Source organism: Amycolatopsis sp. CFH S0740, assembly GCF_004522315.1.
Lineage (GTDB): Bacteria > Actinomycetota > Actinomycetes > Mycobacteriales > Pseudonocardiaceae > Amycolatopsis > Amycolatopsis nivea.
Window position 1 is genome coordinate 1 of sequence record NZ_SDLS01000029.1, and the last position, 54342, is coordinate 54342.

Below are 54342 nucleotides of genomic sequence, written 5' to 3' on the forward strand. Positions count from 1 at the left end.
CAGCGAGCCGGCGTTGACGCCGATCCGGATCGGCGTGCCGTGGTCCTTCGCCGCCTGGGCGATTTCCTTGACCTGGTCGTCGAACTTGCGGATGTTGCCCGGGTTCACCCGCACCGCGGCGCAGCCGGCCTCGATCGCGGCGAACACGTATTTGGGCTGGAAGTGGATGTCGGCGATCACCGGGATCTGCGATTTCTTCGCGATCGCGGGCAGCGCCTCGGCGTCGTCGGCCGACGGGCACGCGACGCGCACGATGTCGCAGCCCGCCGCGGTCAGCTCGGCGATCTGCTGCAGGGTGGCGTTGACGTCGGAGGTCAGCGTCGTGGTCATCGACTGCACCGAGATCGGGTGGTCGCTGCCGACCCCCACCGACCCCACCATCAGCTGGCGGGTCTTGCGACGCTCGGCGAGAACGGGCGGGGGCAGAGCGGGCATACCTAACGCGACGGTCACGCTTCCAGCGTACCCACCCCACCCGGGCACGGTTCAACGAAGTCAGCCGACGCGGTGAGCAGCGTTACCCCCGGTCGGGCGGCCGGGGACGCGCGCGTGACCCGCCAGGTGCGCGCGGTTACTGCAGGCGGATCGGATTGACGATGTCGGCCGTCACCGTGAGCAGCGTGACACCGCCGCCGATGACCACTAACACCATCGTGATCGCGGACAGCTTCGTGTAGTCGACCGGGCCGCCCGCGGGTTTGCCGCGCAGGCCGCGCAGCCAGTCGCGCACCCGCTCGTACCAGACGATCGCGATGTGCCCGCCGTCCATCGGCAGCAGCGGCAGCAGGTTGAACACGCCGATGAAGAAGTTCAGGCTGGCCAGCAGCAGCAGGAACACCTGCCACAGCCCGGCCTCGACCGCCTCGCCGCCGAGCCTGCTCGCGCCGACGACGCTGACCGGGGTGTCCGGGTCGCGCTCGCCGCCGAAGATCGAGTTGAAGACCGCCGGGATGCGCTTCGGGAAGGCCATCAGCCCGTCCCACGTGCGGGCGAACATGTCGCCGGTGAACGACGCCGCGCCGCCGAACGCGCCGAGCGGGCTGTACTGGATGCTCCGCGCGACCCCGACGCCGACCGCGCCGACCGATTCGGTGCCGCCGTTCGCGGCCGGGCGGGTCACCTTCGGCACGTCCACGACGAACGTCTCCTGCTTCCCGCCGCGGTCCACGACCACCGGGACCTTCCCGGAGACCGCCTTGACCTGGGTCACCATCGCGTCCCAGGTCGGCGTCGGCTTGCCGGCCACCGAGACCACGACGTCGCCGGGCAGCAGGCCCGCCTTCTTCGCCGGGGCCGGGTCGCCGGGCTGGCAGACCGGGTTGTTGACCTGCTCGACCGTGGTGCCGCCGCGCACGCAGTCCGAAATGGTCGAAACGATCGGCTTCTGGTCCACGTTCGGCAGGCCCATGGTCGCGGCCATGACGAACAGCACGATGAAGCCGAGCAGGAAGTGCGTGATGGAGCCGGCCGACATCACGACGGTCCGCTTCCAGGCCTTGAACCGCCACATCGCGCGCGGGGCCTCTTCCGCGGTGACCTCGTCGAGCGCGGTCATGCCGGCGATGTCGCAGAAGCCGCCGAGCGGGATCGCCTTGAGGCCGTACTCGGTCTCGCCGCGCCGGAAGGAGAACACCGTGGGCCCGAAGCCGACGAAGTACCGGCGGACCCGCATCCCGAACATCCGGGCGGTGACCATGTGGCCCGCTTCGTGCAACGCGACCGAAACACAGATCGCGAGCGCGAAGAGCACCACGCCGATCACATAGGCAAGCACGGGCCCTGCACCTCACCCCTCAGCCGCGGCCCGCGATGCGGTGGCGGCAGGTTCGTCGTCTTCCACGGCTCCAGGCGGTGAGACCACCCGAGAAAGTTCCGGGTTCAAGTATCCGCCGCCAGCGTGAAACCAGTGTTGCATCGACCGGCGCGGCTTCGCGCACCGGTCGCGCTCATCCCAGCAGCTCGGCGGCCCGGGTGCGCGCCCACTGCTCCGCAGCCAGCACGTCCGCGACGTCGCGGGGTTCGCGCCGCCATTCGTCCGCGTCGGACACCACCTGTGTCACCGTGTCCACAATCGACAGGAACTTGGCCTTGCCCGCCAGGAACGCGGCCACCGATTCCTCGTTCGCCGCGTTGTAGACCGCCGGGAGGCAACCGCCCGCGGTACCCGCCTCGCGCGCCAGCTCGACGGCGGGGAACGCCTCGTTGTCGACCGGTTCGAAGGTCCAGCTCGCCGCGGTGTCCCAGGAGCACGCGGCGGCCGCGCCCGGCACGCGATGTGGCCAGTTCAGCGCCAGCGCGATCGGCAGCCGCATGTCCGGCGGGCTGGCCTGGGCGATCGTGGAGCCGTCGGTGAAGGTGGCCATCGAGTGCACGATCGACTGCGGGTGCACCGTCACGTCGATCCGCGAGGGTTCGATGCCGAACAGCAGCGACGCCTCGATCAGCTCCAGGCCCTTGTTCACCAGGGTGGCCGAGTTGATGGTGATCAGCGGGCCCATCGACCACGTCGGGTGCGCCATCGCCTGTTCGACGGTGACCTCGCCGAGGTCCGCGCGCTTCTTTCCCCGGAACGGACCGCCGGACGCGGTGAGCACGAGCCGCGCGACCTCGTTGTCCTCGCCGGAACGCAGCGCCTGCGCCATCGCCGAATGCTCGGAGTCGACCGGCACCAGCTGTCCCGGCTTCGCCGCGGCGAGCACCAGCGGACCGCCGGCGATGAGGGATTCCTTGTTGGCCAGTGCGAGCGTCGCGCCGGTGGCGAGCGCGCGCAGCGTCGGGTCGAGGCCCTGCGAACCGGGCAGCCCGTTGAGCACGACGTCGACCGGCATCGATTCGATCAGCTCGGCCACCGCGTCCGCGCCGGCGAGGATGCGCGGGAGGCGGAACTCGCCCTTCGCGTACCCCCTGCGCTGGGCCTCGGCGTACAGCGCGAGCTGCACGTCTTCGACCGCCGTGGGCTTCGTCACGGCGATGGCCGCTACTTCGTGCGCGATCGCTTGCTGGGCGAGCGCCGCCGGATCGGAACCTCCGGCGGCGAGGCCGGAGACGGTGAACAAATGCGGATTACGTGCGGCGACGTCGAGCGCCTGGGTTCCGATGGACCCGGTGGAGCCCAGCACGAGGATGCTTCGCGAAGTAGTCATCAGCAAGCATTATGGCCCGGGTCGTGTCCGCGTGGCGGCCAGCGGTGTGGGATCATGCGAGGGCACAACGTCAGGCGGTTTGAAGGAGTGGTCGTGGCAGGCAAGGCGGTCGAGAAGCGCCCCGAGGTCGACCCGCGCGACGAGCCGTCGGCGGAGTGGGGCTGGCACGGCTCGTTCCCGAAGGCCACCCGCATCGCGGGCTGGGTGTCCGCGGCCATCCTGCTGGTGATGATCAAGGGCAACCACGAGAACAACACCGAGAACGTGTGGCTCGTCGGACTGGCCGCATTCCTCGTCCTGCTCCTGCTGCTCGACCTGCGCAAGAGCCGCACCGCCTGGCGCAAGTAAGCCCTGGCGCCGGCGGCCCCGGATTCGCTAGTTTCCGGGCCCATGAAGCCACGCTGGGCCGCGCTCGCGGCCGCCGTCATCGCCGGTCTTTCCCTGTGCACCGCGGCCCCGGCCAGCGCTGCCCCCGCGGTGAAGCCGCCGGTGGTGAGCTGCACCTTCACGCCGACGCCGGACAACCCGGCGGCGCGTCCCGTGCTGCGCCCGCTGCCGTTCGCGCTCACCCGCGGGACGCTCGACGTCACCTTCCACTACAACTACGGCCCGGTCACCGTGCGGCTCAACCGCGCCGGGGCGGCCCCGTGCGCCGTCGCGAACATGACCAGCCTGGTGCTGCAGCACTTCTACGACCGTTCGCAGTGCTGGCGGCTGTCGAACTCCGCGCGCCTCGGCGTCCTGCAGTGCGGCGACATCTACGAGGTCGAAAAGGGCGGACCGGGCTACAAGTTCCCGGACGAGGTCACCGGAGCCGAGACCTACGAGCGCGGCACCGTCGCGATGGGCAACCAGGGCCCCGGCACCAACGGCAGCGAGTTCTTCATCGTGCACTCGTTCGCGCACATCCCGGCGAACTACTCGGTGCTCGGCAAGGTGGTGCGCGGCATGGAGGTCCTCGATCGGATGGTCGCCGACGGCATCATCCCGACCGACCCGAACGGCCCGCTCGACGGCGCGCCCAAGCACCCGGTGAAGATCCGCTCGGTCAGCTTCGGCTGGTGAGCCTGCAGGCCCGCAGGAAGACGCTGACGCACCGGCCGCGTACGTGAACCGAAGCCCCGTGCCTCACCAGTACTCGTCGGGGTTGGCCACGACATCCCGCGCCAGCTCACGCACCTGAACACGGTCATCGTCCGCCAACGAAGCGATCACCGCCCTCGACTCAGGCGTGTCGATATGCAGCAACGCATCCATCGCCTCCAGCGCGACGTCGTAGTCCGCAAACCGCTGCGACCGCCAGCCGATTGCCCGAGCGAGCACCCCCACAGAATCGGGCGAAGCCAGGTCTGAAAGCGCAGAGACCACGTTGGCTGTTCCGCGGAGCGAAATCGATCGCTATCACATACCAGGAGAACTCTGCCCAGTCGCCGGTACGGAAACTGTCCCGCAACGCGGCTTCATCACAACTTTCTCCACCTCCGCACAGGTAAGCATCAGCCCACAAAACCCTTCAGCTCGTCATATCGATATCCGAGGATTAGCTGCGTTCGACCTGAGAGCGTCCGGTGAAGATCCGCTCGGTCAGCTTCGACTGGTGACGCCCGGCGCGTAAGCGCGCAGGAAAACGCCGACGCCGGACCGGACCAGCGCTTCCCAGTCCTCCCCCGGTTCGGCCGCGGCGGCGCTGCCCGCGGTGAGCTGCACGAGGTGCACCGCGGCCAGCGACGGGTCGTCCAGCTCGAGGCGGCCTTCCGCGGCGAGCCTGCGGAGATGCCCGGCCAGCGCCAGCCGTACCCGGGTCGGGCCGCGTTCCTTCCACGCGGCGACCGTTTCCGGAGCGATGTGGTCCAAATCCGCCTGGATCTGGCGCACCAGCGCCCAGTGCGGTTCGGTTTCCGGATCGCGTTTCGCCCACTGGAGGCCGAACTCGACGAGGTCGGCATCCAGGTCGGCGATCCGGCCGAGGAGCTTGTCCGCGACCGCGATCTGCCGCTGCGCGACCCGGTCCGAGCTGTCCAGGATCACGGCCCGGAAGAGCCCGGCCTTGTCGCCGTAGTGGTTGTAGATCGTCCGCGACGACACCCCGGCCTCGGCCGCGAGCACGTCGATGCTGGCGCGCGAGTAGCCGTCCCGCGCGAACACCCGCAGGGCGCCGTCGAGCAGAGCGCGTTGTTTGTCCGTCCGCACCGGCTCAGTATGCCGAAGTACAACGACCGTTGCAAAAACTACAACGAGCGTTGTACCTTCGGGACATGACTTCTCCGCTTCGCATCGCCGTCGTCTCCGGAAGCACCCGCCCTGGCCGCCGGGCGACGCAGGTCGCCGAATGGACCCGCGCCCGCGCCGCCGCCTTCCTCGGCGACCGGGCCGAGGTGCGGGTGCTCGACCTCGCCGAAATCGACCTGCCGTTCCTGGACGAGCCGTTGCCCGCCGCGATCGGCGGCTACCGCAACGACCACACCCAGCGCTGGGCCGAACTGATCGACGGCTTCGACGGCTTCGTTTTCGTGACGCCCGAGTACAACCACTCCATGCCCGCGGCGCTCAAGAACGCCATCGACTTCCTGTTTTCCGAATGGGCCGACAAAGCCGCCGGTTTCGTCAGCTACGGCACCAACGGCGGCACGCGCGCGGTGGAACACCTCCGGCTGACGCTCGCCGAGGTGAAGGTCGCCTGCGTGCGCTCGCAAGTCGCGCTGGGACTGTTCACCGACTTCGCCATCCCGGACATGGCCGAGCCCGGCACGTTCACTCCCGCCGAGCACCACGAAGGCATCCTGACGCGGATGCTCGGGGAACTTGTCGACTGGTCGACCGCGCTGCGCACCCTGCGAGCTTCGCGATGACCACCGTCGCCGCTCCCATCGACCGCGCGACGTGGCGGATCTGCTGGATCATCGTGTTCGGCGCGTTCGCGAGCGGACTCGACGCGTCCGTGGTGACGATCGGCCTCGACTCGATCAGCAGCGATCTGGGCGCGGATCTCTCGGTGACGCAATGGGTCGCGAGCGGTTACCTGCTCGCGCTCGCCCTGTCGCTCCCCTTGACCGGCTGGCTCGCGCGACGTTTCGGCGCCGGCCGCGTGTGGCTCGTCGCGCTGGCCGCGTTCACCGTGACGTCCGGCTTGTGCGCGGCCGCGCCGGACGTCGTGCTGCTCATCGCTTTCCGGTTCCTGCAAGGCTTGGCGGGCGGTGTCCTGATCCCGGCCGGGCAAACCGTTCTGGGACAACAGGTCGGCGCCGCACGGCTGGGCCGGGTGATGGCGACGCTCGGGATCGCGGTGAGCGTCGCGCCCGCGCTCGGCCCGCTCGCCGGAGGCCTGATCCTGCACGGGCTTTCGTGGCCGTGGCTGTTCCTGATCAACCTGCCGATCGGGGCGGTCGGCCTGGTTCTCGGCCTCCGGTACGTGCCGCGCGGCTCCCGCGAGAACCCTGGCGGGATCGATTTCGTCGGCCTGGCCCTGATCGCTGCCGGGCTGCCGTTGGTCCTCTACGCCATCACGACGTGGGGCGACACCGGGCAACTCGAGTGGCCGATTCTGGTGCCCGGTCTCGTTTTGCTGGTGTGGTTCGTGCGGCGACGGCATCCGCGTCCGCTGCTGGACTTTTCCCTGTACCGCAACCGGCTTTATCGTGCCGCCAGCCTCGCCGCGGCTTTCAACGGGGCGCTGATCTTCGGCAGCGGGATCGTGGTGACGCTGTATTTTCAGCTGGGTCGGCACCTGGATTTCGTTGACACCGGCCTGAGTTTGCTCGGTTTCGCCGGTGCCACGGCAGCGATCGCGCCGGTGACTGGGCGAGCGGTGGATCGGTACGGCGCCGCACCGGTCGCGTTGGTGGGCGCGGTGCTGGCAGTGGTGTGCACGGCGCCGTTCGCGTTCCTGCCCGTGGACGCGCCGGGTGTTCTCGTGCAGATTCTGCTTGCCGGGTATGGGGCTTCGGTGGCTTTGGTGAGCATGCCGATGGGGATCGCGGCTTACAAGACTGTTGAACCGTCCCGGCTTCCGGACGCGGCCGCGCAGGTGACGATCCTGCTGCGGGTGGGCGGCTCGCTCGGGGGCGCGGTGTTCGCGGTGCTGATCGCGGGACGGCTGCCGGACGTCGACGCGGCGTTCCGGCTGGGATTCGCGGCGATCAGCGTGGGAGCGGTGGGGGCGCTGGGGACGGCGTGGATGGTGCGGAGGGCCTCGTGAGCGGCACTCCGGTGAGAACCGGCATCGCCGCCCACGACATCATGACCGCATGAGCACACCCCCGGACGGTCTCCCCGTCTACCGAGTCCTCACCGGTCCCGACGACGCTGCCTTCTGCCGCCGGGTCAGCGAAGCCCTCGCACTCGGCTATCGCCTGCACGAGGGCCCCGCGTTGACCTTCAACGGCGAGAACGTGATCGTCGCCCAAGCCGTGCTGTGGCCCGCTACCGATCGCTCCGCGGAGACACCAGCTCGCTAGGCCCGCCGCCGGATTCCCCGGCCACCGCGGCCAGTTCCTCGCCCACCGACTCCGACGACTTCTTCGTGTCCTTCGTCAGCAGCGACGCCACCGCGCCGATCAGGCACACCACGATCGCGAAGCCGAACGCCACCGCCAGGCCGTCCTGGAACGGGCCCGAGATCAGGTTCGGGAAGAAGCTGCGTCCGGTCAGGAAGCTCGCCTGGTCGGCGGGCAGGTGGGCGAGCTGGCCGCCCAGCAGCTGCTGGATCGGGTTGTATCCGAGGAACGCCGCGAACAGCACCGCGACCGCGGGCAGGTGGGCGACCTGTTGCGCGGCCGCCTCGGGGACGCCGTGCTGGGTCAGGCCCTGCGACATCGCGATCGGCAGGTGGTCCGACAGGCCGGCGATGATCAGGCTGAAGAAGAAACCGATCGACAGCACCATCGCCGCGTTCTGGAAGGTCGTCATCATGCCCGCGCCGGAGCCTCGCGCGTCGGCGGGGAGACTGTTCATCACCTCGGCCCGGTTCGGCGAGGAGAACATGCCCATGCCGATGCCGTTGAGCAGCAGGATCCCGGCGAACGCCCAGTAGTCGAAGTTCACCGGCAGCAGCGTCAGCAACAGGAACGTGAGCGCGGTGATGACCAGGCCGCCGGAGGCGAGCGCGCGGCTGCCGATCCGGTCGGACAGGATGCCGGACGTCGGCGCGGCCACCAGGAAGCCGATGGTCAGCGGAAGCATGTAGATCCCGGCCCACAGCGGCGTCTGCTCGAAGGTGAAACCGTGCTGCGGCAGCCAGATTCCCTGCAGCCAGATGATCAGCACGAACTGCAGCCCGCCGCGCCCGAGCGACGCGGTCAGGTTCGCCAGGTTGCCCCAGCTGAACGAGCGGATCCGGAACAGCGACAGCCGGAACAGCGGGTTCGGCACCTTCGTCTCGATCACCACGAACGCGATCAGCACCGCGACCCCGCCGATCAGGCAGGACAGCACCATCGGGCTGCCCCAGCCGGTCTGCGACGTGCCGTACGGCTGGATTCCGTAGGTGATCCCGACCAGCACCGCGATGAGGCCGACCGCGAAGGTGATGTTGCCCCACCAGTCCATTTTTGCGTGCTGGCGGACGCCGGTGTCGTGCAGTTTGACGTACGCCCAGATCGTGCCGATGACGCCGAAGGGCACCGACACCAGGAAGATCAGGTTCCAGTTCACCGGCGCGAGCACGCCGCCGACGACGAGGCCGAGGAACGAGCCCGCGATCGCCGCGACGCCGTTCATGCCGAGCGCGAGCCCGCGCTGGTTGGCCGGGAAGGCGTCGGTGAGGATCGCCGACGAGTTCGCCATCAGGAACGCGCCGCCGACGCCCTGCACGATCCGCCAGCCGATCAGCCACAGCGCGGCCGCGTCGCCGTCGAACCAGGTGATCGCCAGCATGATCGAGGAAACGGTGAAGACGGCGAAGCCGAGGTTGTACATCCTGGCCCGGCCGTACATGTCGCCGAGCCTGCCGAACGCCACCACGAGCACCGCGGTGACCACGAGGAAGCCCATGATCATCCACAGCAGGTAGCTCGTGTTCGACGGTTCCAGGGGGTTGATGCCGATGCCCTTGAAGATGTCGGGCAGCGCGATCAGCACGATGGACGAGTTGATCGTCGCGATCAGCATCCCGAGCGTCGTGTTGGACAGCGCGATCCACTTGTACCGCGGACCGAGTTCCGCGATCGAATACGTCCTGCGCTCCGCCACTGTCGAAAACCCCTCTCCCAGCCGTTCCCTTAGCTAGGCTAAGCAAGTTGCTTGCGGTAGGCAACCAACAAAAGAAAACGACTGGGAGACAAGGGTCACAAACGGATGACTATCCTTTGTGGACTGTTTACTTTCACTCGGTCGAGTTACCGCTGGACGGGACCGCCGACGACCTTTCCGGGGTTCAGGATCCCGTGCGGGTCGAGGGCGTTCTTGACCGCGTGGTGCAGGTCGAGAACCGCTGGTCCCAGCTCCTTTTCGAGACCGGGCCGCTTCAGCAGGCCGACCCCGTGCTCGCCGGTCACCGTCCCGCCGAGTTCGAGCGCGTCGGCGACGATGTCGTCGAACGCGGCCTGCGCGCGGCGCTGCGCGTCGTCGTCCCCGGTGGGCGTGATCAGCAGCGGATGCAGATTCCCGTCGCCGATATGCGCGATATTGGCGATTTGCGTATTGTGCCGCTGCGCCGCCAGATCGATCCGGGCGAGCATTTCCGGCACCAGATGCGTCGGCACGCAGACGTCCTCGGTGAGCACCGGGCCGAGCCGTTCGAGCGCCGGGTACGCCAGCCGCCGGGCGGCGAACAACGCGTCCGCCTCGGCCTCGTCGGTCGACTGCGCGGCCCAGGTCGCGCCCGCCTTCTCGAAGCACTCCACCATCACCGCGGCCTCGTGCCCGCCCGGCACGTCGCTGCGGCCGAGCAGCACCACGTTCGCGTCGGCGGACAAGCCCATGTTCTTCCAGGCGTCGACCGCGGCGAGGCAATGCCGGTCCACCAGTTCCAGCGCCGACGGCACGATCCCGGCCGCGCGGATCGCCGCCGCTGCCTCCCCCGCCGCGACCGTCGAGTCGAAGTACCCCGCGACGGTCGCCTCCGCCGCGCGTTTCGCCCGCAGCCGCACGGTGATTTCGGTGATGACGCCGAGCGTTCCCTCCGAACCGACCATCAACCCGGCGAGGTCGTACCCGGCGACGCCCTTCGCGGTGCGGCGGCCGAGCCGGACGAGTTCGCCGGTGCCGGTGACGACCTGCAGCCCGAGGACGTAGTCGCGGGTCACGCCGTACTTCACGCAGCACACGCCGCCCGCGTTGGTCGCGACGTTGCCGCCGATCGTCGACCACGGCGAACTGGCCGGGTCCGGCGGATACCAGAGCCCGTGTTCCGCGCAGGCCGCGCGGAGATCGTCGTTGACCACGCCGGGTTCGACGACGGCGAGCCGTTCCACCGGGTCGATCTCCTTGATCTTGGTCATCCGGTCGGTCGCCAGCACGACGCAGCCGGCCAACGCGTTCGCGCCGCCGGACAATCCGGTTCCCGCGCCGCGCGGGACCACCGGGGTGCCGTGTTTGATGCATTGCCGCACGGTCGCCTGCACCTCGTCCGCGGTGCGCGGGCGGACCAGGACCGCCGGTTCGCCGTACGGGGCCCACTCCGCCTCGTCGTGCGCGAAGCTGCGCAGCACATCGGGGTCCCGCACGATCCGGTCGTCCGGCAGGACGGTGTGCAGGTCGTCGATCAGCATGGGGGCTCCCGTGTTCTTCCGGTCCGCATTTCCCCGTCAGGTTAGGTCGAAATCCGGGCGGCTCGTTCGACGTATCGGTGAGAGCGAGCTTCGAGGAGGCAGCCATGAACCGCACCGACACCACCGTCACCCGCCGCGGGATCTCGATGCTGCGTGCCGTCGCCGCCGGGCGCGGGCGGCTGACCTGCAGCTGCGAGCCGGATCTGTTCGTGGACGGCCTGCCGTGCAGCGACCAGTTCACCGCGCATGCGCTGGCGCGCGCCGGTCTGCTGCGCGCGCGGGAAACCGGGCCGTTCGGGCAGCCGGTGCCCGCCGTGCTGACCCCGGCCGGGGAAGCGCTGCTCGCCGCCGCCTGACCCGGCTACGCTGACCAGCGAGAAACGGGAGGGCGGAGCAGATGGCGTCCGGAGCATCCGGGACGGAGTCGGCGCGGCGCAGGCGGCGCACCACGGTGGCCCTCAAGGAGTCGCTGCGGGAACTGCGCAATCAGCTGTCGCTGCTGAACCACCAGGTCGGCGGGCGGCTGAAGCTCAAGGACGTCGACCTCGACTGCCTCGAACTGATCTCGACCGGCGGACCGCTGAGCCCGAGCGCGCTCGCCCGCCGCGCGGGTCTGCACCCGGCGACCGTGACCGGCATTCTCGACCGCCTGCAACGCGGCGGATGGGTGGTGCGCGAACGGGATCCCGACGCGGCCGACCGGCGCGCGGTCACCGTGCGGGCGGTGCCGGGCCGCACGCAGGAACTGTTTCGCGTGTACGGCGGGATGAACTCGGCGATGGACGACCTGTGCGCCGGGTACACCGAAGACGAACTCATGCTGATCGCCGGGTTCCTGCGCCGCACCGCCGAAGCGGGCCGGGCCGCCACCGAGGAGCTCTCCGGTAAATGACAGAAGGGCCTCGCCGCTTCGCCCGAGCGCGAAACGACGAGGCCCCGGTATCTGTGCGGCTCAGCTGTCGAGCGTGCCGTACACGATGATGTTGTCGAGATAGCTCTTCTTTTCGGCGTCGAACGCGCCGCCGCACGTGATCAGGCGGATCTGCGAGTCGGTCGTGTTGCCGTACACGGCTTCGGTGGGGAACGTCTTCTTCGCGATCTGGTCCACCTTGGTCACCGTGAACGTGGCCTTCGACCCGTCCTTGCGGCCGATGACGACCTTGTCGCCCTTCTTCATCTCGTGCAGCCGCCAGAAAATGCCCTTCTGGTGGTTGCCGTCGATGTGGCCGAGGACGACCGCCGGTCCGACCTGGCCCGGTTTGGGCCCGAAGTGGTACCAGCCCGCCTGCAGCGGCTGGTCCACCGGCGGCACCTGCACGGTCTTGTCGTCGTTGAGGCCGAGCGGCACCAGCGACGAATGCGCGTCGATGCTGGGAACGTCGAGCGAGACCGGGTCCGCGACCTGCTGCGCGGCCGCCGCGGAACTCGCCGGGGCGGCGGCCGGCGGAGCCTGGTCCGCCGAACCGCAGCCGAGGAGGGCGAAGTTCGCGACGAAAGCCAGCAGCAGCGCGAAAAGCCCGAACCGGGAACGCGTCACCGGGCGGTCACCGCGGCCAGCGTGCCGTCGCCGGTCTCCGGCGCGCCGACCGGCACGACCGTGACCTGTCCGGGGCCTTCGGCGGGCGGGGTGCCCGGCTTGCTCGGCTGGGTGGTCGGCGGCGTGGTGGGCGGGGTGGTCGGGTTGCCCGCGACCTTGGCGCAGGTGGCCGAGGCGAGGACGATGTCGCCCTTGCCGAGCGCGCCGGTGGCGGTGCCGCCGAGCAGCTTGACGTGCAGCGCGTTGACGGTGAGGCTGCCGTCGGAGTGCTTGATCTGCTCGTTGACGATCACCTGCAACACGCCGTCGATGCCGAGCTTCTGGTTCGGCTTGGTCGACACCGGGAGCTTGCCGATCTTGCCGAGGTCGAGGCCGGCCAGCTCGGACGAGGCGGTGATGCCGTCCGGGGTGGACTTGCACTCGGAGCTGATCACGCGGGCCTTGGGGGTGGAGCCGGCGAGCGGGGCGAGCACCGGGAGCGCGGCGTCGACGATCGAGGCCTTCGCGTCGACCGGGCCGTTGCTGCCGTCCTGCTTCGCCGAGCTGCTGATCACCTTGGCCGTGACCAGGCCCTTCAGCGGCACGTTCACCACCTGCGCGGACTCCGGGCCCTCGGTCGAGGAGGGCGCGATCTTGCCGGTGTCGACGGTGATTCCCTTGTCGCCGAGCACGCCGGGCAGCAGCGAGACCGAGGCGGACGCGCCGTAGGCCGAGCCGGCCGGCGCGTCGGCGGCGAGCGCCGGCGGGGCGACGGCGGCGGCGAGCAAAGCCAGCGCGGGAACGGCGACCGCGACGGTCCGTCCGCGCAGCAGGGCAGAACGCATGAATTGTCCTTCCGAACATCAAGAATGGAGCCGCCGCACGGATCCCCGAATCCACGCGTGACCGAGCACAACTGTCGGTCCCTGGCAGGCCGCGACATTATCAAGACGCCCGGGAAACGCAAAGCAAGATCCGTCGCGCACCGCGCCCGCCCGCCGGTTCCAGTGACCACAATTATCGCAATTTCACCACTAAAGAGTGATGTAACGCGGCGCTAGCTCCGCGGTTTTCTCACTCTGAGCTACCGGAACCGAGGCCCCGATGGCGGATTGCCCTTCGCCCCACCCGGAGGAGTGATCCTGCGGAGGGTATTCGTTGACCACCCTCCGCAATGTGACCGCTACCGCCTCCTGGAGCCGTCATTCCCGGTTCGCCAATTCGTCCCGCGACCGGGTTCCGGGCGGACGGAAATTGTCCACAATGGAATCAGCGGGAACGGAACGAGCGAACGGGAAAAAGGGTACGACTTTCTTGCCCAGGGCGGTGACCTGCGGCGACGCGCGATTGTGGACAGTCCGAAAAGGACTTCGGGCGCGTTCTCGGCTACTCCACGGCGACGGTCACCTGATAGAAAATCCCGGTCCGGTCCGGGAACACGAGCGCGCCGCGTTCGTCGACCATCTTCCAGAGGACGTGGCAGACGCCGGTGCCGGTCGGCGTCACCGGGACGCTCACCTCCACCAGTTGCCCCGGCTCGGCGTCCGGGACCGGGACGCGCGGCGGCGACGGGCACAGCACGGTGGTGCCGCCCGCGACCTGCAAGAAGCGGCTGCGCCACGGGACCGAGCCGGTGTTCTTCAGCCGCCAGATCTTCGTGAACGTCTGGCCGTAGCGGGCTTTCGCGCCGTCCGGGAAGGTGACGTCGCCGGGCAGGCCGTCGCCGCCGAAGCCGGACGAGTCGCCGGGCAGCGGGTAGTGCGGGGCGGCGGCTTCCTTGTCACGGGCGGACGGCGTGGCCAGGACCACGACGGCGGCCACGAGTCCGAGGACGACCAGCACGGTCGCGGCGACGACGATCGAACCCCAGCGGCGGGTCTTGGCCGCGGCCGGAGCGGCGGCCGGTTCGGGGGCGGCGGCCGGTTCGGGGGCTGCGGACGCAGCCGGAACGGCGGACGCATTGGGGACGGCGGCCGGTTCGGCGGGAACGGCGGACGGAGCGGGCATTGCCGGATCGGCGTCGGGCGGCGGTTCCGGCGCGGAGGAAGGTTCGCCCGCCGACGGCATCCGCTCCCCCGCACCGGGCCGATCGGCGGACGAAGCGCCTTCTGCCGAGTCAGAGCCCCACCCCGACTGCCCCTCGGTCGCCTCTTCCCAGCGCGCCAGCCACTCGCGGCGCACCGTCTCCTCCTCGCGGCCGAGGCCGGTCACCGCGAGGCTGCGGACGAACTCCCAGGTCGTCGGCCAGGACGGCGCGCTGCGGCCGCGCGTGGCGGCCGACAGGGCGGACTTCGACGCCGCCGCGCCGAGTTCCGTGCGCATGCGGTCGTAGGACGGGTCTCCCGCTTCCCGCTTCAGGTCCAGCAGAGCGCAAGCGAAACGGGCCACCGGGCCCGAGCCGGCGTCGGGCACGATGTGCTTGCGACCCCGGCGGGCCCCGGGCTGCCCGGGCGCGGGCTCGCTCATGACACCTCCAATGATCGACATCGACCCTTGGAGGTTGCCAGGCGGCCCGGGGCGGCGCAGCCCCGGGCCCGCCCGGCGAATCAGCCGCGGAGGCTCAGAGCTTGCAGCCCTTCTGGATGCGCGCGACCGTGTGGTCCGCGCCGATGTGGAACTTCTTCTTGCCGCTGGTGCCGCCGTTGGTGGTCATGCACTGGACGCTCAGCGCGCCGTCCATGTCCTTGAGCACGATGCCCGCGGACACCTTGTGCGAACAGTGGTTGTTGAAGTAGACGGTGACGTTCGTCAACCCGTCGCCCCAGGAGTAGTTGGCCTTCTTCCCGGACGGCTTCGTGCACTTGATGCTCGCGGTGTGCTTGCTCTGCGCGCTCGCCGGAGCCGCGGTGTCCGCCGACGCGGCGGGCGCGGCGATCCCGGCGAGTGCGATCCCCAGCGCGGAGGCGGCCATCAGCGTCTTGCCGATCTTCATGGGTGTTCCCCTCGGACGAATCGGAATGGAGTACAGCCGGGAAATCCCGGTGCACTCATCCCAGCGCGCCGTCCGTTTTGTCCTCAACCGCTCGCTGTCCACGGTCAATGTCCGGGGCTGTCCACGCAGGTCAGCGAATTGTCCACGGCTCAGTCAGCCGGGCCGCGCAATGTCAGGACGACGCGTAAGACGTGTTCGACCGCCGACTCGAACATCGCGGCGCGCAGTTCGCCGCGCGTCTCGAGGTTGCGCGCGGCGAAGTCGAGCATCCGTTCCGGTCCGGCGCGGCGGACGAGCAGCGCCGCGACCTCCTCGAGGTCGAGGCTCGGGTTGTCGAGCCGGGCGAGGGCGAACTCGATGATGAGCTCTTCGTCGGTCACACCTGTCAGGGTAATCACAAAGCGGGGTTCAGCCGTCGTTTCGATAGCGGCCGTAGGGATAAGCCTCGACCAGCGTCACCCGCACAAGCGCGCCACTCGGCACCTCGTACTCCCGCTGCTCCCCCGGCCTCGCGCCATGCAACGCCCGCCCGAGCGGCGAGTCCGGCGAGTAAACCTCCAGCCCGCCGCCCACCTCGTCGCGCGCGGCCAGCAGGAACGTCTCGGTCCCGCCGTCGTCGTAGCGGACCGTCAGGACCATCCCGGGCTCGGCGACCCCGTCGTCGGGCGGGTCCTCGCCGACGACCGCGTTCTGCAGCAGGTCCTGGAGCTGCCGGATCCGTGCCTGCCGGTGCTGCTGCCGGTCGAGCCGGTCGTGTTCGCCCGCGCCCTCGTCGAGGTCGGGTTCGCGTTGCAGGTCAGCGAGTTCCGCGGCGAGGCGGGCGTGCGCGTCGGCGGTCAGCCAGGGACGCGAAGAGGTCGTCGACATGAGAGGTGCCTTTCGGATGACGTCCGTGGGGGCCGGGCAAGCAGGAGGCGTCCAGCCCCCACGGACTTTCGAGGAGTCCCGCGGCGGTCAGCGGGGCTCGGGCTCGGTGCGGCGGTCGAGCACGCCGGCGTCGGCGGCGAACCAGCCCGCTGCCTTCACCAGGATGTCCCTTTCGGTGCGCAGCAAGGCGTTCTCCGCGCGGAGGAAGAGCAGTTCGGCGTGCTCGTCGCCGGTCAGCGGGACGGGTTCGGCGGACACGCGCGGGTCACCGCAGCGGGTCGAACGGCCGCAGCGCTTCCGGGAGCCTGCCGGTGACCATCTGCTCGGCGAGCAGCTTCCCGGTGACCGCGCCGTGGGACAGGCCCCACATGCCGTGCCCGCCCGCGACGTACATCCCGGGCGCGCCGGTCCGGCCGATCACCGGCCGCCCGTCGGCGCTGACCGGGCGCGAGCCGACCCAGACGTCGGTGCGCTGGTCCCAGCGCAGGCCCTTGAGCAGCGGCCGGGCCGAGGCGATGATCGCGTCGACGCGGGCGGGGTACAGCGGGTCGTCCGGCTTGCGGAACTCCATCGTCCCGGCCACCCGCAGCCCGCCTTGGTACGGCGTGCACGCGACCCGGATGTCGGGCAGGTACATCGGGCTCGGCACCGGCTCGTCGGTCGGCACGGTGAAGGAGTACCCGCGGCCGGCGCGCACCGGGACGCGCACGCCCCACTTGCGCGCCAGCTCGCCCAGCCAAGCGCCGGTCGCGAGCACGACGGCGTTGGCGTTGACGGTCTGCCCGTTCGCCGACAGGACGGTGTAGGCGTACTCGTGCCGGCGGATCGCGGCGACCTCGAACCGGTGCCGGATCGTGCCGCCTCGGCTGACCACCGCGCGGGCGAGCGATTCGACGAACCGGCCGGGGTCGACGTACCGCTGTCCGTCGAGCCGGATGCCGGCCCCGATCCGGTCGGTGACCTGCGGGAAGTGCTCGCGCAGCTCCGGTCCGGCGAGCTGGGTCCAGGACACCTTCTGCCCGGCGTCGCCGAGCCGGTCCAGTTCCTTGACCAGCGTTTGCGCCTTGTCCGAAGTCTCGAACAGGGCGGTGATGGGCGCGTCGATGGTCGGCGCGTCCACGCCGTTCGCGGTCAGGATGTCGAACGCTTCGAGGCATTCCTCGTTGAACGGCAGGTTCGCGCGCACCGCGCGGTTCCAGGACCGGTGGGTGCAGTTCGCCGCGAAGCGAGCGAGGAACTGCCACAGCCGAGGGTCCGGGGTGGCCGGGACGTGCAGCGGAGCCTGCCGGTCGAGCAGGGTGCGCAGGCCGTAGCGCAGGACGGCGGGTTCGTTGAGCGGGATCGCCAGTCCGGGCGAAAGCCAGCCCGCGTTGCCCCAGGACGAGCCCGCCGCGATGCCCTCGCGGTCGACGACGGTCACCCGCACGCCGCGTTCCTGCAGGAACCAGGCGGTCGACAGGCCGACGATGCCCGCGCCGACCACGATCGCCGAACGCGGCCCGCCGTCCTTCCGGTCGAGATCGCCCATGTGTTCCTCCGCCGATGCCGTGCCGCTGGTTGTGCTGGTGCGGCCAGGATGACCCGGATCCGGCGGACGGGCTTTGTCGAGTTCGGCCAAACGGATCAGGCCCGTTTGTCCGGATCGGTCAATCCTGCGGATCGGCGACGGCCAATTCGATGATCATCGCCAGCCGTTTCGCGGGCAGATCGAGCCGCAGCGGCGTCACGTCGGCCATCTTCCGCAGCCGGTAGCGGATGGTGTTGGGGTGCACGCCGAGCCGTTCGGCGGCCTCGGTGAGATCGCCCTGGGTCTCGAGCCACGCGCGCAGGGTCGCGACGTAGCTGGTCGAGTTGGCCGCGTCGTGCCGGGCCAGATCGGCGATCGGACCGCGCGCCGGGGCTCGTCCCGCTGCCGCCGCGGCGCGCAGGCGGAGGATCAGGATGTCGTCCCAGGACTCGTCGTACGCGACGGTCGCGCCGGGTTTCGGGCGGACGTCGTGCAGCGCCAGGCACTCGTCGGATTCCCGCCTGCTCGCGGGCAGGTCCGCGGTGGACGCGGGCGCGCCGATCCCCGCCGCGACCGTGACCTGCGCGGGCAGCGCGTCGCGGATCCCGCCGATCCACGCGCGGGCGGTTTCGACGTCCTCACCGGGCAGAACGGTGTAGACGGTGTTGCTGAACAGCGTGCTCCGGCCCGGCCGCGACCAGCCGAACCCGGTGGTCGCGCGCTCGAACGCGAGCAGCAGCGCGGCGTGCCGTTCGTCGGCGATGTGCGCCTGGAGCGCGACCACGCGGAACCGGCCGGGCGGCAAACCGAGCCTGCTCAGCACGGCCGCCGCGTCCGGAGTGCCCTCCAGCAGACGGATCACCAGGTCCGATTCGACCTGCCGTTCGAGGTCGGCGCTCGCTCGCGACCGCAGCAGGTGCAGCCCGACCGTGCGGGAACTGTCGTGCAGGACGGTGCGCCGGACGTCGGACAGCGGCTCCTCGCACTCCACCCAGATCGACCCGAGCGTCTCGCGTCCGGCCCGGACCGCGACGACCATGCGCCCGGTGAGCCCGTGCTCGGGATCGGCCTCGACGAACAACGGCTCGTCCGAAACGGCGAGATGCGCGAACACGCCGCGGCGCTCGAACAGCTCGCGCACCTGGTCCGGCACTCGCCGCCCGAGGATCGTCTCCAGCCGCACGCGGTCCGCGCCCTGCTGACGACTGGAGTACGCGAGCACGCGGGACAGCTGGTCCTCGATGGTGACCGCGCTGCCGAGTGCGTCGGCGAGGCTGTCGGCCAGCGCGAACAAGTCGGTCGGCCCGCGGCCGGATTCCGTCTCGCGGCCTTCGAGCACCAGGCCGTAGACCACGCCGGCGAGCTGTCCCCACGACACTTCCGGGTCCACGAGCAGCACCGCGACCTGGCTGTCCACCTCGGGTCCCGGCGGCGTCACTCCCCGCACCAGCACCACCGACGCCCGTGCTTGAGCGGCCCGTTCGACGGCTTCCGCCACCGAATCGACGCCGACCGCGAGGTAGACGTCGCCGCGCAACTCGCGCGGGTCGGCGGGGTCGTCCATCACCACGTCCCGCAACGCCGCTTCGCGCGCGACGGGACAGCAGCACAACCGCGCGCCGTACCCACCGAGGACGTTGACGAGCCGATCCAGCGTGACCATGCCCTGTTCATACCTGACGTATCGTGGGGGGTCATGCGAGCGCGGGTCGAGGACGTGCACGAGCTGGCGCTGGGGATGCCCCACGTCACGGTGGTGCGCGGCTCGCAGGAAAACCCCGTCTACCAGGTCGGCGGCAAGTCGTTCGTGTTCTTCCGGACGCCGCGACCCGACGCTTTTGACCCGGAGACTGGCGAACGGTATCCGGACGTGATCGTGTTCTGGGTGCCGTCCGAATCGGACAAGCAGGCCCTGGTCCAGGACCCGGACAGCCCGTTTTTCACCACTCCGCACTTCGACGGCCACCTGTCGGTGCTGATCCGCGCCGCGCATCTGGGCTCGTTGACGCGGCAGGAACTGGCCGAGGTCGTCGAGGACGCCTGGCTGTCCCGAGCGTCACCGCGCCGGCGCGAAGCGTGGCTGGCCGGGACTCGGGCTCGGTAAGCGATCAGGAATCAAGAAGCATCCGGGGTGGCGCCGGATTTAGCGTTTACCGCATGACCTCCTTCGAATTTGTCACCCTGGACGTTCCCGATGTCGCCGCCGCCGAGCGCTTCTACACCGCCGCGTTCGACCTGGGCGACCGTCTCCGCTTCCGGCAGGCCTCCGCGCCGAGCACCGGTTTCCGCGGATTTACCTTGTCGCTCACCGTTTCCCAGCCCGCGAACGCCGTCGCTTACCTGGAGGCTGCCCTCGCCGCGGGCGCCACCTCGCTGAAGCCGGCGGCCAAGTCGCTGTGGGGTTTCGGCGGAGTGGTGCAGGCCCCCGACGGCGCGATCTGGAAGGTCGCGACTTCCACGAAGAAGGACTCCGGCGCGGGAGTCCGGGAATACGACCAGATGGTTTTGCTGCTGGGCGCGTCGGATGTGGCGGCGACCAAGCAGTTCTACGTCTCGCACGGGCTCGCGGTCGGCAAGAGCTACGGACGCAAGTACGTGGAATTCGAGACGAGCCCGATCAAGCTGGCGCTTTACGGCCGGAAGGCGTTGGCAAAGGACGCCGGTGTGCCGGAAGAGGGCTCCGGCGCGCATCTTCTGACCATAGGCGGGGACGCGGGACGGATCACGGACCCGGACGGGTTCGCTTGGGAGACTTCGGTTCTGGCCGAGTGAGGGGCGCGGGGTCGTGAGTGTTCATGCCGGTGAGAACCGGCGTAAACACTCACGAGAACACGCTCAGCGCGCCCCGCTTTCCGGGCAATAACCGGAACACAGCAACACCATTCGCGTGAACTGCCCGTCCGCGTCGTCGTCCACGTATGCCTGCTGTTCCACCGCGAACCACCCCTCGCCGAGCCGTTCCGCTCGCACTCGTGCCCGCCAGCGCAGGTGCAGTCGCGGGCCGACCCGGTCCACCTCGCCCTCGGCGAGTTCGAAGTCGTCGACCTCGCCGAACCAGTGGGTGAACGCGGCGATGATCTCGGCGGGTCCGTGGAATTCGCGCAATCCCGGCGGCAGCAGGGCGGTCAGCCGCACCGCACTGTCCATTGCGGACGACATCCGCGCGAAGTCCTGTCTGCTCAATGCTTCGATGAAGGCGCCCGCTCGGGAGATGCGGGAGGCCTGGAGTTGTGTAGTCATGCCTCAGGTTTACGGCGCGCCGCACCGCCGGGGATCGGGCAACTGCCCGATCTTTCACCCGGTCAGCCCGCGGCGCATCGCGACCAACGCGGCCTGCGTCCGAGTCGTCACCCCGAGTTTCGCGTAAATGTGCTCCAGATGCGTCGAAACCGTCTTGCGGGACACCGTGAGCGCGGCGGCGATCTCCGGATTCGAGAGTCCGCGAGCCAGGTGCAGCAGGACCTCGGTCTCCCGCGCGGTCAACCCGTCCGGCGTCCGGCGGACCCGCTGACCTGCCGCTGCCAGAACCGCGCTCACCGCATCGGGATCGAGACGTCCGGCGCGGGCTTCGGCGGTCAGCACCTGCGCGGCCGCGTCGGGAACCAGCGGCGCGCGGTGCGGACGTGGTTCGCCGAGTGCGTGGTAGACGTCGGCGGCGGCGAGAACCCGGGACGGCATCGGCAGGGCGTCGCCGGAAAGTCCGTGCGGATAACCGGAACCGTCGAGGCGTTCGTGGTGGTGCGCCGCGCAGCGGGCGACCGCGGCGAGGCCAGGCATTCCGGCGAGCATCCGTTCGGTCAGGTACGGATGCGTGCGGGCGCGTTCGGCCTGCGCGAGCGACCACGGCCGGGTCGCGTTCCAGATCGCGCTCGGGACGCCGATCATCCCGATGTCGTGCACCCAGCCCGCGCGCCGGACCAGCCGGACGTCCGGCGCCGGGAGACCGAGCCGGGTCGCGCCGTCCGCGGCGAGTGAAGCGACTCCGCGGGAATGCCCCAGCCGCGGCGGGGATTTGAGGTCGGCGAAGTCGGCGAACGCCTGCAATGCGCGGTCGAGTTCGTCCTCAGTCAGCTGCGCGCCGAGCCTCGGGTCGAGGGCGATGACCTCGTCCCAGGCCTGGATCCGGTCCAGTTCGGCCAGGATGTCGCCGCGGTGGTTCAGGAAGCAGTCGACCAGCTCCGGATCGAACTGGGTGCCGCGGCGTTCCCGGGCGACGGTGACCGCGCCGTCGACGCCCGCGCTGTCGTGGAAAGCCTCGACGTTGTCGGCGAGCTGCACCAGCCGGATCGCCGGGTCGAGGTCCGCGCCGCCGGCGTCGCCGGGGACGCCGCGGCCGTCCCAGCGTTCGAAGGACTGCAGCAGCGGACGGCAGACGTCCTCGCCGAGGTCGAGCCGTCCGGCCAGTTCGCTCGCGCCTTGGCAGTGCGCCTGCATGACCTGCTGCACCGACCGGCCCGCCGTCGCGAGGAACCGGCCCACGAGCGCGGCGCGGCGGAGTCGCGGACCGCCGCGGCCGAGGTGCCGCAGGACGAACATCGCCATCGCGACCCCGGCGAGGTCGCCGTCGTGGCTGTCGGCGTACAGCTCGGTCTCGTCGCCGAACAGCTCGGCCAGCTCGCTGGTCTCGGCGGCGCAGCCCACCCAGGTCAGCAGTGACGTGTAGTAAGCCGCCGCGCGCACGCTGTCGTCGGCGCCCGCCGCGTCGGCCAGCCGCAGGGCGATCACGGTCTGCCGCAGCACCCGCTCCATCGGGCGGCCCATGCCGAGATCGGCCACCAGCGACAGAGTGGCGACCAGCTCGGACAACCGCACCGGCGCGGCGTTGCTCACCCCGGAAAGTCGCCGCTGAAACTCCCGCTGTTACGCCGGACGGGGCAGCGCCGACTTCCAGGCAGAGTCCGGAGGTGCGCCATGGCGACCGAGGTGCCGACGTTCTGCCCGCTGTGCGTGTCGAGGTGCGGGGCTACCGCGACGGTCGAGGACGGGCGGCTGCTCGCGCTCCGCCCGCTGCCCGGCCATCCGACCGGTGCCGCGATCTGCGTCAAAGGCAAAGCCGCGCCGGAGATCGTCGCGCATCCGGACCGGCTGTTGCATCCCCTTCGCCGCACCGCCCCGAAAGGCGCGGCCGACCCCGGATGGGAGCGCGTCAGCTGGGACGAAGCACTGGCGACGATCGCGTCCCGGCTGACCGCGATCGCGGAGGAATCGGGTCCGGAAGCGGTGGTGTTCGGCAGTTCCTCGCCCTCGACGTCGGCGATGTCGGACACCGTCGAATGGCTGACCCGGCTCCGGCGCGCCTTCGGGAGTCCCAACTTCGTCAGCTACATGGAACTCTGCGGCTGGGGCCGCCACCTCGCCACGCTCTACACCTGGGGCGAGCCGGTCCCCGGCGCTTACCTGCCCGATCTCGAGAACGCGCAGTGCATCCTCTACTGGGGCTACAACCCGTCGGTCTCGCGGCTCGCGCACGCTACCGCGACCACCGCCGCGCTGCGGCGAGGGGCCAAGCTCGTCGTCGTCGATCCCCGGCGCGCCGGGCTGGCGAGCAAGGCCGACGAATGGCTGCGCGTCCGCCCCGGCACGGACGCGGCGCTGGCGTTGTCGCTCACGCACGTGATGATCGAGAATGATTGGTACGACAAGGAATTCGTCGAACGGTGGACCAACGCGGCGAAACGGGTCAGCCCGTCTCGCCGGGTCTGGGACCTGATCGCCGAGGAGTGCGCGAAGTACCCGCCCGAGGTCGCGGAGGAGATCACCGGCGTGCCCGCGGAGCAGATCGTCGCCACGGCCCGGCTCCTCTGGGAACACCGCCCGGTCGCGTTCTACACCTGGAGCGGACTGGAGCAGCACAGCAACGCGACCCAGACCGTACGCGCCATCGGCCAGCTCTACGCGCTCACCGGATGCATCGACGCGCCCGGCGGGAACGTGCTGTTCACGCCCGTGCCGACCAACCCGGTCGACGGCCGGGAGCTGCTGGTGCCCGAGCAGCGCGCCAAGACCATCGGGGTGCGGGAGCGTCCGCTCGGACCCGCCCGGTTCGAGTTCGTCACCGGCGAGGACCTCTACCGCGCGGCGCTGGACGGCGTGCCTTATCGGGCCCGGGCGCTGGTCAACTTCGGCGGCAACCTGGTCATGGCCCACGGTGACAGCGCGCGAGGCCGGGACGCTCTCCGTGCGTTGGATTTCTTTGTCCACACGGATTTGTTCCTCAACCCGACCGCGGAACAAGCAGACCTCGTGCTGCCCGCGACGAGTGCGTGGGAGACCGAAGCGCTGCGGATCGGTTTCGAGACCAGCCAGGCCGCGCAGTCGACTGTCCAATTGCGACAGCCGCTGGTCGCCGCCCGCGGCGAGGCGCGGCCGGATCTGCGGATCATCTTCGACCTCGCCGTCGCGCTCGGAGTGGGCCATCAGTTTTTCCACGGCGACATCGAGGCGGCCTGGCGACACCAGCTCGAGCCCAGCGGCCTCACCCTCGAACAGCTGCGCGCCGCCCCGGAAGGAATCCGCCTGCCGTTGCGGACGGTCTACCGCAAGTACGAACGAAGCGGTTTCCAGACGCCGTCCGGGCTGGTCGAATTGTACTCAGAACCGTTGCGGGCACACGGATATCCGCCGCTGCCAACCTTCGCCGAACCGTCGATCAGTCCGCGGTCCCGGCCGGATCTGGCGACGCGCTACCCGTTGATCCTCACCTGCGCGAAGTCGCTGTTCTTCTGCGAAACCCAGCACCGGGAAATCATCAGCCTGCGCAAATCCGCACCCGATCCGGTCGTCGAACTCCATCCCGAAACCGCCGCGGACCGGGGAATCTCCGCCGGGGATTGGGTGCGGCTGGAGACGCCGTTGGGGAGAATCCGCGCGAAGGCGAAGTTCAACGGCAACCTGCGCCCCGACGTCGTGTGCGGACAGCACGGCTGGTGGCAGCCCGCCGCCGGACTCGGCCAGCCCGGCTACCCGCCGTTCGGCGACGACAGCGCGAACCTCAATCTCGTGCTGAGCCAAGGCCCGAGCGACCCGACCAGCGGCAGCTCGCCACTGCGCGCTTCGCTGTGCGAGATCACCAAAGACGGCTAGCCCAGAGCCCGCGAAAGCGCACCCAAGCTGATGTCGACGATCGCGCGGAGCTGCTTCTGGCTCACCCCAGCCCGGCTCATCACCGCCAACGACTGGTTGACCGCCGCGAGGTGCACGGCGAAATCATCCGCGTCAGGCACCTTCCCGGCACGCAAGGCGGTCCGCAGCCGCGTGTGCTGACGGCCCAGCACTTCGGTCGCGCGCGCCGCGATGCCCGGGCTCAGCACCGGGATCGCCATCGCGGTCTGGGCGACGAGACATCCGTCCGGCACTTCGGGGTCAGCGATGCGGTTCAGCGTGACATCGAAGAACTCCCGTATCGCGCCCAGCGGTTCCTCGGCCGCCTTCGCCAGAGCTTGGTCGTACCTGTCCCCGTAGCGCGTCGCGTACCGGTCCAGGCAGCGCAGATACAGCGCGTCCTTGTCGCCGAGCGAGGAGTAGATGGAACTGCGGTTCAGCCCGGTCGCCTTTGAGAGGTCGTCGAGCGAGGTGTCGGCGTATCCGGCTCGCCAGAACTGGACCATCGCCGCGTCGAGTGCGACGTCCACATCGAACTGCTTCTTCCCGGCCATCTGCCCAGCGTAGCGCATCTTGGACTGATCAGTTCAAGATGCGCTACGCTGAAGTCATGACTGCCGCCGCGAACCCGATTTCCGCACTGCCGCTGCCCGACCTGCCCGGCTTCACGCACCGCTGGGTCGATGCGGACGGCGTCCAGCTGCATGCCGTGGAAGGCGGTCAGCCGACCGGCCCCGCCCTCGTCCTGCTCGCCGGATTCCCGCAGACCTGGTGGGCCTGGCGCAAAGCGATGCCGGGCCTCGCCGAGCGATTCCGCGTCGTCGCGATCGACCTGCCCGGGCAAGGGCACTCCGACCGCCCGCATGACAGCTACGACACCCACACCGTCGCCGCGCAGGTCCAGGCCGCGGTGACGGCGCTCGACGTGCCGAAGTACTGGCTGGCCGCCCACGACGTCGGCGCCTGGGTCGCTTTCTCGCTGGCCCTTCAGCACGAAGCGCACCTGCACGGGGTCGCGCTGCTCGACGCCGGCATCCCCGGAGTCACCCTCCCCGAGTCCATCCCGACGGATCCCGAGCGGGCCTGGAAGACCTGGCACTTCGCGTTCCACCTGGTGCCCGACCTTCCCGAGACCCTGCTCGCCGGTCGCGAACGCGAGTACGTCGACTGGTTTCTGAAAGCCAAAACCCTGTCCCCGGAGACCTTCGACAGCGCCGAAACCGACCATTACGCCGCCGCCATCGCCGCCGAGGGTGGTCTCCGGGCTTCGCTCGCCTACTACCGCGATGCGGCCGAGTCAGCGCGCAAGAACCGATCCGCCCTGGAGCAACGGCGTCTGACCGTCCCGGTCCTGGGCATCTCCGCCTCCCACGGCTCGATCCCCGACATGGCCGCTTCCCTCCGCCCGTGGGCGGACAACACGACCGGCGTCGTCATCCCGGGTTCCGGACACTTCATCCCGGACGAACAGCCCGATGCCGTCGTGGTCGCGCTGACCGAGTTCATCGAGCGCTAGTGCGACGTCGGATTTGCGCCAGCGCATGAGGTCCTCGCGGCGAAAGACTGGCGGGCATGATCGACGTTCTTGACCGATTCCTCGCCGCCAGCACCGAATTCGGCCAACGCTTGCCGTCCGTCCGCCCCGACCAGTGGACTGCGCCGACGCCCTGTGCGGAATGGAACGTGCGCCAGCTGGTCAACCACATGGTGCGAGGGAATCTCAACTACGTCGATCTGCTGGCCGGGAGCAGCCGGGAGGACTTCCTGCGCATGCGCGACGCCGACGCCCTCGGCGACGACCCGCTCGCGGCTTATGCCGGGTCGGTGCGACTGGTCGCCGACGCCTTCGGCCGTCCGGGCGCGCTGGATCAGGTGCTCGACTACCCGTTGGGGAAGGTGACTGGGTGCCAGGCGCTGGCCGTGCGTGCTACGGATTCGGCCATTCACGCCTGGGATCTCGCCCGAGCGCTGGGGGTGGATGACGGGCTTGATGCTGACCTGGTCGCTTGGATCAGCGACAGGCTTGGGGAGATTTACGCCGGGTTGGCGGAATCCCCCGTCGCGGCTGAGACGACGCATCGATTCTTCGCCGCGCCGGGGGTGGTCAGCGGGTCGGTGTCTCGGCAGGAGCGGTTGTTGGCCTTGATGGGTCGGAACCCTGGCTGGCACGCGGACTGACCCGCTGCCACCGCGTCGACCCGCTCACTCACCCGAGCCGGGCCGTCTGCGGCTTGTCCGCCGAGGTTTCGTTCAGATCCGCCGAACTCAGACGGATTCGCGGTACACCCGTCGGGCGATCTGCTCGACTTGTTCGACGGTGAGCACCGGAGCGGCGCGAGCCTTCAGTTCGGCCGCGAGCGCCGCGGACACTCGCAGAGACAGCGCGCGGCGATGTCGTCAGCGACCGCGTCCGCTTCCTCCTCGACGTAGTCCTGCCGGGACCGTGAGTGCCGCAGCATGCGCTCGCGCTTGACCGGATCGGCTTCTCGCCGCGCCGCGGCTTCCTGCTCGGCGATCTCTCCCTGAATCCCGGCCAGCACCTGTTCACGGCTCACAGGCTCAGTCACGATGCATCGTCCTCTTCTCCCAGTGCCGCTCGGTACGCACGCAGGTCAGCGCCGCTGGTCTTCCGGGCGTTGACACCCGAATAAACCACGTGATCGCGGATGATCCGCTGAGGATCCAGCGTCCAGGCCGGATCGACGTCACTGGCACCGGGATATCGAGCCGATCGTGCTTCTCCCACCACAGCCCGATGGCCGTAACAGAATGTAACGCACCTGCACACAGCCGTCATCGCGAAGCTTCGCGAGTCAGTATCGGCGCAGCACCCTTTCAAGCGCCTCCCCTGTCGCCTCGATATCCGACGCAGCCACCCAGCTCCTGGGCATGATCTCGAACTACGTCTTCTGGCCGACCCTCTTGGTGCCAGGCTGGGAAGTGAGCGCCGAACGCGTCGCGCAGGTAGTCGACGAGGCCGTCCGCACCATCGCCGCCCGGTACGCCGTGAGCTGATCTCGGCGTTACCTCCGGGGCAGAGATCATCAACACTCTTGTCCAGACCGCCCCGGACACGGTAAAAGCAGCAGGTCACACCGAAAAATCCGCCGCACGCAGCGGGCACGTCCGGCTGGCCGCCGACCGGGTGACTCCAGATCACTAGGAGAGGTCTTGACCGCGCTCGCTTCCCCCGCCGCCGTGCTGCCCGCCGCCCGAAGACCCCGCGTCGGAATCGCCGTCCTGGCGGCCTTCGCCGCCGTCCCCGCCGCGCTGGCATTGTGGACCGCCCTGCACGCCCCGCGCGCGCACGTCCTGCTCGACTACTGGCACGTCCTCGCGAAAATCACCGACGACCGCGGAAACCTCGTGCTGGGCCAGGTGTTCACCTACCACCTCGACCAGCCCTTCGTGCTCCCCTCGCTGCTCTTCTACGCCGACGCCGCCTGGTTCGGCGGCGACAACCGCGTCCTCACCGTCCTCACCGTCGCCCTCGTCGCCGGGATCAGCGCCTGCCTCTACTCGATGCTGCCCGCGTCCCTGTCCCCGCACCGAAAAGCCGCGCTCGCCGCCGGGATGTCGTGGCTGCTGTTCACCTCGCACCTGGCCGAGATCTAGCTGCAAGGCACCAACGGAATCAGCTGGATCCCCCGCGGTCTTCTTCACCGTCCTCGCCGCCTCCCAAGCCCACCGCGGCCGCCTCTGGACCGCCGCGACCGCTGCCGTGCTCGCCAGCCTCAGCTTCGGTGCCGGACTCCCCGCGTTCTTCATCGTCGCCGCGATCTTCCTGCTCCGCCGGGAACACCGCGGCAAAACCATCGCCATGGCCGCCGCCGGAGTCGTCGTTCTCGCAGGCTGGCTGCTCACCAAACCCGCCGGTGCCCAATCCCTGGCCACCACCGCACTCGACCCCGACGGCCGCCTCTCCGTCGCCGCCGCCGCGCTCGGCAGCCTCTGGTCCGGCGACCACGCCGTCACCGCTGTCCTCGCCGGAGCCCTCACCTCCGCGCTCCTAGCCGCCTGCGCGATCTCAGCAAGAGCGACCCGCGCGCCGCCGGATGGATCGGCATCGCCGGATACGCCGCCGCCCTCGCCGTTCTCGTCGCCCTCGGCCGCACCAGCGCACTCGCCCCTGGTGGGAACATCGGCCTCATCAGCCGCTACGCCATCGCCAGTGCTCTAGTTACCTCTGCGCTCCTCGCGCTCGCGACGTTCGTCCGTACACAATGGCCGCTCACCGCCGTTGTCATCGGGATCTGCGCCATCTCCCTGACCACCCACGCCCTCGGCGGCGCCAAAGCAGACCTCACCCGCCGCGGCTACGCCCCGCTCGCCCTGGCCCCCGTCGCCCTGCGCACCGAAACCACCGGCGTCCTGGACCAACTCCACATCCAAAGCCAAGTCATCCCCGCCGCGAAAGCCCTCGGCGCCTACCCCTTCAACCCCCACTTCACCCTCGGCTGCCACGGCCCCGAACTCGGCACCACCATCAACCCGGCCACCGCCACCGACCTGCCCGCCGCCCACGGCGCCATCACCACCCCGAAGCCCGGCGCCCTCATCACCGGATGGACCGACCTGCACCCCGACTGCATCCTCACCACCAACCCCACCGGCACCGTCACCGGCGGCGGCATCACCAACCTGCCCTCCCCGGCCCCCGGCATCCCCGACGGAAACGCCTGGCAAGCCACCGCACAACCCGGCACCGGACCGGTCACCGTCTACGCAGTGGTCGGCGACCGCCTCTACCGGGTGCACGAATCCGTGGCTAGCGCGAACTGAGCAAGAAGGCGATATTCGTTGGCGCGGCGCGACTGCGCCCCACGTGCCGAAGACGCTCACAGTCGCCGCCGAAGCTTCATGGATGCGGCAAGTCGCCCACGCACATCGGCCACTTGACGCTGGAGTCACGCATCGGCAATGTCGTGAGCGCCTGCGCGGCCTTTCCGCTGCAAAACGAGGTGAAGAGCTTGAAGTACGTGTCGCGATCCGGACGCCTTCAGACGCCGCGATCGACGAATTCGCTACCCGTTTGCAGGGCGACGCCTACAACTGCTCGGCCCATGGATCGAGCAGTACTTCGACTAAGACACCGATAGCCGGTTCAGGGGCGCGGTCGCCCGTCGTGCGGTGTTTGAATCAGCGGGCAAGCCACGGAGCGAGCAGCTTCTCCAGCGCGTCGTCCGACAGCGCCGCCGCTCCGCCATGGAATTCGTGCCACCGCGACGCCTCGCGGGCCGCGTGGTAGTCGACCTCGAAGGCACGCATCAGGACGTACATGAAACTGCCCGAGTCGAACCGCTCGCCCAGCAGGGTACGAGCCGTCCGGGCCACGTCTACCGCGGTGTGGGGGCCGTTCACGTCAGCCAGCTTCAGTTCCTCAGCCGCCGGATCGAGCAGGCTCGGCGCACACAACAAGACAACTACTCCACTCTGAACTGTTCGCTCAACCTTCGGCGGCAAGCTGCCCGCAGGCCGCCGCGATGTCCTGGCCCCGGGTGTCCCGCACCGTGCACGCCACGCCGCCCGCGTTCACCAGCCGCACGAACTCGCGCTCCACCGGCTTCGGCGACGCATCCCACTTCGAACCCGGCGTCGGGTTCAACGGAATTACATTGACATGCACCAACTGGCCCAAATGCTTCCGCAGCCGCTTCGCCAGCAGCTCCGCCCGCCACGGCTGGTCATTGATATCCCGGATCAACGCGTACTCGATCGACACCCGCCGACCCGACGTGTCCGCGTAATACCGGGCGGCCGAAAGCACTTCGTCGATCGACCAGCGATTGTTCACCGGCACCAGCGTGTCCCGCAGCTCGTCATCCGGCGTGTGCAGCGACACCGCCAGCCGCACCTGCATCCGCTCGTCCGCCAGCTTCCGAATCGCCGGAGCGAGACCCACCGTCGACACCGTCACCGAACGCTGGCCAATACCCAGACCGCCCGGCGCGGGATCAGTGATCCGGCGCACCGCAGCCACCACACGCTTGTAGTTCGCCAGCGGCTCGCCCATGCCCATGAAGACGATGTTCGACAGCCGCCCCGGGCCGCCGGGCATCGAGCCGTCTCGCATGACCGCGGCGGCGTCGCGGACCTGGTCCACGATTTCCGCGGTCGAGAGGTTGCGGTCGAGACCGCCCTGGCCGGTCGCGCAGAACGGGCACGCCATGCCGCAGCCGGCCTGGCTGGAGATGCACAGCGTGGCGCGGTCCGGGTAGCGCATGAGCACGCTTTCCAGCAGCGTCCCGTCATGCGCGCGCCACAGGGTCTTGCGGGTCGCGCCGCCGTCCGCGGCCAGTGCGCGGACCTCGGTGAGCAGCGGCGGCATCAGGTCCGCGACGAGCTTCTCGCGCGAGGCGGCCGGGATGTCGGTCATCTCCGCCGGGTCGACGGTGAGCCGCGAAAAGTAGTGGTTCGACAACTGCTTGGCGCGGAACGCCTTCTCCCCCAGTTCGACGACCGCCTCCGCTCGCTCGGCCACCGTGAGGTCGGCGAGATGGCGCGGCGGCAGGCCGCGCTTGGGCGCGTCGAAAACAAGAGGGAGGGCAATCATGACCGATCAAGTGTCTCATACGCGCGAACCCGGCGCGCCGCCCCCTCGCGGGCGGCGGGCGAACCGGATCAGCGGGCGGCCTCGGCGCGATCCGGTCGCCGGGTCGCCGGAACGGCGGCCGACGAAGGACGGGCGGGATTCAACGGAAAAACACCCTACGAAAGTCGGATTGCCGAATGCTTTCCGGGATGAATTCCCTTATAGTCGACGCCGGGCGCACAAATAATCGACCGGCGTAGAAATATCCGCCGCGGCACTTCGGCAACGGAATACCCCCGTTAGTCGGTAGTCGCCGCAAACTTCGCGCGCGTACCGTTCGCGGCGCATCTCCCCTTCCCCACCGGTCCGGAATTCCCCGGACCGGCCGGGCTTCCCCGTTGGAGGATCCCGTGAAAGTGCGTTCTTCGATTCTGCGCGCGATAGCGGCGGTCGCGACCGCCGCGACCGCCGCGCTCGCCGTTCCCGCCGCCGCGGACGCGGGCGAAACGAACATCTCGATGCAGGCCCAGCAGAAAGACCAGTGGTGCTGGGACGCCAGCGGCAACACCATCGCCGCGTACTGGGGCTATTCCCTGACCCAGACCCGGTTCTGCCAGATCGCGCACAACGAGTCCGGCAGCGACTGCGCGAACAACCAGGGCTATCTCAGCGACCAGCAAAGAGTTTTCCGCTACCTCGGGTTCCGCAGCGTCGGCTCCTACAATTCCAACGGCTACCGGCTCTCCTTCTCCGGCATCAAGAACCAGATCGACGCCGGGCAGCCCATCGGCACGCGGATCGGCTGGACCTCCGGTGGCGGCCACATGCACGTCCTCTACGGCTACGACGACTCCAACGGACGCAGCATCGTCGAATACGGCGACCCGTGGCCGTCGAACAACCGCTACAACTCGATGAACTACAGCTCCTACGTCTCCAACAACCAATTCGCCTGGACCCACACCGTCTACGGAATGGTGGGCTGACTCATGCTGCGAACCATCCTCCGCACCGCTGTCGCATCGGGAGCCATCGCTGCCGCCGTGTTCGCCGCGAACCCGGCGTCCGCCGCGCAGTCGCCGACCGGACCGTCCTCCTCGGACACCGCGGCGATCTCCGGTCTGCTCGCCAGCCCGGACACCGCCGCCCGCCTCGCGCACACCAAGTTCCCCGGCGCGGCCCCGGCAGCCGCGCACGCCACTCGGGCCGCGGCTGACGCCAACACCCAGATCCCGGTCTACGAACCGACCGCGGCGTTCATCAACGGCGAATCCGACGTTCCGGCCGCCCTCGCGTACGTCGCGTCTCCGGCCCACCTCGCCGACGGGCGCGCGGCGACCGTGTGGGCGCAGCCGAGCAAGGCCGGATGGCAGGTCATCAACGTCGCTTCCGGCAACGACGAACAGGTCCACGCAGCGGCCGCGCACGGCGGCTATCTACTGCACGAACCGCAGGTCAACGCCTGGTACTCGGTCAACGGCGACACTGTGACCGTCCTCGACGGCGCGGTCTCCGGCGTCCCGGCAGGCACCCGCGTCACCTTGGCGGCCTACCGGTCCGAACTGCAGAAACGCTACGGCGACAAGCTGCCCGGCTCGACCTACGACAAGACCGGCGCGGGCGGCGGTTACGCCGTCACCGCCCCGAACACCGGCGGGGACGGAAGCCCGGCCACCGCGCTCGCCGTCGGCGGGGCGGCCGCGGCAGCCGCGGGCGGCGCGTTCCTCCTGCGCCGCCGTTCCCAGCACAGCAAGTGATCCGTCGGCGGCAGGGGTCCCCCCCTGCCGCCGATCACTCGCCGCCGTCGAGCGACGCGGCCCACCGATCCGCCCACGACACGAGCGGCCGCAGCGCGTCGAACGCCTCGCGGCCCAGCGTCGTCAACGCGTAATGCGATTCGCCGGTCTGGTGCACCAAACCTGCCTCGCCGAGTTCGACCAGGCGTTGCCGCAGCACGCTCGAAGACATCCCGTCGCACCGTTGCTGCAACGCGCGAAACCCGAGCGTGCCGACCTGCAACTCCCACACGATCCGCAGGCACCACCGCCGCCCGAAGAGGTCGAGCGCGGCCATCAGCGGACGGCCGGTCGTGGAGCCCCGGACCGGCTGTCCCGGCTTCGGCGTCGCCATCCGAATCTCCTTGTGCTTCGATTTCCGAAACACTAACATCGGCCGCCATGATTCGATTTCCGAAGCAGGTCTGCGCCGCGCTCGGCATCGACGTGCCGATCGCGCAGGCCCCGATCGGCTCCGCCTCGACCCCGACGCTCGCCGCGGCGGTCTCGAACGCGGGCGGCCTGGGGACGCTCGCGCTCACCTGGACCGACCCGGACGAGGCGGTCCGCCGGATCCGCGAGGTGCGCCGCCGCACCGACCGTCCGTTCGCGGTCAACCTCGTGCTCGACTTCCCGATCGACGACGTCCTCGACGCCTGCCTCGCCGAAGATGTCCCGATCATCTCGACGTTCTGGGGCGACCCCGCCAAGGTCGCCGCCCGCGCGAAGGACACGCGGCTGATCCACACCGTGGGCTCGGTCGCCGAAGCACGACAGGCGGCGGAAGCAGGCGTCGACGTCGTGGTCGCGCAAGGCTGGGAAGCGGGAGGACACGTCCGCGGCCAAGCGTCGACCCTCGTGCTGGTGCCCGCCGTCGTGGACGCGGTCGGTCCGATTCCCGTGCTCGCCGCAGGCGGAATCGCCGACCGACGCGGGCTCGCCGCAGCGCTCGCCCTGGGCGCGCAAGGCGGCTGGCTAGGCACCCGATTCCTGACCGCGACCGAAGCGGCGACCCACGATTCCTACCGCGAAGCCGTGCTCGTCGCGGAGCTCGAGGACGCCGTCCACACCCGCTGCTTCGACGGCGGATGGCCCGACGCGCCGCACCGCGTCTTGCGCAATTCGACGCTCACGCAATGGGAAGCGGCAGGCCAACCGCGCGCGGACCGCCCCGGCGAAGGCGACGTCGTAGCATCGGATGCGTCCGGAAACCCGTGGCAGCGCTACGACGACATGATTCCCGTGCCAGGCATGACCGGAGACCTCGAAGCCTTGGCGCACTACGCCGGACAAGCCGCGGGACTGGTCCGAAACGTCGCGCCAGTCGCGCAAATCATGGCGGACCTCGTCGGCTAAACCTGTTCCACCGCCGCCGGAAGCTCGACCGGTTGCTGCAGCGCGTCAAGCACCGCGTTCACCGCCGCCCGTCGCGGCGATCCGCGCCGGGTGACCGCGACGATCGTGCGCGTCACCGGCGTCGACAGCGCTTTCGTCGCGACCCGGTACCGCGGATCCACCGCCAGCCCAGGCAGCAACGCGATCGACAGCCCGGCTTCGACGTGCTGCAACGTCATCAGGTAGTTGCTGAACCGACACACCGCGCGCGGCTCGAATCCCGATTCGCGGCAGAGCCGCAGCGTCAGATTCGCCATGTAGGACTGGGGAATGTCGAGCGCCCACGGTTCGCCCGCGTAGTCCGCGAGCACCGCCGGCCCGGGCGGTTCCGGCCGGTCGAGCGCGGTGACCAGCACGATCGGATCGGTCGCCAGCCGGATGATCTCGAGGTCGGGACCGAGCGGCAGGTCGACGAAATCGGTGGTGGTGATGATGACGTCGCTGTCGCCCGCCCGCAGCGCCGGGACGCTTTCGTGCGGTTCCCGTTCCGCCAGTTCGGTTTCCAGCCGCGGATAAGCCTGTGCGAGACGGGTCGCGGCGGGCACCGCGAAGGTGTGGATCGCGCTCTGGAACGCGCCGATCCGCACCAGCCCGGCCGGTTCGTCGCCGCGCAGTTCGGCCTCGACCGCGTCGAGATGGTCGAGGATCGCCCGCGCCTGCCGGGCCAGTTTCTCCCCGGCGGGCGTCAGCCGGACGCGGCGGCCGGTGCGTTCCAGCAGCCGGGTGCGGGTTTCGGTCTCCAGCAGCGCGAGCTGATGCGACACCGTGGAGGCGCTGAGATTCACGTCCTGCGCGACCGCGCGAACGGTGCCCAGCACGGCGAGCCGGCTCAGCAGCCGCAGCCGCCACGGGTTCAACATGCCCCCATCGTTGTTCGACGCCATCGCACAGGCAAGCGGAAACTGTGAGATGGACGCGGCGCTCGGTCCGGCCCTACCGTCGAAGCCATGGCCACCGACACCTTCTGGTCCGACGTCGACCGGCACCTCGTCCGCTACGCCGGCCCCGGCTCGTTCACCGGCGAAATCATCGACCGCGCCGAGGGCAGTTTCGTCTTCACCGAGGACGGCCGGCGGATCCTCGACTTCACGTCCGGGCAGATGAGCGCGATCCTCGGGCACGCGCATCCGGAGATCGTCGAGACCGTCCGGAAGCAGGCCGCGAAGCTCGACCACCTGTTCAGCGGGATGCTGAGCCGTCCCGTGGTCGAGCTCGCCCGGCGGCTCGCCGAAACGCTGCCGGACCCGCTGGAGAAGGCGCTGCTGCTCACCACCGGCGCCGAGTCCAACGAGGCCGCGCTGCGGATGGCCAAACTGGTGACCGGCAAGCACGAGATCGTCTCGTTCGCCCGGTCCTGGCACGGGATGACGCAGGCCGCGGCGAGCGCCACCTACAGCGCGGGCCGCAAGGGCTACGGTCCCGGCGCGCCGGGCAACTTCGCCATCCCCGTGCCCGGTGCGGACTGGGAGCACCAGCTGGACCTCGCGTTCGACCTGATCGACGCGCAGTCCGTCGGCAGCCTCGCCGCGTGCCTGGTGGAGCCGATCCTCAGCTCCGGCGGGATCCTCGTTCCCCCGCCGGGTTATTTCCAGGCCCTGCAACGGAAATGCCGGGAACGCGGCATGCTGCTGATCCTCGACGAAGCACAGACCGGGTTGTGCCGCACCGGAACCTGGTACGCCTTCGAGCACGACGGCGTGGTCCCGGACATCCTCACGATGTCCAAGACGCTCGGCGCCGGACTGCCGCTGGCCGCGGTGCTGACGAGCGCGGAAATCGAGCAGGAAGCCCACGAACGCGGGTACCTGTTCTTCACCACGCACGTCTCGGACCCGCTTCCGGCCGCGGTCGGGAACACGGTGCTGGACGTCCTGATCCGCGACCGTCTCGACGAACGCGCCCGCGACCTCGGCACCCGGCTGCGCACCGGACTGGACGAAATCGCGACGCGGCACGAAGCAGTCGGCGAGATCCGCGGCCGAGGCCTCCTCGCCGGACTGGAACTGAGCGGCGGCGGCCCGGACGCGGACAAACTCGGCGCGCGCGTGACGCAGCGCTGCCTCGAACTCGGGCTGCACATGAACATCGTGCAGCTGCCCGGCATGGGCGGGGTGTTCCGGATCGCGCCGCCGCTGACCGCCGCCGACAGCGAGATCGACCTCGGACTGTCCATTCTGGACGAAGCAATCGGGGACGTCTCGTAGCTCAGCGCGGAACGCGGCCCGCGACGGCGGTCGCCACCTTCTTGGCGAGGTCGCAGGTGTCCACGGCGACGGTCACCAACTCGCGGATCGTCACCGCGAGGACGACCCCGTAGCCGCTGCCCTGGCACCAGCTGGCCGACGGTCTTGGGCGCGGTACCGCTCCCGTGGCTGAGTTCGGGCACAGCACGGCCCCCGGCGTCCGGTTCCCCCTACTCGTCCCGGTTCAGGGGTGGGTCCCCGCGCTCGCCGCGATTAGCGTGCGCGGGGTAAACGCTGCTGCCGGGGGTGGGGAAATGCGGTCCAAAGCTACCGTCCTGATACTCGTTCTGACGCTGCTCGGCACCGCCCCGGCCGCGTCGGCGAGCAGCGGGCACACCGTCGCGCTGGACGGTCTTTCCCGCCCGGTCGACCTGCTCGTCGACAAGTGGGGCGTCCCGCACATCTACGCCGCGAACACCTCGGACCTGTTCTACGCACAGGGATTCACCGTCGCCCGCGACCGGCTCTTCCAGCTCGACACCTGGCGCCGCCGGGGGCTCGGTTTGCTCAGCGAGGTCCTCGGCGAGTCCTATGTGGACCAAGACCGCGCCGCCCGGCTTTTCCTGTACCGCGGCGACATGCAGAAGGAATGGGCCTCCTACGGCCCCGAAGCCAAACTCGCCGCCACCCGGTTCGCCGCGGGGATCAACTCCTACCTCGACTGGCTCGCCAAGCACCCCGAGGCCGCCCCGCCGGAGTTCGCCAGGCTCGGCTACCAGCCGTCGCGCTGGCAGCCCGAGGACATCGTCCGCATCCGCTCGCACGCGATCGGCGAGAACCTCACCTGGGAGGTCGCCCGCGCGCAAATGGTGTGCCACGCCGGGCCGGGCGCGAGCAAATACCTCCGCAGCCTGCACCCCGACCACGAGGCCGCGGTGCCCGAAGGCCTCGACCCCTGTTCGATCCCCGGCGACGTGCTTTCCGTGTACAACAAGGCGACCGCCGGCGTCACGTTCCCGAAGGGCGTCGCCTCGGACCGGGACATCGCCGACGCCACCAGCGGCAGCAACTCGTGGGCGATCGGCCCCGGCCGCACCGCCACCGGACGGCCGATCCTCGCCAGCGACCCGCACCGCCGCTCCGACTCGTTGCCCTCCGGCCGTTACGTCGCCCAGCTTTCCGCGCCCGGCCTGAACCTCACCGGCGCGGGCGAGCCGTGGAACCCGGGCATCGCCATCGGGCACAACGATTCCGTCGCGTTCGGCCTGACGAATCTGCCGGTCGACCAGACCGACCTCTACGTCTACGACCTCGATCCCGCCGACCACAGCCGGTACCGCTACCGCGGCGGCTGGGAGCCGATCACCAAGCTCACCGAAACCATCCCGGTGCTCGGCGGACAGCCGGTGACCCGCGAACTGTCCTTCACCCGGCACGGCCCGATCGTGAAGGTCGACGAAGCGGCAAACCGGGCATTCGCCGTGCGCACCGTTTGGACCGAACCGGGCAGCGCGGCGTATCTCGGCAGCCTGAACTACCAGCGGGCCCGCAACTTCACCGAATTCACCGCCGGAATGCGCGAATGGGGCACGCCCGGATCGAACCTCGTCTACGCCGACGTCCACGGCGACATCGGCTACGTCCCCGGCGCGCTGACCCCGCGCCGCACCGGGACCGCTTACGACGGTCTGCTGCCCGTTCCCGGCGACGGCCGCTACGAGTGGAACGGGTTCCATCCCAACTCCGAACTCCCGTGGCAGCACAATCCGCCTGCCGGATTCTTCGCCTCCGCCAACGACTACAACCTCCCGCCGGGCTTCCCGGTGGTGTCCAACTACGAATGGCAGCAGCCGTACCGCAAGGAGCGGATCGACGAACTGATCAAGTCCACGCCGCGCGCCCGCGTCTCCGATTCGCTCGCCATCCAGCGCGACGAAAAGTCCTTGCTGGCACCCCGGCTCGCGCCGTTCCTGCGGAACCTCTCCTCCACGGATCCGGACACCGCGAAGGCGCTCGAAGTGCTGCGCGGTTTCGACGGCGTCGCCTCGGTGGATTCCGCACCGGCCCCGCTGTACGAAACTTGGCTGCTGAAGTACCTCCACGGCGGCTGGGCGCACGCGACGCTCCCGCAAGCCGCCGCGGATGTCCTGGCCAGCACGATCAATCCGGATTTCAGCCTGGTGCTCGCTTCGTTCGCCGACCCGGACGCGTGGTTCGGCCCGGGCGGTGCGGCCAAACGCGACAAGCTGATCCTCGACACTCTCCAGCTCGCTTTCCGCGACGTCGCCGGAAAACTCGGCAGCGACCCGGCGAAGTGGCGCTGGGGCGCGCTGCAGCACCAGGAATTCGTGCACCCGGCGGGCGGCCCGAACGTCGGCCCTAACTCGGTCGGCGGCGACTACCAGACCGTCCACCCGTCGTTCTTCCACCCGTTCACCTACCAGCAGCTCAACGGCGCGACCTTCAAAATGGCGCTCGACGTCGGCGACTGGGACGCGTCGCGGGCGATCAACGCGCCCGGCCAGTCCGGCGACCCGCGCAGCCCGCACTACCGCGACCTGAACGACCTGTGGGCGTCCGGCGGCTCGTTCCCCCTGCTCTCGAGCCGCTCGGCCGTCGAACGCAACCTCGACACCCGGATCAGGCTGGTTCCGAGGTCCGCTTCGGGAAGTTAGCCCGCATCCGGACGAGCGGGACCGCCGCGCCGGCCAGCAGGACCGCGCAGGCGGTCTGCAGCAGCAGGAACCAGACCGGGCACGCACCCGGGATCAGGTCGACGCCGACGAGCGCGACCGGAGCGATGATCGAGATGAACCGAGCCCGCTCATAAGCCCGGCGCGACCCCTTCGCCGCGAGCGTGACCAGCCAGTACATGATCGCGGCGCTGACCGGCACCAGTGCGGAGCGCGTCCACATGAAGCCGGTCGCGCTCCCGTCGACGACGGCCAGCGCGACGATCGTGCCGAAGACGGCCGCGCCCATCGCTCCGTAAGCCACGACGAACTTCTTCGCCAAGCCGAACCGGTCTTGGCCGGCCGGGCGTTCGATGGTCTGCATCGCTGTTCTCCCTTGTGGTTTCCCGTTGTGCCAGCAACGCTAGGAAGCCGCGGCCCGGCCCGGTATGGGTCTGGCCGCACAAGGGGGTGGGGCTGGACCCACTCCTGTCCCGCGACGGCGGGAATCCGGCGTTTCGTGGTGCACAGTGGACCGCGAAGCCGGATGGACAGGGGGAAGAAACGATGCGACAGCTACGGTCCTGGATACGGGACTGCGGGGTGGGATTCGTCCGCGCCGCCCAGGCGGCGGGCGTGGCGCTGCTGATCCCGGTCGTGTGGGCGGCCGCGGTCGGCCTGTGGCAGCTGTGGGGCGGCAGCCCGTGGTCGTGGATCGCGCCGTTCATCTGGGCGGCGATCGGGACGCTGGCGCTGGCGCGTCCGGTGTGCCGGATGACGCGGGTCATGGTCGCGAACTGGACCGGCATCGTGCTCCCGCCCGGATACCGGAAGCTCCCGCCGATCACCCAGCTGTCGACCGGATACTGGTGGAACGGCCACTCCTACTCGCGCACCCAGGAAGAGGCCCGGCGCGAGCAGCGGTTGAAGAACTGGCGCTACGACCCGGCGACCTGGCGGGACCTGCGGTTCGCGCTGCTCGCGCCGGTCTCGTTCGGCCTGGTCGCGCTCGTGCCGCTGCTCGGGGTCGTCGCGGCGGTACTGACGCTGGTGAACCTGCCGGAGGGATATCTCGCCGGTCTGCTGATCACGATCGCGACCGCGCCGTACGCCTGGCGCAGCGTCATCCCGGTGGCCACGCGGTTCCTAGGCGCGTCCGCCACGATGGAACTGGCCGACCGGGTCGACACCCTGACCGCTTTGCGCGCCGACACGACCATCGCGCAAGCCGCGGAAATCCGGCGCATCGAACGGGATCTGCACGACGGCGCGCAAGCCCGGCTGGTCGCGCTCGGCCTCGCGCTGGCGACGGCGGAGAAGCTGATGGAGACCGATCCCGAGCAGGCCAAGGAATTGCTGCGCGACGCCCGGGCCGGCGCCGCCACGTCGCTCACCGAATTGCGCGAGCTGGTCCGCGGCATCAGCCCGCCGGTGCTGAACGAACGCGGGCTCGCCGACGCGGTCCGCGCGATGGCGATGGACCTGCCGCTCGACGTGACAGTCGAAGCCGATCTGCCGCAGCCGCTCGATCCGCCGATCGAATCCGCGCTGTACTTCGGAATCGCCGAATTGCTCGCCAACACGGTCAAGCACGCGCACGCGTCGCACGTCCAAGTTTCCCTGTTGCAGGAAGGGAATCGGCTATGCGCCTCGGTCGAGGACGACGGTCTCGGCGGGGCCGGGATCCACCCGGACGGCGGGCTTGCCGGACTGCGCCGCCGCCTCGCGGTCTTCGACGGCACAGTGGAGATCACCAGCCCGGCGGGCGGGCCGACCCGAGCGTGGATGATGGTGCCATGCGCATCGTCGTAGCCGAAGACCTCTACCTGCTGCGGGACGGTTTGGTCCGGCTCCTCCAGGCCTACGGCCACGAGGTGGTGGCGACCGCGACGACCGGCCCGGAAACCGTCGCCGTGCTGCGCGAACACCGGCCGGACGTCGCCGTGGTCGACGTCCGGATGCCGCCGACGCAAACCGACGAAGGCCTCCGTGCGGTCCTCGCCGCGCGCCGCGAGACGCCCGGGCTGCCGGTGCTGATCCTGTCGCAGCACGTCGAACAGCTCTACGCCCGCGAACTGCTGGTCGACGGAGCCAGCGGCGTCGGATATCTGTTGAAGGACAGCGTTTTCGAGGCCGAACAGTTCATCGACGCGCTCGAACGCGTCGCGGCCGGCGGCACGGCGATGGACCCGGCGGTGATCTCGAAACTGCTCACCAGCGGATCGCCGGACCAGCGCCTCGGCTCGCTGACCGAACGCGAGCGTTCGGTGCTGGAGCTGATGGCGGAAGGCCTGTCGAACGCGGAGATCGCCCGGCGGCTGTTCCTGAGCGAAAGCGCGATCAGCAAGTACACGACGTCGTTGTTCGGCAAACTCGGCATCACCGACGACGACACCGGCAACCGGCGCGTCCTGGCGGTGCTGACCTACCTCAACTCGTGAGCGCTGAGGCCGGCCAGAACCGGCCTCAGCGCTCACGAGCTGGTCAGCTCACCAGATTGTCGAAGCGGCGCAACGTTTCCTCCGCGCCCAGCGCCTGCGTGATCGAGTGCAGGTCCGGGCTGCGGGTCGACCCGGTGATCGCGATCCGGATGATCTGCGAGGCCTCGCGGATCGAACCCGGGTACGCGTCCGGGTCCTTCTTGTATTCCTTGGCGTTCTTGGCGAACCCGTGCTTCGCCGCGACCTCGCGGATCTGCTGGAACCACTCCTGCCCGTCGTCGAGCTGCTGGTACGCGGACACGAAGTCCGACGCCACCGCGCGGACGACGTCCGCCGGAACGCCCAGCGCCGCGATCCGCTCGTCGTCCGGACCGGTCGCCGCCTGGTGCAGCTGCGGGAAGAAGAACCCGTAGACGGCGCGGAACTCGCTCCACTTCTTCAGGTCCTTGCGCGGGTTCTCGACGCCCTCGCGCTCCACCGCCAGCGCACGCAGCGCCAGCTCGCGGGAGGACTCCAGGACCGCCTTGAGCTCCGGGTCGAACCGTTCAGCCCACTCCAGCACCGACGCGAGGATCTCCTCGCCGGACAGCGTCGCGACGTAGTCGGCGGCGAGGTCGTCCAGCTTCACCAGGTCCACGAGCGGACCGGCGACGCCGCACTCGTCGAGGTTGATCGGCGCGTCGAGCGCTTCGGCGAGCGGCATCTCGGCGAGCCGTCCGTTCGCCAGGCCGCGCAGGTAGTACAGCACCGCCGGGACCGGGTAGCCGGCTTCGAGGTAGAAGTCGACGGAGGCTTCCGGGTCCTTGCGCTTGGACAGCTTCCGCTTGCTGCCGCCCTCCTGCTTCATCAGCGGCGCGATGTGCGCGTACTGGATCGGCTCGAAGCCGAGCGCTTCGAAGAGCTGCTGGTGCGTCGGCACCGACGAGATCCACTCGTCGCCGCGGATCACTAGGTTCACCCGCATCAGGTGGTCGTCGACGGCGTGCGCGAAGTGGTAGGTCGGCAGCCGCGGGCTCTGGTCGGAGCTCTTGAGGATCACCACGTCGTTGCGGTTGGCCTCGGCCTCGATAGTGCCGCGGATCGCGTCGGTGAAGCGCACGCGCTGCCCGGTGTCGTCCGGCGCGCGGAAGCGGACCACCCACGGCTCGCCCGCGTCGAGCTTCGCCTGCACGTCGGCCGGGTCGGCGTCGCGCCAGATCGCCCACGAGCCGTAGTAGCCCGTCGGGAGCTTCGTGGCCTGCTGCCGCGCGGTGATCGACGCCAGCTCGTCCTTCGTCGCGAAGTCGATGTACGCGCGGCCTTCGCGCAGAAGGTGCCGTACGTAGGTGAGGTAGATCTGCTCGCGCTCGGACTGCCGGTACGGCCCGTACTCGCCGCCGCGCACCGCGTCCTCGTCCGCCTGCAGCCCGAAGTACGCGAAGCCGCGTTCGAACTGCTCCAGCGCCCCCTCGACCTCGCGCGACTGGTCGGTGTCCTCGACGCGCACCAGGTAGCGGCCTTCGGAACGGCGCGCGACGTCCTGGTCGATCGTCGCGACGTAGATGCCGCCGATGTGCACGAAGCCGGTCGGCGACGGGCCGAACCGGGTCACCTTCGCGCCGTCGGGCAGCTGCCGGGCCGGATAGCGCTGTTCCCAGTGCTCAGGCTCGGGCAGATCCGCGGGGAACAGGGCGTCGATGACCGCACGGTCCAGCATCGGAGGTCGGGTCTCCCAGGTCGTTCGGGTGTTTTCGCTAGTGCTTCGAGTATCGCCGACCGCCGTCCTCCCCGGTCGGCCAGGTCCCCGGGTTGTCGCCACGGTTGCGAACCGACCGTTTCCGATATATCGTGAACGTGTCGCAACAGTTCGAGAAAGGAACTCAAGACCATGAACCGACGACGACACCCCTTCCCCGGCGGACGCGCGTTCCCCGGCGGACATCACGAACACGGAGAACACGAACAGCACGGCCGGTCCTCGTTCGGCCCCTGGGGCCGGGAATTCGGCGAGTTCGGCTTCGGGCGCGGAGACCTGCCGGGACGACGCGGCCACGGTCCGGGCGCACGCCGCGGCTCCCGGCGCGGCCGGCGCGGCGACGTGCGGGCGGCGATCCTCACCCTGCTCGCGGAACAGCCGCGGCACGGGTACGAGATCATCCGCGAGATCGGCGAGCGCAGCGGCGGGCTCTGGAAGCCCAGCCCCGGCTCGATCTACCCGACCCTGCAGATGCTGGCCGACGAGGGCCTGGTCGTGAGCCGCGACGAGAGCGGCAAGAAGCTCTTCGAGCTCACCGACGAGGGCCGCACCGCCGCCGAACAGCAGACCGGCACGCCGCCGTGGGAGCACTTCACCGACGACGTCGAACCGGTCGAGCACGACCTGCGCAAGGCGGGCGCGACGCTCGCCGCGGCGGTCGTGCAGGTGATGCGCGCCGGCAGCGAGAACCAGCAGGCCCGCGCGGTGGACGTGCTCAACGAGGCACGCCGGTCGATCTACTCGATCCTCGGCGAGGTCGAGGAATCGGAGGACTCGGCCGAGTCCGGAGAGGCAGCCGAGTGACCGGGCAGGACGAGGCCGGTGGGTTTGACGCGGCAGTGCACGCGATAACCCACCGGCAGCGTCACCTCGCCCGATCCCGGGTTCAGGCGGCGCGTGTCAGCGATCGCCCGCTGCGCGACCTTCGCGCTGAACTCGATCTTCAACACTGATTCCGCCGCGGCGAAGTCCGCGAAGCGCCAACGCGTGCGTACGCGCCGACAGTTGAAGCCGTGCGCGGCGAAGAACCGTTCCACCGCAGGCGGGTCGTAGTGCGGCAAATCCGCCCGCATCCATCCGCCATAGGGCTCGCTGGTCACGTCGAGGTCGACGATCATGATCGATCCTCCGGGCCGCAGCACCCGTTCCGCTTCGCGCAAACCGGGTTCGCATCCAGGGCCGAAGAAATACGCGGTGCGCGCGTGCACGATGTCCACGCTGGCGTCGTCCGCCGGCAGCCGCTGCGCTCGTCCCACGCGGACCCGCACGTTCTCCAGATCCCGCACCCGTCGCTCCGCGTCCCGCGCGAGCGGCGGGTGCGGTTCGATTCCGAGCACCGAACGCGCGTCCGCGGCGAAAAGCGGCAAGTGGTATCCGTCACCGCAGCCGAGATCGAGCACGTCGAGGCCGGTCCAGTCGTGCTCTTCGCGCAGTACTCGCCAGATCTCGCCGTCCGCGTCCTGCGCCCGGTTCTCGACGTCGTAAACGTCCTGGTAGTACCAGATGTTCGGGCTGGGAACGACTTCCTTCGACGCCGCCGGGCCGCGGAACAACCAGCGCACGGCACTCCTCTCCGCCTCCAGGGGCTCCGACGGGCGCGGCAGCTTTCCCGCTCAGAGCGTAGAACGCCGCTCCGCCGAATAGACTTCACCCTCTCGGGGAGGAGAACGCGATGTCGACCGACTGGCAACTCGCCCGCACGCTCCCGGCAGGCCTGCCCTGCTGGGTCGAGGTGGCGTGCCGCGACGAAGCCCGGACCCAGGACTTCTACTCCCGGCTTTTCGGCTGGGAATACGAAACCCGGCGCGATCCCGCGTCGCCGACCGGCCGGTACTCCATCGCCCTGTGCGACGGGGTTCCCGCCGGCGGCCTGTACGAAGCCGGCGCCCGCAGCGCACCCGGCTGGACGATGCAGCTCGCGGTGCCGCACACGGCGAGCGCCGCCGAATGGGTCGAGCACCTCGGCGGGCAGGTGACGCTCGGGCCGATCGCGATCCCCGAGCGCGGCAGCATCGTGCACGCGATCGACGCGTGCGGCGCGCCGGTGGTGTTCTGGGAAGCCCCGCCGGACTGGCAGTTCGCGGGCGGCGTGCCCAACACGTTCAGCGGCGCGGACCTCAACACGCACGACGGCGTGGCCGCGGACCACTTCTACACCAAGCTGTTCAACTACTCGAGCCGTCAGGTCGGCGACGGCGAAAGCGTCGACTACGCGGAATATTCCATTGAGCACACGGCGGTGCTGTACCGCTACGTGATGGGTCCCGAGTACCGCCGGGACACTCCCCCGCACTGGCTCGTGTACTTCGAGGTCGACCCCGCGCGCGGCGCGGACGCGGCGGCGGGCGAGGCGCTGATGCTGGGCGGTTCGGTGGTGATCGAGCCGTACGACACCCCGTTCGGCCGCACCGCGATCCTCGCCGATCCGGACGGCGCGGTGTTCGCGGTGATCGACCACTCGCGGGTGCTGGAAGACGTGGGCCGCGCCGAGGTCGACGACCCGTACGACGACTGAGGATTCAGACGGGGATTCAGACGGGGGCTCAGGCCGGGACGAAGGCCGACAGCAGCAGCCACGACACGACGGCCGAGGGCAGCAGCGAGTCGAGGCGGTCCATGATGCCGCCGTGGCCGGGCAGCAGCGTGCCCATGTCCTTGATGCCGAGGTCGCGTTTGATGAGCGATTCGACGAGGTCGCCGAGCGTCGCGGTGAGCACGATGGCCGCGCCGAAGATGACGCCCTGCCACGCGTGGCCGTCCAGCATCAGGCTGATCGTGAGCACGCCCGCGACGATGCCCGCGATCATCGAACCGGCGAAGCCCTCCCAGGACTTCTTCGGGCTGATCGTGGGCGCCATCGGGTGCTTGCCGCCGAGCACGCCGGCGATGTAGCCGCCGGTGTCGGAGGCGACGACGCCGATCAGGAACGTGAGCACGCGCCCGACCCCGTCGTGCGGCGGCACGAGCATGGCCGCGAACGCGCCGAACAACGGCAGGTACGCGGCGGCGAAAACGGAAGCGCTGACGTCGCGCACGTAGCCCTTCGCGCCGCCGGGCAACCGCCACAGCAGGCACGCGAGCACGGTGAGCACGAACGCGGTGAGCGCGCCTTCCCGGCCGAACGGCCAGGCCAGCCAGATCATCGCCTGCCCGCCGACGAGCACCGGGATCAGCGCGACCTTGGTGTCCGCGACCCGGCGCAGCACGCCGGAGAACTCGAACGTGCCGACCGCGATCGCGGCGGCGATGACCCCGATGAAAATGAACCGGACGGTGAGCAGGGAAACGATGATCGCGGCCCCGAGCAGCAGCCCGACGCCGATCGCCGCGGGAAGATTGCGCCCGGCCCGGGAGGCTTTCTTCTCCGGTTCGGCTTTCGCTTCGTCGCTGGCTTTCCCGCCGTTCACCGGCCCAGTCTTCGTGCCGCGCTCGGGTTTGCCCCCGGGCATGACGGATTCGCCTTCGGCCGCACCTTTCGCTGATCCGCCCTTGGACGCAGCCTTCGCGCCCTTCGCCAGTCCGCCCGCGGGAACGCCCTTCGCACCCTTCGCCGACTCGTCCCCGGATTCCCCGGGATTCCCCGCCGCAGCACCGGATTCCGCGCGCGCATTCGTCGCGGAATCCGATTTCCGCTGCCCAGCAGGGGTTTCCGAAGCCGGTTCCAGCCGCGAAACCGGGTCCGGCTCGGCGGCCGGGCCCAGTGGCGGGGTGTCGCTCACCCGCTCGTCGCGTTCCTCGCTCACCTGGCTCATCAGACCTCGAGCAGCTCGGCTTCCTTGTGTTTCACCAGCTCGTCGACCTGGTGCACGTAGGTGTCGGTGAGGTTCTGCAGTTCCTTCTCGGCGCGCGCGACCTCGTCCTCGCCCGCTTCGCCGTCCTTGGCGATGCGGTCGAGTTCTTCCTTGGCTTTGCGGCGGACGCTGCGGATCGAGACGCGGGCGTCCTCGCCCTTGCCCTTCGCGACCTTCACCATCTCCTTGCGCCGCTCCTCGGTGAGCTGCGGGATGACGATGCGGATGACGTTGCCGTCGTTGCTCGGGTTGACGCCGAGGTCGGACTCGCGGATCGCCTTCTCGATGGCGTTCAGCTGCGTCTGGTCGTAAGGCTTGATCAACGCCATCCGGGCCTCCGGCACGTTGACGCTGGCCAGCTGGTTCAGCGGGGTCGGCGCACCGTAGTACTCGACGACGATGCGGGAGAACATCGACGGGTGGGCCCGCCCGGTGCGCACCGACGTGAGGTCTTCCTTCGCGACGGACACCGCTTTTTCCATCTTCTCCTCGGCGTCGAGGAGGGTCTCGTCGATCACGGCTACTCCCGGTGTTGTGTTGTCGGACCTGAGCTTGATCCCAGCAGGTCTAGGCGGACGCCTCGTCGGCGGGGGTCGAGACCAGCGTGCCGATCCTCTCACCGCCCACCGCGCGGGCGATGTTGCCCTCGGTGAGCAGGTTGAACACGATGATCGGCATCTTGTTGTCCATGCAGAGGCTGAACGCGGTGGCGTCGGCGACCTTGAGACCGCGCTCGAGCACCTCGCGGTGAGTGATGTCGGTGAACATCTTCGCGTCGGGGTCGGTCTTCGGATCCGCGGTGTAGACGCCGTCCACGGCCTTGGCCATCAGCACGGCTTCGCAGCCGAGTTCGAGCGCGCGCTGCGCGGCGGCGGTGTCGGTGGAGAAGTACGGCATGCCGACGCCGGCGCCGAAGATGACGACGCGGCCCTTCTCGAGGTGCCGTTCCGCGCGGCGCGGGATGTAGGGCTCGGCGACCTGGCCCATCGTGATCGCGGTCTGCACGCGGGTCGGGAGGCCTTCCTTTTCGAGGAAGTCCTGCAGCGCGAGGCAGTTCATCACGGTGCCGAGCATCGCCATGTAGTCGGCGCGGTCGCGGTCCATGCCGCGCTGCGACAGCTCCGCGCCGCGGAAATAGTTGCCGCCGCCGATCACCACCGCGATCTGCACCCCGGTGCGCGCGACGTCGGCGATCTGCTGGGCGACGGAGTGCACGACGTCGGGGTCGACGCCCACCGCGCCGCCGCCGAACATCTCGCCGCCCAGTTTCAGCAGCACCCGGCGGTACCCGCCCTCGACCCGGTCCTCACCCATGTCTGTCGCCTCCTGCCCCTCGGTAGACCCGACTGTGCCCCGTCCCCGATGCGCGGAGACGGGGCACAGTGCCAGAACCTAGTCCCAGTGCCTCGCTCAGGCCTGGCCGACCTCGAACCGGGCGAACCGGGTCAGGGTCACGCCCGCCTCGTCGAGCAGGGCCTTGACGGTCTTCTTGTTGTCCTTGACCGACGGCTGCTCGAGCAGCACGTTGTCCTTGTAGTACGCGTTGACCTTGCCCTCGATGATCTTCGGCAGCGCCTGCTCGGGCTTGCCTTCCTCGCGGGCGGTCTGCTCGGCGATGCGGCGCTCGTTCTCGATGATCTCGGCCGGCACCTCCTCGCGGGTCAGGTACTTCGCGCGCAGCGCGGCGACCTGCATGGCGGCGCCGCGGGCGGCGTCCACGTCGTCACCGGTGAACTCGACCAGCACGCCGACGGCGGGCGGGAGGTCGGAGCCGCGGCGGTGCAGGTAGGTCGCGGTCTTGCCCTCGAACGACACCACGCGGCGCAGTTCGAGCTTCTCGCCGATGCGGGCCGACAGCTCCTGCACGACCTCGTTGACCGGCTTGCCGTCCAGGTCGGCGGCCTTCAGAGCCTCGACGTCGCTGGACTTCAGCGCCTTCGCGGTCTCGACGATCTTCGCCGCGAGCTGCTGGAAGTCGTCGTTCTTGGCGACGAAGTCGGTCTCGGAGTCGAGCTCGATCATGACGCCGCCGTCGCCGGCGACCAGGCCCTCGGCGGTGGCGCGCTCGGCGCGCTTGCCGACGTCCTTGGCGCCCTTGATGCGCAGGAACTCGACAGCCTTCTCGAAGTCGCCGTCGTTCTCCTCGAGGGCCTTCTTGCAGTCCATCATGCCCGCGCCGGTCATCTCGCGCAGGCGCTTCACGTCAGCGGCGGTGTAGTTCGCCATCGTGTTGAATCCGTCCGTTTCAGGTACGTGTGCGGTGAGCGCCGTCCGGGCGGCCCTGCGCGGACCGCCCGGACGGGGTGGATCAGGAGTTGGCCGGAGCCTGCTCGCCGGTCGCTTCCGCGGTTTCGGTCGCGGCGGTCTCGGTCGCGGCGGCCGTCTCGGTGGCGGCAGCGGCCTCGGTCGCGTCGGCGGCGGCGGTCTCCGAGCCCGCGAGGAGCTCCTTCTCCCACTCGGCCAGCGGCTCGTCCGAAGCACCGGTCTCCGGCTTCGCGTCGGCCGAGGCGCCGTTGCGGCCGGAACGGGCCATCAGCCCGGCCGCGGCGGCCTCGGCGACGACCTTCGTCAGCAGCGCGGCGGAACGGATCGCGTCGTCGTTGCCCGGGATCGGGTAGTCGACCTCGTCCGGGTCGCAGTTGGTGTCGAGGATCGCGACGACCGGGATGTTGAGCTTGCGAGCCTCGCCGACGGCGATGTGCTCCTTCTTGGTGTCGACGATCCACACCGCGGACGGCACCTTGGCCATGTCCCGGATGCCGCCCAGGGTCTTCTCGAGCTTGTCCTTCTCGCGGGTCAGCGTGAGGATCTCGCGCTTGGTCAGGCCGGTGAAACCGCCGGTCTGCTCCTGGGCCTCGAGCTCCTTCAGGCGGAGAAGGCGCTTGTGGACGGTCTGGAAGTTGGTCAGCATGCCGCCGAGCCAGCGCTGGTTCACGTAGGGCATGCCCACGCGCGCGGCCTCGTTGGCGATCGCTTCCTGCGCCTGCTTCTTCGTGCCGACGAACATGATGGTGCCGCCGTGCGCGACGGTTTCCTTGATGAACTCGAACGCACGGTCGATGTACGTCAGCGTCTGCTGCAGGTCGATGATGTAGATGCCGTTGCGCTCGGTGAAGATGTAGCGCTTCATCTTCGGGTTCCACCGACGGGTCTGGTGCCCGAAGTGCACGCCGCTGTCGAGCAGCTGCTTCATGGTGACGACGGCCATTGCCGGAATCACACCTTTTCTGTAGTCGCGCGCTCCCGCTGCCGGTGTTCGTTCCGCCCGCGGAGGCGCTGTTCCGGTTAGTCGCCCCCGACCGGGAGGTCGTGGGCCCTGGTGCCGTAGCCGATGCCCGGACCCGTGGGTTCGGCTGTGCGAAACCCCAGGGACCGCCGGACACCGTGCGCCCCTCCGTCCGGGTTCCCGCCAGAAGCGGCCCGTCCGGGGACGCGCGCACGTGCACGCGAAGTCAGCCCAGCGAGTGGACTGCGGAATTGATTCTACCCCCTGCCACCAGGCCCGCCCCTGCGGGCAGCCTTCGCCCGGCCCGGAGTTGTCCACAACCGCGCCCACCTGTGGACAACCCCCGCTGAACAGCGGGTTCCGGTCGGCCGGCGCCCGAGGATGGGGACATGACCACTACGCGATCTTTTCCCGTTGCCGCCGTTGCTTCCCGCGCTGCCGATTCGCCTGCGGATTCCCTGGTTCCTGTGCCCTCGATGCCGAGCACGGCCAGCTCAGTGCCCTCCCCTGTGCCTCGCCCGGACAGAGAAGCGAGCAGCCAGTCCGGTCCCTCGCCGAATCCGTCGCCGCCTGATTCGCCTCATCCGGTGGTCCTGGCAACCGCTGCCCTGCTCACTCAGCACCCATCGGCAGGTGCCGCCCTCCTGAGCCCGGACGACGCCATCCCGCCCCCTACCTCAACGGGTCCGCTCCCGCGCGGCGGCCGCCATCGCCGACCACCCGCCAGACCGCCCAGAATCCGCACCGCACTCCGCCGCACGTGGACCCGCGCGAGGTCCGCCGCGAGCACCGTCAGCCGCTACGCCCTCTTCGCCTCCCGCAGGCTCCTTCGCCCTGCACGCCCAAGACCCGTGCCCCTCTTGCCGAGCGTCCGAATCTCGCTGCCCTGCGATTTCAGCTGGGGTCACCCACCCCTGCGATTGGCCGGAGCAGGCGGCGAACTCCCGACGTTCGCCCCGCGCAGCCGCAAAGTCACCCGAACGTGGCTGATCCTCGCGACGGTCTTGACCTTGTCCGCGGGCTCAGCAGCCCTGCTCCACTCCCGAGCCGACGCCGCGCCCCTCCAGCCCGTTCCGGAAGAACCCGGACGGCTGGCCTGGCCCCTGACGCCCCGCCCGCACGTCACCCGCAACTTCGAACCGCCCGCGACCCTGTTCGGCCCCGGTCACCGAGGCGTAGACCTGGAAGCCGCCGCCGGACAACAAGTGCTGGCTGCGGACATGGGAGTGGTGGTCTTCGCCGGTCAGGTCGCGGGACAAGGAGTAGTCGCCGTCGACCACGACGGCGGCCTCCACACGACCTACCTCCCGATCACCCCGACAGTCGCCGCCGGAGACCAGATCTACCGCGGCCAGCCGTTGGGAACCGCCATCCCCGGCCACCCCGGTTGCCCGACCGCCACCTGCCTGCACTGGGGAGCCCGCCGCGGCATGGAATACATCGACCCGCTCGCCTTGGTCGGCACTCCCAGCCGAGTACGCCTCAAGCCGTGGGCGGAAGGCCCGTGACACCAAAGCAGCCGTCGCTAGCGGCCGATCGATCCGAAGGAGGTCACTAGGGTCAAACCACCGACACATCGACCGTGGTCCGCCGCCGCGTCGACAGTGGTCCGCAACCACCGCCGCGTCGGCCCGTGGTCCGCACCGACCCCGCCTGAGCACCGGACAAGCCTTGCGAACAAGGCAATCGATGCGCCGGTTGCGGATCCAGGGGTCAGCCGCTGGGCTGCTCCATCAGCTTGGCGCGCAGTCGCATCACCGCGCGGGTGTGCAGCTGGCTCACGCGCGATTCCGTGACTCCCAGGACCTTCCCGATTTCCGCCAAGGTCAGGCTTTCGAAGTAGTAGAGGCTGACGACGATCTTGTCCCGGTCGGTCAGCTGCGCGATGGCTTCGGCGAGCTGGCGGCGGTTGTCCTGGTCCACGAGGACGGCCACCGGGTCGACCGCGCCGTCGTCGGGGAGGGTGTCGACCAGCGAACCGGCGTCTTTGCCCGCGGTGACAAGGTCTTCGAGCGCGACCACGCTGGTGAGGCGGAGCTGGCCGTAGAAGTCGCGCAGGTCGTCGAGGCTGATGCCCATTTCGCCGGCGAGTTCGGCGTCGGTCGGGGTTCGGTGCAGGCGGGCGCCGAGGCGTTCCAGGGCGCGGGCCGTTTCCTTCGCCTTGCTGCGCACGGCGCGCGGGACCCAGTCCTGGGAGCGCAGGTCGTCCAGGATGGCGCCGCGGATGCGTTGCATCGCGTACGTCTCGAAGCGCAGGCCGCGTTCCGGGTCGAACTTCTCGATCGCGTCGACCAGACCGAAAATGCCTGACTGCACAAGGTCGCCGACGTCTACGTGCGTAGGCAGACCGGTGCCGACCCGGCCCGCGACGTACTTCACCAGCGGTGCGTAGTGCAGCACCAGCCGGTCGCGCGACGTCTGGTCCGGTTTGTCGGCGAACTGCTGCCACAGCGCCTGAATCCCCGCGTCGACGTCCTGACCAGGACGACCGTCCCCGTTGACGGCGTCCTGCACGCCGGGGCGTGCCGCCCCGGCTTCCGTGACCTGCGATGTGGAAGTCATTGCACGGTCGTTCTCGGCGTGCTGCTCAGTGTTGTCTCCGTGCTCGTGCGGATGCGCGTGCGCCGACGGTTCGGCCCTGCCGTCCCCGGCCGAGCCTCCGCCGGCCGCGTCAGGCCCGCGGGTGTGCTCGGTCATGGATCGCCTTCAGCCGATCGACGGTCACATGAGTGTAGAGCTGGGTCGTGGCCAGCGTAGCGTGACCAAGCAGTTCCTGAACGCTCCTGAGATCGGCACCTCCTTCGAGCAGATGCGTCGCGGCGGAATGCCTTAGCCCGTGCGGCCCCATGTCCGTTGCGCCCGGCACCGCGGCCACCGCCTCGTGCACCACCCGGCGCGCCGCGCGCGGGTCGAGACGCTTGCCGCGAACGCCCAGGAAAAGCGCCGCCGGCGGCGTTTCCCCAGCCAGCGCAGGCCGTCCGTCCTCCAGCCACGCGGTCAGCGCCTCGGCCGCCGGGACGCCGAACGGAACCGTCCGCTCCTTGTCTCCCTTGCCCACCACCGAAACCACGCGGCGGGAAAAGTCCACGCTGCCGACGTCCAGTCCGCACAACTCCGACACCCGAATGCCGGTTGCGTACAGCATTTCGACCAACGCGCGGTCACGCAGAGCGACCGGATCCCGTTCGGCTGCCCCTTTCGCGGAGGCGTCCATGAGCGCGTCGGCCTGCTCGGCGCGGAGTACCCCGGGCAAGGTCCGGTGCGTGCGCGGCGCGGCCAGCCGGCCGCCCGGGTCCGACTTCAGCAAACCAGTGCGGTGCGCCCAAGCCGTGAAGGTGCGCGCCGCCGCGGCGCGGCGCGCGAGGGTGGTGCGCCCGGCGCCGTCCGAGCGCTGCCCCGCGAGCCACGCGCGCAGCTGCGTGACGTCCAAGTCCTCAAAGCGCCGCGCGGGACGGTCGCCCTCCCCCACGGTCAGGAACGCCAGCAGCGAAACGACATCGCCGACGTACGCGCGCACGGTGTGCGGCGACAGCCCACGCTCCAGCGACAGATGCCGTTCGTAACCGGCCACCACCGATTCGGCGGACTCCGGCAATTCGGCGCGAAGTGCACGAAGATCGGGTCGTGGCGGGCGTTTCCGGTGTCCACCGGGACGCGGGACCGCGTCCTTGCGTGCACTCGCTGACGGCATGACGATTACGCTGCGCGAACCATCGCCATTGGTCAAGCATCGCCACGCCCATCATCGGTTGGCCGTTCGGACTATCTGCCGCCAGCCGGTCTCGCCGCGCACCGCGAAACCGTCGACTTCCAGTGCGGG

Annotated in this window: 60 protein-coding genes (1 of these 60 only partly in view); 25 read left to right on the forward strand and 35 right to left on the reverse strand. The window is 69.7% G+C overall.

Annotation, left to right across the window (positions count from 1 at the left end; genetic code table 11):
• The 3 genes from EIZ45_RS35475 to dxr all read right to left on the reverse strand — a co-directional run.
• On the reverse strand, positions 1-453 hold a 453-nt coding region (locus tag EIZ45_RS35475), incomplete at its 3' end, for a flavodoxin-dependent (E)-4-hydroxy-3-methylbut-2-enyl-diphosphate synthase (RefSeq protein WP_167756655.1).
• Positions 454-571: 118 nt separating this feature from the next.
• A complete protein-coding gene (locus EIZ45_RS35480) occupies positions 572-1774 on the reverse strand; it encodes an RIP metalloprotease (RefSeq protein ID WP_134668094.1) in 1203 nt (400 codons plus the stop codon).
• A gap of 172 nt (positions 1775-1946) precedes the next feature.
• The gene (dxr, locus tag EIZ45_RS35485) at positions 1947-3143 is read right to left on the reverse strand and encodes a 1-deoxy-D-xylulose-5-phosphate reductoisomerase (protein ID WP_134668093.1); all 1197 of its coding nucleotides are present in this window, start codon (positions 3141-3143) and stop codon (positions 1947-1949) included.
• A gap of 93 nt (positions 3144-3236) precedes the next feature.
• Between dxr and EIZ45_RS35490 the strand changes: the two genes are divergently transcribed.
• Both EIZ45_RS35490 and EIZ45_RS35495 read left to right on the forward strand, forming a co-directional pair.
• The gene (locus EIZ45_RS35490; RefSeq protein WP_037810410.1) at positions 3237-3491 is read left to right on the forward strand and encodes a DUF2631 domain-containing protein; all 255 of its coding nucleotides are present in this window, start codon (positions 3237-3239) and stop codon (positions 3489-3491) included.
• 42 nt (positions 3492-3533) lie between these two features.
• Entirely contained in the window at positions 3534-4208 is a 675-nt protein-coding gene (locus EIZ45_RS35495) for a peptidylprolyl isomerase (RefSeq protein WP_134668092.1), read from the forward strand.
• Between the two features lie 63 nt (positions 4209-4271).
• Here EIZ45_RS35495 and EIZ45_RS35500 read toward each other — a convergent pair whose 3' ends face one another.
• Both EIZ45_RS35500 and EIZ45_RS35505 read right to left on the reverse strand, forming a co-directional pair.
• Positions 4272-4511: a hypothetical protein gene (locus EIZ45_RS35500; protein WP_134668091.1), complete on the reverse strand. Its 240-nt coding sequence runs from the start codon at positions 4509-4511 to the stop codon at positions 4272-4274.
• A 216-nt stretch (positions 4512-4727) separates the two neighbouring features.
• Positions 4728-5333 (reverse strand): TetR/AcrR family transcriptional regulator, encoded by a 606-nt coding sequence (locus EIZ45_RS35505; RefSeq protein ID WP_134668090.1) that lies wholly within the window; start codon positions 5331-5333, stop codon positions 4728-4730.
• A 65-nt stretch (positions 5334-5398) separates the two neighbouring features.
• On the opposite strand from EIZ45_RS35505, the gene EIZ45_RS35510 reads away from it, so the two are divergent.
• Genes EIZ45_RS35510 through EIZ45_RS35520 form a run of 3 tightly spaced genes read left to right on the forward strand, consistent with a single transcriptional unit; the run spans position 5399 to position 7597 of the window.
• Positions 5399-5992 (forward strand): NADPH-dependent FMN reductase, encoded by a 594-nt coding sequence (locus tag EIZ45_RS35510; RefSeq protein ID WP_134668089.1) that lies wholly within the window; start codon positions 5399-5401, stop codon positions 5990-5992.
• Entirely contained in the window at positions 5989-7338 is a 1350-nt protein-coding gene (locus EIZ45_RS35515) for a DHA2 family efflux MFS transporter permease subunit (RefSeq protein ID WP_205670234.1), read from the forward strand. The genes EIZ45_RS35510 and EIZ45_RS35515 overlap by 4 nt, the downstream gene beginning before the upstream one ends.
• A 49-nt stretch (positions 7339-7387) precedes the next feature.
• Positions 7388-7597 (forward strand): DUF1737 domain-containing protein, encoded by a 210-nt coding sequence (locus EIZ45_RS35520; protein WP_043827737.1) that lies wholly within the window; start codon positions 7388-7390, stop codon positions 7595-7597.
• On the opposite strand, the gene EIZ45_RS35525 is transcribed toward EIZ45_RS35520, so the two are convergent.
• Together EIZ45_RS35525 and EIZ45_RS35530 are read right to left on the reverse strand one after the other, a co-directional pair.
• Entirely contained in the window at positions 7563-9329 is a 1767-nt protein-coding gene (locus EIZ45_RS35525) for an MFS transporter (RefSeq protein WP_037810399.1), read from the reverse strand. The genes EIZ45_RS35520 and EIZ45_RS35525 overlap by 35 nt on opposite strands.
• A gap of 146 nt (positions 9330-9475) precedes the next feature.
• Positions 9476-10849, reverse strand: coding sequence for an FAD-binding oxidoreductase (locus EIZ45_RS35530; RefSeq protein ID WP_134668088.1), 1374 nt, complete (start codon positions 10847-10849; stop codon positions 9476-9478).
• 104 nt (positions 10850-10953) lie between these two features.
• Here EIZ45_RS35530 and EIZ45_RS35535 point away from each other — a divergent pair, with 104 nt between their 5' ends.
• A complete protein-coding gene (locus EIZ45_RS35535) occupies positions 10954-11205 on the forward strand; it encodes a hypothetical protein (RefSeq protein WP_134668087.1) in 252 nt (83 codons plus the stop codon).
• Positions 11206-11246: 41 nt separating this feature from the next.
• Positions 11247-11741: a MarR family transcriptional regulator gene (locus EIZ45_RS35540; RefSeq protein ID WP_134668086.1), complete on the forward strand. Its 495-nt coding sequence runs from the start codon at positions 11247-11249 to the stop codon at positions 11739-11741.
• A gap of 60 nt (positions 11742-11801) precedes the next feature.
• Here the strand turns inward: EIZ45_RS35540 and EIZ45_RS35545 are convergent, their stop codons facing one another.
• From EIZ45_RS35545 to EIZ45_RS35580, 9 genes are all read right to left on the reverse strand, one after another.
• Positions 11802-12386 (reverse strand): class F sortase, encoded by a 585-nt coding sequence (locus EIZ45_RS35545; RefSeq protein ID WP_037810391.1) that lies wholly within the window; start codon positions 12384-12386, stop codon positions 11802-11804.
• The gene (locus tag EIZ45_RS35550) at positions 12383-13210 is read right to left on the reverse strand and encodes a choice-of-anchor P family protein (RefSeq protein ID WP_043827742.1); all 828 of its coding nucleotides are present in this window, start codon (positions 13208-13210) and stop codon (positions 12383-12385) included. Before EIZ45_RS35550 ends, EIZ45_RS35545 begins: the two co-directional genes overlap by 4 nt.
• A 541-nt stretch (positions 13211-13751) precedes the next feature.
• Positions 13752-14831: an NBR1-Ig-like domain-containing protein gene (locus tag EIZ45_RS35555; RefSeq protein WP_134668085.1), complete on the reverse strand. Its 1080-nt coding sequence runs from the start codon at positions 14829-14831 to the stop codon at positions 13752-13754.
• Positions 14832-14925: 94 nt separating this feature from the next.
• On the reverse strand, positions 14926-15297 hold the full coding sequence (locus EIZ45_RS35560; RefSeq protein ID WP_051728743.1) for a hypothetical protein: 372 nt from the start codon (positions 15295-15297) through the stop codon (positions 14926-14928).
• A 149-nt stretch (positions 15298-15446) separates the two neighbouring features.
• Positions 15447-15677 carry a hypothetical protein gene (locus EIZ45_RS35565; protein ID WP_037810389.1) on the reverse strand — a complete coding sequence of 77 codons (231 nt, stop codon included), beginning with the start codon at positions 15675-15677 and terminating at the stop codon, positions 15447-15449.
• 28 nt (positions 15678-15705) lie between these two features.
• Positions 15706-16164 carry a GreA/GreB family elongation factor gene (locus EIZ45_RS35570; protein WP_043827743.1) on the reverse strand — a complete coding sequence of 153 codons (459 nt, stop codon included), beginning with the start codon at positions 16162-16164 and terminating at the stop codon, positions 15706-15708.
• Between the two features lie 87 nt (positions 16165-16251).
• A complete protein-coding gene (locus EIZ45_RS46280; protein WP_037810387.1) occupies positions 16252-16422 on the reverse strand; it encodes a hypothetical protein in 171 nt (56 codons plus the stop codon).
• A gap of 7 nt (positions 16423-16429) precedes the next feature.
• Positions 16430-17692, reverse strand: a complete 1263-nt coding sequence (locus EIZ45_RS35575) for an FAD-binding oxidoreductase (RefSeq protein ID WP_134668084.1) — start codon at positions 17690-17692, stop codon at positions 16430-16432.
• A gap of 118 nt (positions 17693-17810) precedes the next feature.
• Complete coding sequence (locus tag EIZ45_RS35580) at positions 17811-19334, reverse strand: CdaR family transcriptional regulator (RefSeq protein WP_134668083.1); 1524 nt, start codon at positions 19332-19334, stop codon at positions 17811-17813.
• Positions 19335-19367: 33 nt separating this feature from the next.
• On the opposite strand from EIZ45_RS35580, the gene EIZ45_RS35585 reads away from it, so the two are divergent.
• Both EIZ45_RS35585 and EIZ45_RS35590 read left to right on the forward strand, forming a co-directional pair.
• A complete protein-coding gene (locus EIZ45_RS35585; protein WP_134668082.1) occupies positions 19368-19775 on the forward strand; it encodes an MmcQ/YjbR family DNA-binding protein in 408 nt (135 codons plus the stop codon).
• Between the two features lie 53 nt (positions 19776-19828).
• Positions 19829-20443: a glyoxalase gene (locus EIZ45_RS35590; RefSeq protein ID WP_134668081.1), complete on the forward strand. Its 615-nt coding sequence runs from the start codon at positions 19829-19831 to the stop codon at positions 20441-20443.
• A gap of 63 nt (positions 20444-20506) precedes the next feature.
• On the opposite strand, the gene EIZ45_RS35595 is transcribed toward EIZ45_RS35590, so the two are convergent.
• Positions 20507-20911 carry a nuclear transport factor 2 family protein gene (locus EIZ45_RS35595; protein ID WP_134668080.1) on the reverse strand — a complete coding sequence of 135 codons (405 nt, stop codon included), beginning with the start codon at positions 20909-20911 and terminating at the stop codon, positions 20507-20509.
• Positions 20912-20965: 54 nt separating this feature from the next.
• A complete protein-coding gene (locus EIZ45_RS35600; RefSeq protein WP_134668079.1) occupies positions 20966-22501 on the reverse strand; it encodes an HD domain-containing phosphohydrolase in 1536 nt (511 codons plus the stop codon).
• 81 nt (positions 22502-22582) lie between these two features.
• Here EIZ45_RS35600 and EIZ45_RS35605 point away from each other — a divergent pair, with 81 nt between their 5' ends.
• Positions 22583-24754 (forward strand): molybdopterin-dependent oxidoreductase, encoded by a 2172-nt coding sequence (locus EIZ45_RS35605; protein ID WP_134668078.1) that lies wholly within the window; start codon positions 22583-22585, stop codon positions 24752-24754.
• Here EIZ45_RS35605 and EIZ45_RS35610 read toward each other — a convergent pair.
• Entirely contained in the window at positions 24751-25326 is a 576-nt protein-coding gene (locus EIZ45_RS35610; protein WP_134668077.1) for a TetR/AcrR family transcriptional regulator, read from the reverse strand. The genes EIZ45_RS35605 and EIZ45_RS35610 overlap by 4 nt on opposite strands.
• A 56-nt stretch (positions 25327-25382) precedes the next feature.
• Here EIZ45_RS35610 and EIZ45_RS35615 point away from each other — a divergent pair, with 56 nt between their 5' ends.
• Positions 25383-26288: an alpha/beta fold hydrolase gene (locus EIZ45_RS35615; RefSeq protein WP_205670233.1), complete on the forward strand. Its 906-nt coding sequence runs from the start codon at positions 25383-25385 to the stop codon at positions 26286-26288.
• 56 nt (positions 26289-26344) lie between these two features.
• Positions 26345-26950 carry a TIGR03086 family metal-binding protein gene (locus tag EIZ45_RS35620; RefSeq protein WP_134668075.1) on the forward strand — a complete coding sequence of 202 codons (606 nt, stop codon included), beginning with the start codon at positions 26345-26347 and terminating at the stop codon, positions 26948-26950.
• A gap of 164 nt (positions 26951-27114) precedes the next feature.
• On the opposite strand, the gene EIZ45_RS35625 is transcribed toward EIZ45_RS35620, so the two are convergent.
• Positions 27115-27339, reverse strand: a complete 225-nt coding sequence (locus EIZ45_RS35625; protein WP_134668074.1) for a hypothetical protein — start codon at positions 27337-27339, stop codon at positions 27115-27117.
• Between the two features lie 292 nt (positions 27340-27631).
• Between EIZ45_RS35625 and EIZ45_RS35635 the strand changes: the two genes are divergently transcribed.
• The 3 genes from EIZ45_RS35635 to EIZ45_RS47065 all read left to right on the forward strand — a co-directional run bounded on the left by EIZ45_RS35635 (position 27632) and on the right by EIZ45_RS47065 (position 28952).
• A complete protein-coding gene (locus EIZ45_RS35635; protein WP_255443687.1) occupies positions 27632-27787 on the forward strand; it encodes a TetR/AcrR family transcriptional regulator C-terminal domain-containing protein in 156 nt (51 codons plus the stop codon).
• Between the two features lie 156 nt (positions 27788-27943).
• The gene (locus EIZ45_RS47060; protein ID WP_240690877.1) at positions 27944-28387 is read left to right on the forward strand and encodes a hypothetical protein; all 444 of its coding nucleotides are present in this window, start codon (positions 27944-27946) and stop codon (positions 28385-28387) included.
• A gap of 106 nt (positions 28388-28493) precedes the next feature.
• Positions 28494-28952 carry a hypothetical protein gene (locus tag EIZ45_RS47065; protein ID WP_240690876.1) on the forward strand — a complete coding sequence of 153 codons (459 nt, stop codon included), beginning with the start codon at positions 28494-28496 and terminating at the stop codon, positions 28950-28952.
• A gap of 959 nt (positions 28953-29911) precedes the next feature.
• Here the strand turns inward: EIZ45_RS47065 and EIZ45_RS35645 are convergent.
• Together EIZ45_RS35645 and rlmN are read right to left on the reverse strand one after the other, a co-directional pair.
• Entirely contained in the window at positions 29912-30190 is a 279-nt protein-coding gene (locus EIZ45_RS35645; protein ID WP_078870335.1) for a hypothetical protein, read from the reverse strand.
• A 28-nt stretch (positions 30191-30218) separates the two neighbouring features.
• Positions 30219-31325, reverse strand: a complete 1107-nt coding sequence (gene rlmN / locus EIZ45_RS35650; RefSeq protein WP_134668073.1) for a 23S rRNA (adenine(2503)-C(2))-methyltransferase RlmN — start codon at positions 31323-31325, stop codon at positions 30219-30221.
• A gap of 389 nt (positions 31326-31714) precedes the next feature.
• Between rlmN and EIZ45_RS35655 the strand changes: the two genes are divergently transcribed.
• Both EIZ45_RS35655 and EIZ45_RS35660 read left to right on the forward strand, forming a co-directional pair.
• The gene (locus tag EIZ45_RS35655) at positions 31715-32290 is read left to right on the forward strand and encodes a papain-like cysteine protease family protein (RefSeq protein WP_134668072.1); all 576 of its coding nucleotides are present in this window, start codon (positions 31715-31717) and stop codon (positions 32288-32290) included.
• Positions 32291-32293: 3 nt separating this feature from the next.
• Positions 32294-33061, forward strand: a complete 768-nt coding sequence (locus EIZ45_RS35660; RefSeq protein ID WP_134668071.1) for an LPXTG cell wall anchor domain-containing protein — start codon at positions 32294-32296, stop codon at positions 33059-33061.
• A gap of 34 nt (positions 33062-33095) precedes the next feature.
• On the opposite strand, the gene EIZ45_RS35665 is transcribed toward EIZ45_RS35660, so the two are convergent.
• Positions 33096-33434 carry a helix-turn-helix domain-containing protein gene (locus EIZ45_RS35665; protein WP_037810336.1) on the reverse strand — a complete coding sequence of 113 codons (339 nt, stop codon included), beginning with the start codon at positions 33432-33434 and terminating at the stop codon, positions 33096-33098.
• Between the two features lie 47 nt (positions 33435-33481).
• Between EIZ45_RS35665 and EIZ45_RS35670 the strand changes: the two genes are divergently transcribed.
• Positions 33482-34435: a nitronate monooxygenase family protein gene (locus tag EIZ45_RS35670; RefSeq protein ID WP_043827755.1), complete on the forward strand. Its 954-nt coding sequence runs from the start codon at positions 33482-33484 to the stop codon at positions 34433-34435.
• On the opposite strand, the gene EIZ45_RS35675 is transcribed toward EIZ45_RS35670, so the two are convergent.
• Complete coding sequence (locus EIZ45_RS35675; protein WP_043827756.1) at positions 34432-35334, reverse strand: LysR family transcriptional regulator; 903 nt, start codon at positions 35332-35334, stop codon at positions 34432-34434. The two genes, EIZ45_RS35670 and EIZ45_RS35675, sit on opposite strands and share 4 nt — an antisense overlap.
• Positions 35335-35421: 87 nt before the next feature.
• Here EIZ45_RS35675 and EIZ45_RS35680 point away from each other — a divergent pair, with 87 nt between their 5' ends.
• Positions 35422-36678 carry an aspartate aminotransferase family protein gene (locus tag EIZ45_RS35680; protein WP_134668070.1) on the forward strand — a complete coding sequence of 419 codons (1257 nt, stop codon included), beginning with the start codon at positions 35422-35424 and terminating at the stop codon, positions 36676-36678.
• A gap of 293 nt (positions 36679-36971) precedes the next feature.
• The gene (locus tag EIZ45_RS35690) at positions 36972-39332 is read left to right on the forward strand and encodes a penicillin acylase family protein (RefSeq protein WP_205670232.1); all 2361 of its coding nucleotides are present in this window, start codon (positions 36972-36974) and stop codon (positions 39330-39332) included.
• Here the strand turns inward: EIZ45_RS35690 and EIZ45_RS35695 are convergent.
• The gene (locus EIZ45_RS35695) at positions 39298-39714 is read right to left on the reverse strand and encodes a hypothetical protein (RefSeq protein ID WP_134668068.1); all 417 of its coding nucleotides are present in this window, start codon (positions 39712-39714) and stop codon (positions 39298-39300) included. The two genes, EIZ45_RS35690 and EIZ45_RS35695, sit on opposite strands and share 35 nt — an antisense overlap.
• A gap of 182 nt (positions 39715-39896) precedes the next feature.
• Between EIZ45_RS35695 and EIZ45_RS35700 the strand changes: the two genes are divergently transcribed.
• Complete coding sequence (locus tag EIZ45_RS35700; protein WP_134668067.1) at positions 39897-41141, forward strand: sensor histidine kinase; 1245 nt, start codon at positions 39897-39899, stop codon at positions 41139-41141.
• Positions 41126-41770, forward strand: coding sequence for a response regulator transcription factor (locus EIZ45_RS35705; protein WP_134668066.1), 645 nt, complete (start codon positions 41126-41128; stop codon positions 41768-41770). The genes EIZ45_RS35700 and EIZ45_RS35705 overlap by 16 nt, the downstream gene beginning before the upstream one ends.
• Before the next feature lie 43 nt (positions 41771-41813).
• Here EIZ45_RS35705 and EIZ45_RS35710 read toward each other — a convergent pair whose 3' ends face one another.
• A complete protein-coding gene (locus EIZ45_RS35710; protein ID WP_037810321.1) occupies positions 41814-43466 on the reverse strand; it encodes a glutamate--tRNA ligase in 1653 nt (550 codons plus the stop codon).
• A 171-nt stretch (positions 43467-43637) separates the two neighbouring features.
• Between EIZ45_RS35710 and EIZ45_RS35715 the strand changes: the two genes are divergently transcribed.
• Positions 43638-44309 carry a PadR family transcriptional regulator gene (locus tag EIZ45_RS35715; protein ID WP_205670231.1) on the forward strand — a complete coding sequence of 224 codons (672 nt, stop codon included), beginning with the start codon at positions 43638-43640 and terminating at the stop codon, positions 44307-44309.
• Here the strand turns inward: EIZ45_RS35715 and EIZ45_RS35720 are convergent.
• A complete protein-coding gene (locus EIZ45_RS35720; protein WP_167756656.1) occupies positions 44243-45067 on the reverse strand; it encodes a class I SAM-dependent methyltransferase in 825 nt (274 codons plus the stop codon). The genes EIZ45_RS35715 and EIZ45_RS35720 overlap by 67 nt on opposite strands.
• Before the next feature lie 110 nt (positions 45068-45177).
• Between EIZ45_RS35720 and EIZ45_RS35725 the strand changes: the two genes are divergently transcribed.
• Positions 45178-46020: a VOC family protein gene (locus EIZ45_RS35725; RefSeq protein WP_037810319.1), complete on the forward strand. Its 843-nt coding sequence runs from the start codon at positions 45178-45180 to the stop codon at positions 46018-46020.
• 28 nt (positions 46021-46048) lie between these two features.
• On the opposite strand, the gene EIZ45_RS35730 is transcribed toward EIZ45_RS35725, so the two are convergent.
• From EIZ45_RS35730 to rpsB, 5 genes are all read right to left on the reverse strand, one after another.
• A complete protein-coding gene (locus EIZ45_RS35730; RefSeq protein ID WP_238608407.1) occupies positions 46049-46954 on the reverse strand; it encodes a phosphatidate cytidylyltransferase in 906 nt (301 codons plus the stop codon).
• A 302-nt stretch (positions 46955-47256) separates the two neighbouring features.
• Positions 47257-47814, reverse strand: a complete 558-nt coding sequence (gene frr / locus EIZ45_RS35735) for a ribosome recycling factor (protein WP_037810317.1) — start codon at positions 47812-47814, stop codon at positions 47257-47259.
• 49 nt (positions 47815-47863) lie between these two features.
• The gene (gene pyrH / locus EIZ45_RS35740) at positions 47864-48610 is read right to left on the reverse strand and encodes a UMP kinase (RefSeq protein WP_037810316.1); all 747 of its coding nucleotides are present in this window, start codon (positions 48608-48610) and stop codon (positions 47864-47866) included.
• 96 nt (positions 48611-48706) lie between these two features.
• Complete coding sequence (gene tsf, locus EIZ45_RS35745; RefSeq protein ID WP_037810315.1) at positions 48707-49522, reverse strand: translation elongation factor Ts; 816 nt, start codon at positions 49520-49522, stop codon at positions 48707-48709.
• Between the two features lie 82 nt (positions 49523-49604).
• The gene (gene rpsB, locus EIZ45_RS35750; RefSeq protein WP_037810313.1) at positions 49605-50504 is read right to left on the reverse strand and encodes a 30S ribosomal protein S2; all 900 of its coding nucleotides are present in this window, start codon (positions 50502-50504) and stop codon (positions 49605-49607) included.
• A gap of 1049 nt (positions 50505-51553) precedes the next feature.
• Between rpsB and EIZ45_RS47070 the strand changes: the two genes are divergently transcribed.
• Complete coding sequence (locus EIZ45_RS47070) at positions 51554-52030, forward strand: murein hydrolase activator EnvC (RefSeq protein WP_240690880.1); 477 nt, start codon at positions 51554-51556, stop codon at positions 52028-52030.
• Between the two features lie 205 nt (positions 52031-52235).
• On the opposite strand, the gene EIZ45_RS35760 is transcribed toward EIZ45_RS47070, so the two are convergent.
• From EIZ45_RS35760 to dprA, 3 genes are all read right to left on the reverse strand, one after another.
• Complete coding sequence (locus EIZ45_RS35760; protein ID WP_037810464.1) at positions 52236-53084, reverse strand: FliA/WhiG family RNA polymerase sigma factor; 849 nt, start codon at positions 53082-53084, stop codon at positions 52236-52238.
• A 109-nt stretch (positions 53085-53193) separates the two neighbouring features.
• Positions 53194-54213, reverse strand: coding sequence for a tyrosine recombinase XerC (locus tag EIZ45_RS35765; protein WP_037810310.1), 1020 nt, complete (start codon positions 54211-54213; stop codon positions 53194-53196).
• A 51-nt stretch (positions 54214-54264) separates the two neighbouring features.
• A protein-coding gene (gene dprA / locus EIZ45_RS35770; RefSeq protein ID WP_051728739.1) for a DNA-processing protein DprA crosses the window boundary here: on the reverse strand, positions 54265-54342 show its final stretch. The gene runs 1095 nt beyond the window's last position; 78 of the gene's 1173 nt are visible here — the last part of the coding sequence; its start codon lies beyond the right edge, outside the window; its stop codon occupies positions 54265-54267.

Bases quoted from the DNA above. Each gene is read 5' to 3' on its own strand.
- EIZ45_RS35760 (WP_037810464.1), bottom strand. From the start codon at position 53,084: ATGACTTCCACATCGCAGGTCACGGAAGCCGGGGCGGCACGCCCCGGC.
- EIZ45_RS35705 (WP_134668066.1), top strand. From the start codon at position 41,126: ATGCGCATCGTCGTAGCCGAAGACCTCTACCTGCTGCGGGACGGTTTG.
- EIZ45_RS35550 (WP_043827742.1), bottom strand. From the start codon at position 13,210: ATGCGTTCTGCCCTGCTGCGCGGACGGACCGTCGCGGTCGCCGTTCCC.
- EIZ45_RS35620 (WP_134668075.1), top strand. From the start codon at position 26,345: ATGATCGACGTTCTTGACCGATTCCTCGCCGCCAGCACCGAATTCGGC.
- EIZ45_RS35710 (WP_037810321.1), bottom strand. From the start codon at position 43,466: ATGCTGGACCGTGCGGTCATCGACGCCCTGTTCCCCGCGGATCTGCCC.
- EIZ45_RS35495 (WP_134668092.1), top strand. From the start codon at position 3,534: ATGAAGCCACGCTGGGCCGCGCTCGCGGCCGCCGTCATCGCCGGTCTT.
- EIZ45_RS35660 (WP_134668071.1), top strand. From the start codon at position 32,294: ATGCTGCGAACCATCCTCCGCACCGCTGTCGCATCGGGAGCCATCGCT.
- EIZ45_RS35665 (WP_037810336.1), bottom strand. From the start codon at position 33,434: ATGGCGACGCCGAAGCCGGGACAGCCGGTCCGGGGCTCCACGACCGGC.
- tsf (WP_037810315.1), bottom strand. From the start codon at position 49,522: ATGGCGAACTACACCGCCGCTGACGTGAAGCGCCTGCGCGAGATGACC.
- rpsB (WP_037810313.1), bottom strand. From the start codon at position 50,504: ATGGCCGTCGTCACCATGAAGCAGCTGCTCGACAGCGGCGTGCACTTC.
- EIZ45_RS35555 (WP_134668085.1), bottom strand. From the start codon at position 14,831: ATGAGCGAGCCCGCGCCCGGGCAGCCCGGGGCCCGCCGGGGTCGCAAG.
- EIZ45_RS35765 (WP_037810310.1), bottom strand. From the start codon at position 54,213: ATGCCGTCAGCGAGTGCACGCAAGGACGCGGTCCCGCGTCCCGGTGGA.
- EIZ45_RS35570 (WP_043827743.1), bottom strand. From the start codon at position 16,164: ATGTCGACGACCTCTTCGCGTCCCTGGCTGACCGCCGACGCGCACGCC.
- EIZ45_RS35540 (WP_134668086.1), top strand. From the start codon at position 11,247: ATGGCGTCCGGAGCATCCGGGACGGAGTCGGCGCGGCGCAGGCGGCGC.
- dxr (WP_134668093.1), bottom strand. From the start codon at position 3,143: ATGACTACTTCGCGAAGCATCCTCGTGCTGGGCTCCACCGGGTCCATC.
- rlmN (WP_134668073.1), bottom strand. From the start codon at position 31,325: ATGATTGCCCTCCCTCTTGTTTTCGACGCGCCCAAGCGCGGCCTGCCG.
- EIZ45_RS35695 (WP_134668068.1), bottom strand. From the start codon at position 39,714: ATGCAGACCATCGAACGCCCGGCCGGCCAAGACCGGTTCGGCTTGGCG.
- EIZ45_RS35605 (WP_134668078.1), top strand. From the start codon at position 22,583: ATGGCGACCGAGGTGCCGACGTTCTGCCCGCTGTGCGTGTCGAGGTGC.
- EIZ45_RS35530 (WP_134668088.1), bottom strand. From the start codon at position 10,849: ATGCTGATCGACGACCTGCACACCGTCCTGCCGGACGACCGGATCGTG.
- EIZ45_RS35575 (WP_134668084.1), bottom strand. From the start codon at position 17,692: ATGGGCGATCTCGACCGGAAGGACGGCGGGCCGCGTTCGGCGATCGTG.
- EIZ45_RS35585 (WP_134668082.1), top strand. From the start codon at position 19,368: ATGCGAGCGCGGGTCGAGGACGTGCACGAGCTGGCGCTGGGGATGCCC.
- EIZ45_RS35725 (WP_037810319.1), top strand. From the start codon at position 45,178: ATGTCGACCGACTGGCAACTCGCCCGCACGCTCCCGGCAGGCCTGCCC.
- EIZ45_RS35615 (WP_205670233.1), top strand. From the start codon at position 25,383: ATGACTGCCGCCGCGAACCCGATTTCCGCACTGCCGCTGCCCGACCTG.
- EIZ45_RS35690 (WP_205670232.1), top strand. From the start codon at position 36,972: ATGCGGTCCAAAGCTACCGTCCTGATACTCGTTCTGACGCTGCTCGGC.
- EIZ45_RS35595 (WP_134668080.1), bottom strand. From the start codon at position 20,911: ATGACTACACAACTCCAGGCCTCCCGCATCTCCCGAGCGGGCGCCTTC.
- EIZ45_RS35580 (WP_134668083.1), bottom strand. From the start codon at position 19,334: ATGGTCACGCTGGATCGGCTCGTCAACGTCCTCGGTGGGTACGGCGCG.
- EIZ45_RS35515 (WP_205670234.1), top strand. From the start codon at position 5,989: ATGACCACCGTCGCCGCTCCCATCGACCGCGCGACGTGGCGGATCTGC.
- EIZ45_RS35610 (WP_134668077.1), bottom strand. From the start codon at position 25,326: ATGGCCGGGAAGAAGCAGTTCGATGTGGACGTCGCACTCGACGCGGCG.
- pyrH (WP_037810316.1), bottom strand. From the start codon at position 48,610: ATGGGTGAGGACCGGGTCGAGGGCGGGTACCGCCGGGTGCTGCTGAAA.
- EIZ45_RS35670 (WP_043827755.1), top strand. From the start codon at position 33,482: ATGATTCGATTTCCGAAGCAGGTCTGCGCCGCGCTCGGCATCGACGTG.
- EIZ45_RS35510 (WP_134668089.1), top strand. From the start codon at position 5,399: ATGACTTCTCCGCTTCGCATCGCCGTCGTCTCCGGAAGCACCCGCCCT.
- EIZ45_RS35715 (WP_205670231.1), top strand. From the start codon at position 43,638: ATGAACCGACGACGACACCCCTTCCCCGGCGGACGCGCGTTCCCCGGC.
- EIZ45_RS35700 (WP_134668067.1), top strand. From the start codon at position 39,897: ATGCGACAGCTACGGTCCTGGATACGGGACTGCGGGGTGGGATTCGTC.
- EIZ45_RS35560 (WP_051728743.1), bottom strand. From the start codon at position 15,297: ATGAAGATCGGCAAGACGCTGATGGCCGCCTCCGCGCTGGGGATCGCA.
- EIZ45_RS35535 (WP_134668087.1), top strand. From the start codon at position 10,954: ATGAACCGCACCGACACCACCGTCACCCGCCGCGGGATCTCGATGCTG.
- EIZ45_RS35675 (WP_043827756.1), bottom strand. From the start codon at position 35,334: ATGTTGAACCCGTGGCGGCTGCGGCTGCTGAGCCGGCTCGCCGTGCTG.
- EIZ45_RS35520 (WP_043827737.1), top strand. From the start codon at position 7,388: ATGAGCACACCCCCGGACGGTCTCCCCGTCTACCGAGTCCTCACCGGT.
- EIZ45_RS35680 (WP_134668070.1), top strand. From the start codon at position 35,422: ATGGCCACCGACACCTTCTGGTCCGACGTCGACCGGCACCTCGTCCGC.
- EIZ45_RS35590 (WP_134668081.1), top strand. From the start codon at position 19,829: ATGACCTCCTTCGAATTTGTCACCCTGGACGTTCCCGATGTCGCCGCC.
- EIZ45_RS35730 (WP_238608407.1), bottom strand. From the start codon at position 46,954: ATGCCCGGGGGCAAACCCGAGCGCGGCACGAAGACTGGGCCGGTGAAC.